This window comes from Chryseobacterium taiwanense (assembly GCF_000813825.1).
In the GTDB taxonomy this organism is placed as follows: Bacteria; Bacteroidota; Bacteroidia; order Flavobacteriales; family Weeksellaceae; genus Chryseobacterium; species Chryseobacterium taiwanense.
Window position 1 is genome coordinate 1 of the sequence record NZ_JWTA01000016.1, and the last position, 57,671, is coordinate 57,671.

At 34.4% G+C, this 57,671-nt stretch carries 59 protein-coding genes (1 of these 59 running past the window's edge); 35 read left to right on the plus strand and 24 right to left on the minus strand.

Features of this window, described 5'->3' with window-relative positions; translation table 11 throughout:
- Positions 1-10: 10 nt before the first annotated feature.
- Both RM51_RS19315 and RM51_RS16325 read left to right on the plus strand, forming a co-directional pair.
- A complete protein-coding gene (locus tag RM51_RS19315; RefSeq protein ID WP_084111183.1) occupies positions 11-172 on the plus strand; it encodes an SH3 domain-containing protein in 162 nt (53 codons plus the stop codon).
- A gap of 22 nt (positions 173-194) precedes the next feature.
- Positions 195-773: a hypothetical protein gene (locus RM51_RS16325; RefSeq protein ID WP_131667088.1), complete on the plus strand. Its 579-nt coding sequence runs from the start codon at positions 195-197 to the stop codon at positions 771-773.
- Between the two features lie 75 nt (positions 774-848).
- Here RM51_RS16325 and RM51_RS16330 read toward each other — a convergent pair whose 3' ends face one another.
- A complete protein-coding gene (locus tag RM51_RS16330; RefSeq protein ID WP_039372121.1) occupies positions 849-2,519 on the minus strand; it encodes an LVIVD repeat-containing protein in 1,671 nt (556 codons plus the stop codon).
- Between the two features lie 591 nt (positions 2,520-3,110).
- Between RM51_RS16330 and RM51_RS16335 the strand changes: the two genes are divergently transcribed.
- Positions 3,111-5,354 carry a GAF domain-containing protein gene (locus RM51_RS16335; protein WP_228375827.1) on the plus strand — a complete coding sequence of 748 codons (2,244 nt, stop codon included), beginning with the start codon at positions 3,111-3,113 and terminating at the stop codon, positions 5,352-5,354.
- Here RM51_RS16335 and RM51_RS16340 read toward each other — a convergent pair.
- Together RM51_RS16340 and RM51_RS16345 are read right to left on the minus strand one after the other, a co-directional pair.
- Positions 5,351-6,265: a bestrophin family protein gene (locus RM51_RS16340; RefSeq protein ID WP_039372125.1), complete on the minus strand. Its 915-nt coding sequence runs from the start codon at positions 6,263-6,265 to the stop codon at positions 5,351-5,353. The two genes, RM51_RS16335 and RM51_RS16340, sit on opposite strands and share 4 nt — an antisense overlap.
- A 21-nt stretch (positions 6,266-6,286) precedes the next feature.
- Positions 6,287-7,453, minus strand: coding sequence for a Pycsar system effector family protein (locus RM51_RS16345; protein WP_039372127.1), 1,167 nt, complete (start codon positions 7,451-7,453; stop codon positions 6,287-6,289).
- 26 nt (positions 7,454-7,479) lie between these two features.
- Between RM51_RS16345 and RM51_RS16350 the strand changes: the two genes are divergently transcribed.
- Entirely contained in the window at positions 7,480-11,193 is a 3,714-nt protein-coding gene (locus tag RM51_RS16350) for a metallophosphoesterase (RefSeq protein ID WP_039372130.1), read from the plus strand.
- 40 nt (positions 11,194-11,233) lie between these two features.
- Here the strand turns inward: RM51_RS16350 and RM51_RS16355 are convergent, their stop codons facing one another.
- From RM51_RS16355 to ruvX, 6 genes are all read right to left on the minus strand, one after another.
- Positions 11,234-12,106 carry a hypothetical protein gene (locus RM51_RS16355; RefSeq protein WP_039372132.1) on the minus strand — a complete coding sequence of 291 codons (873 nt, stop codon included), beginning with the start codon at positions 12,104-12,106 and terminating at the stop codon, positions 11,234-11,236.
- Between the two features lie 2 nt (positions 12,107-12,108).
- The gene (locus RM51_RS16360; protein ID WP_039372134.1) at positions 12,109-13,188 is read right to left on the minus strand and encodes an FUSC family protein; all 1,080 of its coding nucleotides are present in this window, start codon (positions 13,186-13,188) and stop codon (positions 12,109-12,111) included.
- Positions 13,189-13,956, minus strand: coding sequence for a nucleoside triphosphate pyrophosphohydrolase (mazG, locus tag RM51_RS16365; RefSeq protein WP_039372136.1), 768 nt, complete (start codon positions 13,954-13,956; stop codon positions 13,189-13,191).
- Positions 13,957-14,076: 120 nt separating this feature from the next.
- Positions 14,077-14,637 carry a DUF5606 family protein gene (locus RM51_RS16370; RefSeq protein WP_039372138.1) on the minus strand — a complete coding sequence of 187 codons (561 nt, stop codon included), beginning with the start codon at positions 14,635-14,637 and terminating at the stop codon, positions 14,077-14,079.
- A gap of 74 nt (positions 14,638-14,711) precedes the next feature.
- Entirely contained in the window at positions 14,712-15,284 is a 573-nt protein-coding gene (def, locus tag RM51_RS16375) for a peptide deformylase (RefSeq protein WP_039372141.1), read from the minus strand.
- Complete coding sequence (gene ruvX / locus RM51_RS16380; protein WP_039372144.1) at positions 15,281-15,697, minus strand: Holliday junction resolvase RuvX; 417 nt, start codon at positions 15,695-15,697, stop codon at positions 15,281-15,283. The genes def and ruvX overlap by 4 nt, the downstream gene beginning before the upstream one ends.
- Positions 15,698-15,812: 115 nt before the next feature.
- Between ruvX and RM51_RS16385 the strand changes: the two genes are divergently transcribed.
- On the plus strand, positions 15,813-16,289 hold the full coding sequence (locus RM51_RS16385) for a SixA phosphatase family protein (protein WP_039372145.1): 477 nt from the start codon (positions 15,813-15,815) through the stop codon (positions 16,287-16,289).
- 53 nt (positions 16,290-16,342) lie between these two features.
- On the opposite strand, the gene RM51_RS16390 is transcribed toward RM51_RS16385, so the two are convergent.
- The gene (locus tag RM51_RS16390; RefSeq protein WP_039372147.1) at positions 16,343-17,887 is read right to left on the minus strand and encodes a serine hydrolase; all 1,545 of its coding nucleotides are present in this window, start codon (positions 17,885-17,887) and stop codon (positions 16,343-16,345) included.
- A gap of 81 nt (positions 17,888-17,968) precedes the next feature.
- Between RM51_RS16390 and RM51_RS16395 the strand changes: the two genes are divergently transcribed.
- From RM51_RS16395 to RM51_RS16415, 5 genes are all read left to right on the plus strand, one after another.
- On the plus strand, positions 17,969-18,418 hold the full coding sequence (locus RM51_RS16395; protein ID WP_039372148.1) for a hypothetical protein: 450 nt from the start codon (positions 17,969-17,971) through the stop codon (positions 18,416-18,418).
- Positions 18,418-18,912, plus strand: a complete 495-nt coding sequence (locus RM51_RS16400; RefSeq protein WP_039372150.1) for a metallophosphoesterase family protein — start codon at positions 18,418-18,420, stop codon at positions 18,910-18,912. The genes RM51_RS16395 and RM51_RS16400 overlap by 1 nt, the downstream gene beginning before the upstream one ends.
- Positions 18,913-18,924: 12 nt before the next feature.
- On the plus strand, positions 18,925-19,419 hold the full coding sequence (locus tag RM51_RS16405) for a Smr/MutS family protein (RefSeq protein ID WP_039372152.1): 495 nt from the start codon (positions 18,925-18,927) through the stop codon (positions 19,417-19,419).
- An 18-nt stretch (positions 19,420-19,437) separates the two neighbouring features.
- Positions 19,438-20,154, plus strand: a complete 717-nt coding sequence (locus RM51_RS16410) for a DUF3822 family protein (protein ID WP_039372154.1) — start codon at positions 19,438-19,440, stop codon at positions 20,152-20,154.
- Positions 20,155-20,220: 66 nt separating this feature from the next.
- A complete protein-coding gene (locus RM51_RS16415; protein ID WP_039372157.1) occupies positions 20,221-20,799 on the plus strand; it encodes an RsmD family RNA methyltransferase in 579 nt (192 codons plus the stop codon).
- Here the strand turns inward: RM51_RS16415 and RM51_RS16420 are convergent, their stop codons facing one another.
- Positions 20,800-21,156 carry a winged helix-turn-helix transcriptional regulator gene (locus RM51_RS16420; protein WP_052248541.1) on the minus strand — a complete coding sequence of 119 codons (357 nt, stop codon included), beginning with the start codon at positions 21,154-21,156 and terminating at the stop codon, positions 20,800-20,802.
- 94 nt (positions 21,157-21,250) lie between these two features.
- On the opposite strand from RM51_RS16420, the gene RM51_RS16425 reads away from it, so the two are divergent.
- Complete coding sequence (locus RM51_RS16425) at positions 21,251-21,853, plus strand: nitroreductase family protein (protein ID WP_039372160.1); 603 nt, start codon at positions 21,251-21,253, stop codon at positions 21,851-21,853.
- A 46-nt stretch (positions 21,854-21,899) separates the two neighbouring features.
- Here RM51_RS16425 and murI read toward each other — a convergent pair whose 3' ends face one another.
- From murI to RM51_RS16450, 5 genes are all read right to left on the minus strand, one after another.
- A complete protein-coding gene (gene murI / locus RM51_RS16430; protein WP_039372162.1) occupies positions 21,900-22,730 on the minus strand; it encodes a glutamate racemase in 831 nt (276 codons plus the stop codon).
- Between the two features lie 180 nt (positions 22,731-22,910).
- Positions 22,911-24,035, minus strand: coding sequence for a radical SAM family heme chaperone HemW (gene hemW / locus RM51_RS16435; protein WP_084111187.1), 1,125 nt, complete (start codon positions 24,033-24,035; stop codon positions 22,911-22,913).
- Positions 24,036-24,085: 50 nt separating this feature from the next.
- On the minus strand, positions 24,086-25,036 hold the full coding sequence (locus RM51_RS16440; protein ID WP_039372167.1) for a PorP/SprF family type IX secretion system membrane protein: 951 nt from the start codon (positions 25,034-25,036) through the stop codon (positions 24,086-24,088).
- A gap of 51 nt (positions 25,037-25,087) precedes the next feature.
- On the minus strand, positions 25,088-26,161 hold the full coding sequence (locus tag RM51_RS16445; RefSeq protein ID WP_039372168.1) for an RluA family pseudouridine synthase: 1,074 nt from the start codon (positions 26,159-26,161) through the stop codon (positions 25,088-25,090).
- A 74-nt stretch (positions 26,162-26,235) separates the two neighbouring features.
- Positions 26,236-27,273 carry a PASTA domain-containing protein gene (locus RM51_RS16450; RefSeq protein ID WP_039372170.1) on the minus strand — a complete coding sequence of 346 codons (1,038 nt, stop codon included), beginning with the start codon at positions 27,271-27,273 and terminating at the stop codon, positions 26,236-26,238.
- Between the two features lie 153 nt (positions 27,274-27,426).
- Between RM51_RS16450 and RM51_RS16455 the strand changes: the two genes are divergently transcribed.
- The 3 genes from RM51_RS16455 (at position 27,427) to RM51_RS16465 (ending at position 29,625) form a co-directional block, all read left to right on the plus strand.
- Positions 27,427-28,419: a D-alanine--D-alanine ligase gene (locus tag RM51_RS16455; protein ID WP_039372172.1), complete on the plus strand. Its 993-nt coding sequence runs from the start codon at positions 27,427-27,429 to the stop codon at positions 28,417-28,419.
- A gap of 2 nt (positions 28,420-28,421) precedes the next feature.
- A complete protein-coding gene (gene coaD, locus RM51_RS16460) occupies positions 28,422-28,892 on the plus strand; it encodes a pantetheine-phosphate adenylyltransferase (protein WP_039372174.1) in 471 nt (156 codons plus the stop codon).
- Between the two features lie 97 nt (positions 28,893-28,989).
- Complete coding sequence (locus RM51_RS16465; RefSeq protein WP_039372175.1) at positions 28,990-29,625, plus strand: trimeric intracellular cation channel family protein; 636 nt, start codon at positions 28,990-28,992, stop codon at positions 29,623-29,625.
- Positions 29,626-29,871: 246 nt separating this feature from the next.
- Here RM51_RS16465 and RM51_RS16470 read toward each other — a convergent pair whose 3' ends face one another.
- Both RM51_RS16470 and RM51_RS16475 read right to left on the minus strand, forming a co-directional pair.
- Positions 29,872-30,438: a hypothetical protein gene (locus RM51_RS16470; RefSeq protein ID WP_039372177.1), complete on the minus strand. Its 567-nt coding sequence runs from the start codon at positions 30,436-30,438 to the stop codon at positions 29,872-29,874.
- A 75-nt stretch (positions 30,439-30,513) separates the two neighbouring features.
- Entirely contained in the window at positions 30,514-31,008 is a 495-nt protein-coding gene (locus RM51_RS16475; protein WP_039372179.1) for a dihydrofolate reductase, read from the minus strand.
- A gap of 73 nt (positions 31,009-31,081) precedes the next feature.
- On the opposite strand from RM51_RS16475, the gene RM51_RS16480 reads away from it, so the two are divergent.
- The 6 genes from RM51_RS16480 to RM51_RS16505 all read left to right on the plus strand — a co-directional run bounded on the left by RM51_RS16480 (position 31,082) and on the right by RM51_RS16505 (position 36,310).
- Positions 31,082-31,690: a LemA family protein gene (locus RM51_RS16480; RefSeq protein ID WP_039372181.1), complete on the plus strand. Its 609-nt coding sequence runs from the start codon at positions 31,082-31,084 to the stop codon at positions 31,688-31,690.
- A complete protein-coding gene (locus tag RM51_RS16485) occupies positions 31,690-32,118 on the plus strand; it encodes a TPM domain-containing protein (protein WP_185095017.1) in 429 nt (142 codons plus the stop codon). The genes RM51_RS16480 and RM51_RS16485 overlap by 1 nt, the downstream gene beginning before the upstream one ends.
- A complete protein-coding gene (locus RM51_RS16490) occupies positions 32,099-32,617 on the plus strand; it encodes a TPM domain-containing protein (protein ID WP_052248542.1) in 519 nt (172 codons plus the stop codon). Before RM51_RS16485 ends, RM51_RS16490 begins: the two co-directional genes overlap by 20 nt.
- A gap of 5 nt (positions 32,618-32,622) precedes the next feature.
- Positions 32,623-33,432 (plus strand): TPM domain-containing protein, encoded by an 810-nt coding sequence (locus RM51_RS16495; RefSeq protein WP_039372184.1) that lies wholly within the window; start codon positions 32,623-32,625, stop codon positions 33,430-33,432.
- Between the two features lie 466 nt (positions 33,433-33,898).
- Positions 33,899-34,420 (plus strand): NAD(P)H-dependent oxidoreductase, encoded by a 522-nt coding sequence (locus RM51_RS16500; RefSeq protein ID WP_039372186.1) that lies wholly within the window; start codon positions 33,899-33,901, stop codon positions 34,418-34,420.
- 3 nt (positions 34,421-34,423) lie between these two features.
- Positions 34,424-36,310: a monovalent cation:proton antiporter-2 (CPA2) family protein gene (locus RM51_RS16505; protein WP_039372188.1), complete on the plus strand. Its 1,887-nt coding sequence runs from the start codon at positions 34,424-34,426 to the stop codon at positions 36,308-36,310.
- A 2-nt stretch (positions 36,311-36,312) separates the two neighbouring features.
- On the opposite strand, the gene RM51_RS16510 is transcribed toward RM51_RS16505, so the two are convergent.
- Positions 36,313-37,131, minus strand: coding sequence for a head GIN domain-containing protein (locus RM51_RS16510; protein ID WP_039372190.1), 819 nt, complete (start codon positions 37,129-37,131; stop codon positions 36,313-36,315).
- A gap of 60 nt (positions 37,132-37,191) precedes the next feature.
- Between RM51_RS16510 and RM51_RS16515 the strand changes: the two genes are divergently transcribed.
- Entirely contained in the window at positions 37,192-39,330 is a 2,139-nt protein-coding gene (locus tag RM51_RS16515) for a M3 family metallopeptidase (RefSeq protein WP_039372193.1), read from the plus strand.
- Between the two features lie 359 nt (positions 39,331-39,689).
- A complete protein-coding gene (locus tag RM51_RS16520; RefSeq protein WP_039372194.1) occupies positions 39,690-40,067 on the plus strand; it encodes a YchJ family protein in 378 nt (125 codons plus the stop codon).
- A 180-nt stretch (positions 40,068-40,247) separates the two neighbouring features.
- On the opposite strand, the gene RM51_RS16525 is transcribed toward RM51_RS16520, so the two are convergent.
- The 3 genes from RM51_RS16525 to RM51_RS16535 form a co-directional block, all read right to left on the minus strand.
- Positions 40,248-40,748 (minus strand): FKBP-type peptidyl-prolyl cis-trans isomerase, encoded by a 501-nt coding sequence (locus tag RM51_RS16525; RefSeq protein ID WP_039372249.1) that lies wholly within the window; start codon positions 40,746-40,748, stop codon positions 40,248-40,250.
- Positions 40,749-40,851: 103 nt separating this feature from the next.
- Positions 40,852-41,094 carry a VF530 family protein gene (locus tag RM51_RS16530; RefSeq protein WP_039372198.1) on the minus strand — a complete coding sequence of 81 codons (243 nt, stop codon included), beginning with the start codon at positions 41,092-41,094 and terminating at the stop codon, positions 40,852-40,854.
- 3 nt (positions 41,095-41,097) lie between these two features.
- On the minus strand, positions 41,098-41,955 hold the full coding sequence (locus tag RM51_RS16535; protein WP_052248543.1) for a hypothetical protein: 858 nt from the start codon (positions 41,953-41,955) through the stop codon (positions 41,098-41,100).
- Between the two features lie 139 nt (positions 41,956-42,094).
- Here RM51_RS16535 and RM51_RS19545 point away from each other — a divergent pair, with 139 nt between their 5' ends.
- The 10 genes from RM51_RS19545 to RM51_RS16580 all read left to right on the plus strand — a co-directional run bounded on the left by RM51_RS19545 (position 42,095) and on the right by RM51_RS16580 (position 52,218).
- On the plus strand, positions 42,095-42,247 hold the full coding sequence (locus RM51_RS19545) for a hypothetical protein (protein WP_165585017.1): 153 nt from the start codon (positions 42,095-42,097) through the stop codon (positions 42,245-42,247).
- Positions 42,244-43,449: a metallophosphoesterase family protein gene (locus RM51_RS16540; protein ID WP_039372200.1), complete on the plus strand. Its 1,206-nt coding sequence runs from the start codon at positions 42,244-42,246 to the stop codon at positions 43,447-43,449. The genes RM51_RS19545 and RM51_RS16540 overlap by 4 nt, the downstream gene beginning before the upstream one ends.
- Before the next feature lie 3 nt (positions 43,450-43,452).
- Complete coding sequence (locus RM51_RS16545; RefSeq protein ID WP_039372202.1) at positions 43,453-46,491, plus strand: AAA family ATPase; 3,039 nt, start codon at positions 43,453-43,455, stop codon at positions 46,489-46,491.
- Between the two features lie 160 nt (positions 46,492-46,651).
- Entirely contained in the window at positions 46,652-47,098 is a 447-nt protein-coding gene (locus RM51_RS16550; RefSeq protein ID WP_131667089.1) for a PH domain-containing protein, read from the plus strand.
- Between the two features lie 9 nt (positions 47,099-47,107).
- The gene (locus RM51_RS19190) at positions 47,108-48,196 is read left to right on the plus strand and encodes a sensor histidine kinase (RefSeq protein WP_131667090.1); all 1,089 of its coding nucleotides are present in this window, start codon (positions 47,108-47,110) and stop codon (positions 48,194-48,196) included.
- Entirely contained in the window at positions 48,193-48,867 is a 675-nt protein-coding gene (locus RM51_RS16560) for a LytR/AlgR family response regulator transcription factor (RefSeq protein WP_039372207.1), read from the plus strand. The genes RM51_RS19190 and RM51_RS16560 overlap by 4 nt, the downstream gene beginning before the upstream one ends.
- Before the next feature lie 173 nt (positions 48,868-49,040).
- Positions 49,041-49,790: a dioxygenase family protein gene (locus tag RM51_RS16565; RefSeq protein WP_228375828.1), complete on the plus strand. Its 750-nt coding sequence runs from the start codon at positions 49,041-49,043 to the stop codon at positions 49,788-49,790.
- A 137-nt stretch (positions 49,791-49,927) separates the two neighbouring features.
- Positions 49,928-50,572, plus strand: coding sequence for a pirin family protein (locus RM51_RS19195; RefSeq protein ID WP_052248545.1), 645 nt, complete (start codon positions 49,928-49,930; stop codon positions 50,570-50,572).
- Positions 50,573-50,595: 23 nt separating this feature from the next.
- Positions 50,596-51,630: a dioxygenase family protein gene (locus RM51_RS16575; RefSeq protein ID WP_165585018.1), complete on the plus strand. Its 1,035-nt coding sequence runs from the start codon at positions 50,596-50,598 to the stop codon at positions 51,628-51,630.
- Positions 51,631-51,720: 90 nt separating this feature from the next.
- Positions 51,721-52,218: a hypothetical protein gene (locus tag RM51_RS16580; protein ID WP_131667091.1), complete on the plus strand. Its 498-nt coding sequence runs from the start codon at positions 51,721-51,723 to the stop codon at positions 52,216-52,218.
- Between the two features lie 76 nt (positions 52,219-52,294).
- On the opposite strand, the gene RM51_RS16585 is transcribed toward RM51_RS16580, so the two are convergent.
- A complete protein-coding gene (locus RM51_RS16585; protein WP_039372211.1) occupies positions 52,295-53,320 on the minus strand; it encodes an LLM class flavin-dependent oxidoreductase in 1,026 nt (341 codons plus the stop codon).
- A gap of 222 nt (positions 53,321-53,542) precedes the next feature.
- On the minus strand, positions 53,543-55,684 hold the full coding sequence (locus tag RM51_RS16590) for a S9 family peptidase (RefSeq protein WP_039372213.1): 2,142 nt from the start codon (positions 55,682-55,684) through the stop codon (positions 53,543-53,545).
- 374 nt (positions 55,685-56,058) lie between these two features.
- On the opposite strand from RM51_RS16590, the gene RM51_RS16595 reads away from it, so the two are divergent.
- The 3 genes from RM51_RS16595 to RM51_RS16605 form a co-directional block, all read left to right on the plus strand.
- Positions 56,059-56,571 carry a YceI family protein gene (locus tag RM51_RS16595; RefSeq protein WP_039372215.1) on the plus strand — a complete coding sequence of 171 codons (513 nt, stop codon included), beginning with the start codon at positions 56,059-56,061 and terminating at the stop codon, positions 56,569-56,571.
- Between the two features lie 78 nt (positions 56,572-56,649).
- On the plus strand, positions 56,650-57,477 hold the full coding sequence (ygiD, locus tag RM51_RS16600; protein ID WP_039372217.1) for a 4,5-DOPA-extradiol-dioxygenase: 828 nt from the start codon (positions 56,650-56,652) through the stop codon (positions 57,475-57,477).
- 54 nt (positions 57,478-57,531) lie between these two features.
- Positions 57,532-57,671 carry the 5' end (the start) of a carboxypeptidase-like regulatory domain-containing protein gene (locus RM51_RS16605; RefSeq protein ID WP_039372220.1) on the plus strand. It continues 1,033 nt past the right edge of the window, so only the first 140 of its 1,173 coding nucleotides appear in the window; the start codon lies at positions 57,532-57,534; its stop codon lies beyond the right edge, outside the window.

Below are 57,671 nucleotides of genomic sequence, written 5' to 3' on the forward strand. Positions count from 1 at the left end.
TCAAAAATAGTTGCAAGTTCATCTCAGAAAGGATAAGAATACCTCATCTGAAGTTGTAGAAAAAATAAATTCAGGAGAACAAATCGAAGTTTTAGATAATTCGGGAGATTGGTGGCTTGTGAAAACAAAGAATGGTAAACAAGGCTATGTTCATAAAAGTAGAATCAAATAATCAATACAATTAAATAATTTTAGTGCAAAAAATATCAAGTTCTATCCTTTTGATCGCACTATCATTTTTTTCCTGTCAAAAGAATGATAGCCAAAATGTAATCAAAAAAGTATCGGACAAAAATGATACATTAAAAAAACATAAAAGTCAGATAATAGAGAAAGTACTTCAAAAAAGTGATCATGAAATTAATTCAGTAGTCCAGAACAAAAAATATTCTGCCGAAGGAACATGGATGGTAGACTGTAAAAAAGGAGTTGGTAGCTTATCTATTAGTGGTAAAGAGGCATCTTTAATCCTTCTATACAATCAAATCTATATTGATATGTCTGAACTTAAAAGATATGATTATGAAAAAGGTATCGCTTATACGCTAAAAGAAATTCCAGAAGACATAGGTGAAATCGGTAGAGGATTGAACTGGAAAGAATACATGAATAATGAACCAATTGCCTATATCAAAATGATTAACGACAATACCATGTATTTCTATTGGTATGGATTTTATAATAAGAAAACAAAGAAAAGAGAATTCAAAGAAACCAATTTTCAGCAGGAAAGCAATGCAGAAGAAATCATTCTAAGAAAATGCAATCAATAAAAATACTATTTATAAGCCTTTTAAAAATAAAAAAGCCACCTGAAGAGGTGGCTTTTTTATAATGAAAAATGATAATTACAACTTATGGTTCACATCATTATAAGTTCCCGTAATCGTAGAAGTTCCGTTTTTAGTAACCGTTCCATTAATTGTGATTGAAGAACTGCTTCCTACAAATTCAATTTTAGAACCTTGATTGATGGTTAGATTTCCTAGGATCGTTACATTTCCTTGTATCTTCCAGTTAGCATTACTGTTTAAAATCATATGTCCGTAAACTGTAAGATCTCCTTTAAGATTTAAAAGTGCTCCGCTATTGATGTTTAGAGAATTCCATGGATTACTTTGCATTCCCTGGTATAATTTACCATACATATTAAAAGTAGCATTGCTGTTGATATTTACCCCTTGAGACGCTGTAAGCGCACCACACCATGTCAACGTTTGGTTTACATTAATTCCCTGTAAGCTTTTCGTTCCTGAATATTCAAGAATCTGACCTGAATTTACATTCAACCAGTCGCTACCGTTATACACAGGATATGCTGTACAATCTATTGTTCCGTTAGTAGGTGCTACTGTTTTAATAATTTTTAATCCTCCTGCTCCTGTGGCAACAAAAATATATTCTCCTCTACTTACAACAAAATTTGAAGAACCGCTTAAATCAAGAGATCCCATTAATTTAAGATCCGCATTATCCGGTTGATATACATAAAGACCAGCACCACCATTTGCTACAAAAACACGATTTTCATTTACCGAAACCGCATTGCTTACAACATCAGACGGATCTACTCCTGTAAGATTGGTTGGAAGAGCAAGTTTTTGAAGTTTTGCCCCGGAAGTTAAATTATAAACACCGACTCCATTATACCCTTCTGAAACCAGCAATTTACCATCTATAAAGTCGATCGTTCTCTTAGCATCAACAACATCCGTAGAAGTTGCAAAAGAAGTAATCAAGTTAAGACCATTCGCATCATATACTTTCACCCCTTCCGTACCACTAAGAACAACAATTTTATTATTGTTGTATCCTAATGCTCTTAAATCATTAAGAGAAATAGAAAATTCTACCTGCTGATTATTTTTATTCAATTGCGCTAATACTCCGGTTGCTCCGGTAACTGCATAATATTTAGTACCATTAGACGCTACATCAGTCCCTACCTTCCCTGTTAAGAAAGTCTCCTGAAAAGCATTCCCCAACATTCCGCCATTAAGAGTCATACTCCCAACAAAAGCAGGAGAAGAAGCTCCGGAAGCATAAATATCTTTTGCACCCGCAATATATAATTTTCCGTCATCATAACGTACCGAGCTTACATCCGTATTAGGCAAAATAGCCTGCATCACCAATTGCGGTGCGTTAGGATTGCTAATGTTAATCACTTCAACCGCTCCTAGATAAGTTTCTCCTTCCGTATTATATGAAACATAAGCGTAATTTCCTTCCAACGCAACATGAGTCGCACGAAGCTTTTTACCATTATATTCAGGAGGAGCAACCTCAGCAACTAAAACTAAAGGAAAATTACCTGCCAATGATGTTTTACCACCAGTACTCGGTTTCATATCAATTACACCTGAATTGGCAAAACTGATTCTTTTACTTAATGACTGTGCATCAGTATTCAAAATAAGACCTTTTTCAGGATCATTTTGTAGATCTGCCTCATCATTTCTACACGAAACGGCTACTAATAGAGATGCTGCAGCAAAATAAGATAGTATTCTCTTCATAATATAATGTGATTTATTATTGTAATATTATAGATTACTCTTTGTTAAAAAATCTTAAAACAAAGTCTTTTTCTCAAAATCCGCGCAAAGATACAATTAGATATCATGTGAAAAAAAACTTTAACATTTAATTTTATACACATACAATAATTTATTTGATTTTATTTAAAATTCGACAATACACTAAAGATGATTAAAAAAACAAATAAAATCTATAAAACAACCATTAAAAAAGAGTTTAAAAATATAAAACCCAAATAAAACAGCTAAAAAAAACTTTTACACAATTAATAAATTTACATTAAATAATTATTAAAATCATAAAAATAAATATCAAAAATAAATTAAAATTTTTCTTTAATTTCTCCATTACAATTATTACAACCATAATTATTTTCGGTTTTACTTATTTTTATAAAATATAATTCCCAATAGTTTTCAATATCTCCTAAATCTCACATTTCTCTTCGTCTAAGTTCCCCAGAAAACCTATTTTTTTCATAACTTTACTCTAAATTTCAGTTGTTGGCAGACCTTTATAAAAAAGACGCTCCTTTTCAGGTTTATATATCGTTCAAAAAATATTTGGACGTGTTAGAACATATCCGTTATAATGACAGATTAGAGTACCGTGCAAATTATGCAGAGTCGTTGATCGAAAAAACCAACAATTTTCAGGAATTAAAAAACGGCTTTCAGGATGTGTCTTTATTAGATAAATATGAAGATATTATAAGGCTTTTACTTGCCGACCTCTTCCCTACCGGATTAACAAATAATGAAATAAAGGCAGCAAGTATTCCGCTTTCAAATGTTACGTTCAATTATACAGAACGCTTTAAAAACATTTTGAAAGATGCCGGAAAAGACTTTGAAATTGAGCTCAGAAATATTAATGATGATGAGTTCTATGTGTTCTGCTCATGTCTTATCCTGCAAACCTATTTCAAAAGAGATATCAAAAGCAGCCTTCCATTTTATTATGATATTCCCAATAAACAGGGAATCATGAAGCATTATAAAATTACAGTAAATTCAGATTTTTCGGAAGTTTTTCCTACTGAGGATGCTTTAATTCCTTCAGAAGCTGTGATAGACATGCTTTTAGAAAATTTGGATGATATTGCATTATGGAAAAAGTACTTCCCTTCAAAATCATGGATATTGAGCGGATTTACCATTATTTCTTTAGTAGACTGTACTTCTGAAGTAGCCTTATCGGATCTCAAATCTACCATGATTAAAATTGATCCGGAAAACCTGATTCCCGATGAGAATTTAAAAGAAATTTTTAAATCTTATTTCGATGTTTCGGAGCTTAATTTTGGCTTGATGCTTTTCAACAAAAAGGAAAAGAGACTGGAAAAAGTTCCTATTTATGAGAATGTTTTCACCAATCATATTCTTGATTTCTGGATCAACACTTTTGATCAGGAAGTGAGAGAAAGTACTTTTACGAACTTAAGCCACAACTCGAAACCCGTGGTTGTTTCAAATGTTGATCATTTGGATGAAGAAATAAAAAAACTTCCTTCATTTAATATTTTAAAAGATAATAACATCAACAGTTTCATGGTAATTCCTATCATGAAAGATAATGAACTTCTTGCTATTATGGAGTTTACTTCTCCTTTAGCTAATAGTTTTAACGGATTGAAACTGAAAAAGCTTGAGTTTTTTGCCGATATGATTCTTTTTTCTTTGAGCCGATTTAATTTTGAAAGAAATAATCAGATTGAGGCAATCATCCAAAGAGAATACACCACCATTCACGACAGTGTTGTCTGGAAATTCAGAAGTGAAGCCGAAAAATATTACAATGCATTCTTAGGGAGAAAGATGTACACGCTGAAACAGATTTCGTTTAAAAACTTGACTCCTCTGTTTAGTTTTTCTGATATCCGTTCTTCTTCTGAAAAGCGTTATAAACTCATGCTTGAAGACTTGAATGAACAGATAGAAAGCCTTCACGATCTTTTTTCTATGATCAATTCAGATTCGGAGAAATATTTACTGGCATTGGATATTTTTGAAAATGAATTGAATAATGACATCAAAGCAGATACAGAACAACGTTTTCAAAGGCTTTTAAGGGACGAAATTCACCCTTTTTTACAAGGAAAACTCGAAATAAAGAGTACGAAAGAAATAAAATCTAAGATCAAAGAATATTTCTCGAAAGTACTCAGTCAAAACCATCTTTTTTATAGCCACAGAAAAAGTCTGGATGAATCGATTACTTTGGTAAACCGAAAACTGGCAGATATTTTAGATGAAAGCCAAGTCAAGGCACAACAAATCTTTCCCCATTACTATGAAAGATTTAAATCTGACGGAGTTGAGCACAATCTGTTTATAGGCAGTACAATCGCTCCAGAATTGCATTATACCTCAAAAGTAGTTCACCGGTTAAGATATTGGCAATTAAAAACAGTTTGTAAAGTGGAACAAGAATTCCAGGTTTTCAAGCCGAACCTGCCGGTTGCTTTAGATATTGCTTCTTTAATATTTGTATACAATGAAAAAATAGACATCCGTTTCCGAATGGATGAAAAACGTTTTGATATAGATGGGGCTTACAATTCTTATTACGAGATCATCAAAAAACGTCTGGACAAGGCTCATATAAAAGATTCTTCGGAAAGAATTACCTGTCCCGGAAAAGTAACGATCGTCTATTTCGGAATGGAAAATCAAAAAGAATATCTGGAATACATCAATAAATTGCAGTCTAAAAATATTCTGCAACATGATATCGAATTCTTAAAAGTAGAAGATCTACAAGGAATTACCGGACTTTTAGCTTTAAGAGTTTCTCTTGTAATACAGGATTAATCAATAAAATAAGAATCAGATTTTTGAAGTTCCCCTTGTGGAATTTCTGCCTGCTCAAAAATAGAAAACTCAATTGTTCTGCAAATGCTGTTCAGGGCAAGATCATTTTCCTCTTCTCCAAAAGGTTCTGCAATTTCCTGGATAATCGCATCTAATGCAATAAAGGTATAACTGATTAAACCAACGATCAAAGGCATCATCCAGCCCAACGTATCCACCAATCCGAAAGGCAGCCAGAAACAATAAAAATAAACAGTACGATGCAATAAAACGCTATACGCAAAAGGTAACGGTGTATTATAAATCCTTTCGCAGCCTCCCGAAATACTCGAGAATTGATTTAATTGATGATCAAGCTGAGTCAAAACAATGGTATCAATATTTCCTTTTCGGTTCTGCTCTTTGCTCCAATCTGCAATAAATCCTAAAATAATATTGGGAATGAATTTTTTACCGTTTAATTTATCCATTTGCTCCGGAGAAAGCAATCTCTCCAAATGCTCTGTTCCGGATTTATTTCTTAACTGATAATTCAATGACCAACAAAAGGCGGAAATAAGTTTTACGATTTTCTGTTTTTCTTCATTTTGAGGACCATCTATCAACGATAAAATCTGACGGGTTAAAGATCTCGTTTCAATTACCAATAATCCCCAAAGTTTTCTTCCTTCCCAATAACGGTCATAGCTCGCCGTATTGCAAAATCCCATGAAAATTGCCAAAGCAAGACCTATTAACGTAAAAATCGTAGGATTGAGATGAACTTTGTAATCAAATATCTTTCCTTTGAAAAAATAAATAGCCAAAGAAAACAACGTAATGGTAAGAAGTTGAACAATAATTTTCTTTAATACGGATCCTCTCCATATAAAAAGCATTTTCAGCCAATTGGTACGCTGTCTTACAATCATTATTTATCTAAGTTTTACAATTTACAGAGTAAGGAAAGCATATCCGAAAGACAATACGGAAATGATGATTCCGGCCATAAAGATTTTATACGTGACAGACAAAAGCCTGTATTTTCTGTCAAGCACTTTTCCTAAATAATACAAATCTTTCACCATCGAATCATAAATATAATCGCGGTCTTTAATCAGAATATTCATAGCACTTTGATAATCATCGAAAATCATGCTGTTAAAATTTCCGAAGAATAAAAGATTTACTTTTCTATCGGCAACATCTTGCATCGTAAACCTTGCTTTTGTCACATTCGGTTTTGTTGATAAAATTGCAAATATGATCGTTAAAACAGCCGATAACAAAAGGATAAAACTCGGAATAATCAAATGAGAATTTTTCGGAGTATCCAGTTTTGGAACCAGTACGGAAAGACAAACTGAAATGATAATCGCATTTACAGACAGTAAAATATTGGCTTTGCTGTCTGCAATATCACTCAATCTTGTATGATTACTCAAAGTGACTCTGAATAATGTATCTACACTTCTGTCAGATTTAGGCTCTTTTTCTTTTTTATTTTCTGAAGATTCTTTTTTAGTATCTTCTTTATCCAATTTCTTTTCGATTTTTTTTATGTTTTTTTCCTTCAAAGGCTGCCAGTTTTGTTTTGCATATTCCGTATAGAATTTATGCTTATTCTTAAGCATATCTAGGTTTCCAGCATTCCATTCATCATTAGAGAAACATCTTACATTGGTAAGCTCCCACTCTTTTCTTAATGCATCTGAAATATCACTATAGTCATGACTTGCAAAATGGCTACAATCCGAATCTTTTACAATCTGTTCCAGCAGATTCTGAGGTTCATACGTAATTTTAGTTGCTAAAATAAGCTTGGTAATATCCTCAATATAATCATCGGGATAATTTTCTTTTTTCAAAAACTCCTGCATGATCTCTACTCCTTTTTCCTCATGATTGTTGGCACACTCTATGTAGCCTGTATCATGAAACCAAAGAGCAAGCAATACCTTCTCCTGATCTTCCTTGGAAACCGGTGTATGCTTCAAGATTTCTTCAGCCTTGTTTACTGTATAAGTAGTATGAATAAAATTATGATAAAAATATACCGAAGATAACTTATCTTTGAATAAGATTTCGACATAATCTTTGGCTTTTTGTAAAATGCTCATCACTGAAATTTTGTTATTGTAAATTTATGAATTTATCCTTGAAAACTCATCTAAAAAATACGTCTGTTGTCCTAAGAACCGTATTGTCTGCCGGAGTTCTCTATTCCTGCGCAACATATAACGTAAAAAAGGGTAAAAACTTATCTGAAATACAACATTCTGACATCAATACAGAAAATGATTTCAAAATTTTTCTGGTAGGTGATGCTGGAAATGCAGATGAACCACAATCTCAGCAGACATTGGATTTTCTAAAAACCAAGCTCGACTCTGCCGATAAAAACTCTATGCTGATCTTTTTAGGAGATAATATCTACCCGAACGGAATGCCTAAAGAATCGGACGACAGCTATACTTTAGCAAAACAAAAACTGGAGAATCAGCTGAATATTACCAAGAATTTCAAAGGAAAAACATTAGTAATTCCCGGAAATCATGATTGGTACAGTGGCTTAGACGGACTGAAAGCACAGGAAGAGCTTGTGAAGAATTATTTTAATGACAAAAAAGCTTTTCTTCCGAAAAACTCATGCGCCATTGATGATATCAGTTTAACAAAAGATATTAAATTAATCATCATCGACTCAGAATGGGTATTGGCAAACTGGGATAATTATCCCGGAATTAATAAAAATTGTGATATCAAAACCCGCGAAGACCTCTTCGTTGAATTCAAAGACTTAGTCAATAAAAATCAGGACAAAAGAATTATTGTCGCACTCCATCACCCTGTTATCAGCAGTGGAACCCACGCAGGGTATAATTCAGCGGCATCTCATCTTTTCCCTGTACAAAGTAAAATTCCTCTTCCCGGAGTTGCCAGTATTATCAATATTTTGAGAAGCTCTTCCGGAGCCAATCCTGCAGATATTAATAACCAACATTATGCTGATCTTGCCAATCGGTTAAAAAGTATCGTTCAGGATAAAGAAAATATTATTTTTGTTTCCGGACATGATCATAATCTTCAATATCATGAAGAGAGAAATATCCGACAGATCATCAGTGGAGCAGGTTCAAAAACTGATCCTTCAACAATCGGATCAAAAACAGATTTTTCCTACGGCGGAAGCGGTTTTGCCGTTTTAAATATCCGAAAAGACCAGAGCTCTGATGTTGAATATTTTTCAACAAAAGATAATACTATTGCCAAACTTGCGCATGTTCAGGTGATTGAAAAACCTAAAGAGTTCATCAACAATTATCCGAATTCATTTCCTGCTACTGTCACTTCTACCATCTACCCTAAGAAATTAACGGAAAAAGGACCTATTTACAGATGGCTTTGGGGAGAACATTACAGAAAGTATTACGGAATGCCAATTGAAGCTCCTACCGCAAATATTTCTACCCTTGACGGCGGTTATACACCCTTCCGTGAAGGAGGAGGAAATCAGTCGAACAGTTTGCGCCTGAAAGCAGAAGACGGGCAGGAATTTGTTATGAGAGGCGTTAAAAAAAGCGCTGTCCGCTTTCTAAACAATATGGCTTTCAAAAAAAGTACTTTCGGAAATGAGCTTAACAATACTTTCCCAGATAAGTTTTTATTGGATTTTTATACAACCAACCATCCTTTCACGCCCTTTTCAGTAGGAAGTATGGCTGAAAAACTGAATATTCCACACACTAATCCAAGATTATATTATATTCCTAAACAACAGGCATTAGGCGAGTATAATAAATCGTATGGCGATGAAATGTACATGATTGAGGAACGTTTTTCTGCGGATCCTAAAACTTTGGCTTCATTGGACAATGCAAAAGATATCCTTTCTACAGACGATGTTCTTAAAAATTTAAATAAAAGCTATAAATATTCAATCGATAAAGAGTCTTACATCCGCGCAAGGATTTTTGACATTCTTATTGGTGACTGGGACAGACATTCCGATCAATGGAAATGGGCAGAATATGAAGATGGTGACAAAGTCATTTACAAACCTATTCCTCGAGACAGGGATCAGGCTTTCAGTAAATATGATGGCGCCGCTTTCAAGATCATTATGAATATTCCGGCAATCCGTCACATGACAACCTTTAAAGGGGATATTAAAAATGTGAAATGGATGAATATGGAACCTTATCCATTAGATTTAATCTTTTTAAAAGGAGCTACTCAAGAAGACTGGATTGCGCAGGCAAAATATATTCAGGAACATCTTACTGATAAAAATATTGATGAGGCATTTACCAACCTTCCGAAAGAAGTACAGGATGAAACCATTACAGGAATACAGCAACATTTAAAAACCCGAAAGACAAAACTGCAGCATTATGCGGCTCAATATTATGACGTATTGCAGGAAAAAATTTCGTTAGCCGGAACTGTAAACCCTGATAAATTTGTCATTACCAAAACAGGAAATTCGGTACACGTACAACAGTATAAATTAGATAAAAACAAAGAAAATCCAGAGCTTTTTTTTGAAAAAACGTATGATGACTCCAAAACCAAAGAACTTTGGGTATATGGATTGGAAGATGATGATATTTACGAAGTTTCAGGAGATGGCCATCCAAAAATGAACATTAGATTGATTGGAGGCTACAATCACGACACCTACAATATTGCTAACGGAAGCAAAGTAAAAATCTATGATTTTAAATCACAGAAAAACACATACAATGGCGGAGGAACAAAAAATATTTCGGATGATTATGATATCAATACCTACAATTATAAACACCCTAAATATAATTTCTTAGCAGGATATCCTAATGCAGATTACAATCCTGATGACGGAGTAATCATTGGTGCATTGGTAAATTATACGGTCAATAATTTTATTCGTGATCCATACACTCAAAAGCACAGCTTAAGAGCTAATTTCTATACAGCTACGGCTGGATTTAACCTTGCCTATAAAGGGATATTCAAAAAAGCAATCTATGGATGGGATTTTAATATTGATGCATTATACACCACTCCCCGCTTCTCTGAAAACTTTTTCGGATTATCAAATGAAAGTCCATATGACAAAGAAACTACAGAAAGAGAATACAACAGAGCCCGAATTTCTAAATTCAGCTTTGCTCCGTCTATTTCTAAAAAAAGCTGGATGAACCTGCAACATCAGTTTCAGCTTACTTTTGAGAACAATAAAGTACAAAGAAAAGGCAACCGTTTTGTAGATGATTCTCAAGATGTAAACCAAAGCGTTTTCAACAGCCAGCAATTTGCAGGAGTGAATTATACATTTAGTTATAAAAATTTAGATAACGCAGCCTTTCCAACTTTAGGTTTGGAATTCCTTATCAACGCTGATTGGAAAACCAACCTTACTGATACCAAAAGAAACTTCCTGACACTAAACGGAACCCTTGCTATCGATCACCGATTGGACAAAAGAGGAAATTTCGTTTTTGCCAACTCCAGTAATGTAATGTGGATCAACAATAGTAATTTTGAATTTTACCAAGCAGCAAGTATTGGTGGAAACAACGGAATGAGAGCTTTCAGAAATGACCGATTTTCAGGAAAATCTTACTTCACCAATAACTCGGAAGTCCGTTGGGATTTCGGAAGGGTAAGAAACCCTATTATTCCTGCCAATATGGGAATTTTAGTAGGCTATGATATCGGTAGAGTCTGGAATGCCAATGAAGATTCTAATAAATGGCATCAGTCTATCGGAGGTGGATTTTGGATGAGTGTTGTGGAAACATTCTCTGCAAGGCTTAACTATTTCACAGGATCAGATGGAGGAAGAATTTCTGCAGGCGTAGGAATGACCTTTTAAACATAAAAAATCCGCAGATAACTTCTGCGGATTTTATTTTTTATTTCAAATCAAAACGATACACATTTCCTCCTGTATCCTTATCTTTTTCATCAGCTATCAGCAGTGTTTTATCATCAAGGAAAACAACAGCTTCCTTTTGAGAGTTATGATTCAAAGAAATTTTCTGGATTTTAGCCGTATTAAAATCATTTGCTGTAAATCCGGAAAGCACATGAATATTTTTATGGTTTAACAATACAATTTTATCTTTTGTACTGTTGATCGCCGCAGAAGTTATCGCTGCATCACTGTACTTACCTTGCAGCTTTAACCTCCCTATTAATTTCGCTTCAAAGTCACCCTCTTTATTAGGAATCTGGAAAACTAAGAAAGTCCCGTCAAAACCTTTGCTTCTGTTCTTGGTGAATAGATAAAAATTCCCGTCCATTTCTACGAAAGCTTCACAATCATATAGCCAGTCAGATTTTTTCGGTGGAAATTCAGTCTGTCCTTCATAATGGAATTTTGTCGTCTGGATTACCTTTGTAGTTACCTGAGAAGGAGCTTTCAGATCCAATTTCAAAATGGAAAGATTCTGTCTGTTATTATCATTATTTCCAAAATCTCCTAAATAAATATTTCCCTGAGCATCTTTTGTAATATCTTCCCAATCGTTATTGTCAGCATTTTCTACCTGAACATCTTTCACAAGCTTTCCCTGCATATCCAATCCATAGACCACATTTTTGTTCCCTTGATCTTCTATTGCCCAAATTGTTTTTTTATCCTGGGATAAAGCAATTCCCGAAACTTCTTTCAGCTTTTTAGGCAGCGAAAATTCTACTTTCAACTCATCCGTCTTCGGTGAATCCTGAGCTTTTGGATTACAGCTCCACAACAAAAATGCCGATAAAACAACAATACGTAACATATCTATTTTTTTAATTTTTTAAACTGGAAATAAGAAAACCTGATATTTTTCTCTAAGTTATTAATAATCTGTTGATGGTGAAGGAAAAAACCGGCTACCAAACCTATTAAACTTCCTATAATCGTATCAATCAATCTTGCATGCATCAGGTTTTCAAGATCATGATGAACCTCGCTTCCTGTTTCTGCCAGAAGAATCGTTAGTGGGGTAATAAAAATCACCGCAAAACCATAGTTTCTTACAATTAATAATTCAATCAGAAACTGTAAAATCGTGATAATAATGATCATGACAATCTTTTCAGGTTCAAATAAAAGAATCACCCACGCAAAACCAATTCCGATAAAGGTTCCTAAAATCCTGTGCATATTTCTTTGTCGTACATGCTCAAAATTCCTGCCCTGAATAACTGCAACAGCAGCAATTGAAATCCAATACGTATTTTCAAATTTCAACAGATGTCCAACAATTAAAGTCGAAGCCATGAAGAACCCAATAATGGCACTCTCCACAAACTTGGTATATCTTCTTTTATTAAATACTCTCCTCGGAACAGTAACTCCAGTACTTTTTTCAATAAAAACCGAATAGAGAAAGGCAAATGAACACGATAAAATTGCTCCCATCGCAACGAGTCCCACTCTGGTCGGAATGAAATCTAAATCAAATTTGTAAGTACTCGCCATTGCCGCAACCATGATAAAGAAGAAATTTCCCGGCGGCGGAATTTTAAAATACGAGGAAATAAAATGGGCTAAAAATGAGACGACTCCCAATGATAATGCTGCGCAATAGGCATTAAAACTAAAAAACGAACTTATTGTAAATGAAAATACAATTCCAAATGCACAAACCACCAAATGGATCATTCTTTGTGTAATCGGAGCCGAAGTAAAATACAAAATCGTTAATGCCCCCAAACTGGAAAGCGCTCCATAATTTGGTTTTCCTAAAAAATATCCGATAAGGAGACAGCTTCCGATGCACAGCGCGGCAAGAAAAGGAAAATGCCATTTCCTTTCCGTTTGTTTGAATTCCAATAAATATTGAAATCGATGATGGATCGGGTTTTCTACCTTCATTTATTGTAAACGTTTAGCTTTTTCCCATAAAACATCCATTTCTTCCAACGACATATCAGCAAGCTTTAAATTTTCTTCAGAAGCCAGGTTTTCCATTTTCTGGAATCTTGAAATAAATTTAAGGTTGGTTCTTTCCAACGCCGAATCCGGATTGATCCCCGAAATTCTTGCATAGTTGATTAATGAGAAAAATACATCTCCCAACTCCTGTTCTTTTTTATCAAGATCTGTTTCTGCATGAAACTCCTGAATTTCTTCATCTACCTTTTTCCAGGCATCTTCTGCATCATGAAATTCAAAACCAATGCCTTTTACTTTATCCTGAATTCTGTAAGCTTTCACCAAACTTGGTAAACTTTTAGGCACTCCTCCCAAAATAGATTTGTTGCCTTCTTTCAATTTTAATTTTTCCCAGTTCTGCTTTACCTCTTCTTCATCTTTCACTTCTACATCTCCGTAGATATGAGGATGACGGAAAATCAGTTTTTCATTCAGTGAATTAATAACATCTGCAATATCAAAACTCTCTTTTTCTGAGCCAATTTTAGCATAAAAAACTAAATGCAAAAGAACATCTCCGAGCTCTTTTTTTATTTCCAGCAGATCTTCCTGCAAAATAGCATCCGAAAGTTCATACGTTTCTTCCAACGTCAAATGACGGAGTGATTGCAACGTCTGTTTCTGATCCCATGGACATTTTTCGCGTAAATCGTCCATAATGTCTAATAATCTTCCGAAAGCTTCTAGTTTTTCCTGTTTGGTATTCATAAATTGAGAATTCAAAGTAATACAAATTTAAGGTAAATCTTTTTGAATGTTCTTTTGTCTTGAAACAAAAAAACCTCGCCATTTCGGACGAGGTCTATATTTTAATTCAAAGTGAATGAATTATCCTTGCTTTCTGTGTGTACTTTTTGGAGCTGCTTTCGCTGCTGAAGTAGCTTTTATTTTTGGAGCTGCCGGTTTTTCAGCTTTAGGAGCTGCTTTTTTCGGAGCTTCAGTTTCTAAACTTACTTCTTCTGCCGGTGCACCTTCTAATGTTTCAGGCTCTGCTTTTACGAAGCTTTCAGGAGTCATATATCCAGCTTTCTGAAGGATATTGTACCACTGAGCCAATTTCTTGATATCAGAAGCATATACTCTTTCTGTATCGTAGTTTGGAAGAGAAGCTGTCATAAATTCTTTTAATTCTGCATCAGAAGATTTGTGAGCAATAGCTTCTTTATAATCGTAGTTTTTAGCAATATTTTCAAAAACTTCGAACAAAGGAACTTCTTTATCAAATGTAAACATTGCGATATTATCTAGCAAACTTACCTGACTAGAGTTACCAATACTTACTTTTTTCTTAGTGGTAACGTCTTCAATAATAAATCCGTTTCTTAATTGAGAAACTAACTTGAAAAGTCCTGGTTTTCCAGAAATTGAAATTATTTTTTCTAACAGCATAATTTTATTTTTTGTGAATATAGCAGTCGGCTCAAAGCGTTCTGCTGTTTAATATTTTTATTTTTAATTCAAAATTATTTTGGGAATCTCATTTTATAATTGATACTTACATCCCCTTGAGTGATTTTTGTAAGTTTCCCTTTTACCAATTTCTTTTTCAAAGCACTTAGATGATCTGTAAACAGCGTTCCTTCTATATGGTCATATTCATGCTGAATTACGCGGGCTCTAATATCGGAAAAAGTTTCTGTATGCTTAACGAAATTTTCGTCATAATATTCGATAAGAATTGTACTTTTTCTTTTTACATCTTCTCTCACATCAGGAATTGAAAGACATCCTTCATTAAATTTCCATTCTTCACCAGATTCTTCAAGAATTTTGGCATTGATAAAAACTTTTTTGAATTCTGCCAGTTCATCCTTAATATCTTCATAATCTTCATCTTCCGCCAAAGGAGTAACGTCAATGACAAACAAACGAATATCCAGTCCGATCTGCTCAGCTGCCAAACCAATTCCGTTAGCACTGTACATCGTTTCGAACATATTATCTATCAACTCTTGTAACTCGGGATAATCTTTATCTATCTCCTTTCCTACTTTTCTCAAAACAGGATCCCCAAAGGCTCTTATCGGTAAAATCATCTTGTTCTTTGTTCTAAAAAATTCTGCAATATGATGGTTGCACTTACTTTATCTATTAATCCTTTTTCCTGTCTTTGTTTTTTGCTTTTTCCACTTTGGGAAATAAAAAACGAAGCCATTTTGGACGTAAATCTTTCATCGAAGCGGTTCACTTTTATTTCTGGAAATTCTTTTTGAAAAATTTCTATGAATTTTAAAATATCGGTTTCCACTTCTGAAATATTTCCTCTTAAATCTACAGGAAGGCCGATTACCACTTCATCTACTCTGTTCTCGTTAAAATATTTTTTCAAAAATTCAATCAACACAGAGGTCTGAACCGTCTCCAAACCACTGGCAATAATCTGCATATCATCCGTTGCAGCAATGCCACAACGAGCCTTTCCATAGTCTATTGCAAGGATTTGTCCCATAAGTTTGCAAATTTAGTAAATTTTAATGATTTTATTCCACACACAGTTTTTTTTATAAATCATGTTTTATTCCATTATTTTTTTTATAATTTTATTCTTCCAAACTACTTAAATTATGAAGAAAATCATACTCGTAAGACATGCGAAGAGCGACTGGCCGGAGGAAACCGAAGATTTTGACAGACCTTTGGCGGATAAAGGATTGGAAGATGCGATGAATATGTCCAGATTTCTAAAAGACAATCATATCTCTATAGATTATCTGGTATCGAGTCCTGCTGTAAGAGCATTGAATACGTGTAAAATTTTCAATCAGACCTATCAGCTTAATTTTAATACGGATGAAAAACTGTACAATCCTTCGGAAAGCAATTTTGAATCTGTCATTTATGATTTAGATAACAGTCACAATTCCGTAGCTTTTTTCTCTCATAATAACGGAATCTCAAATTTTGCCAATTCTATTTCTGAAGATATTTTCCATTTCCCAACCTGCGGTGTCGCCGGTTTTGAAATCGATTGTGATTTCTGGGCTGACTTTGACGGAGCCAATAAAAAGCTTTTATTTTTTTATGAGCCCGGAAAAATTTAAAAATATTGTATGCATATAAAAAAAGCTCCAACAGATTGTTGGAGCTTTTGTTTTTATTTTCTTTTCAGATCTAAATCATCAAAGTCAAAACTGAAATCCGTAACATCTGAAATCGGTTTCAATCTTGCAGACTGTGCTTTTCCCGTTTCATCATAATCAAAAATAATATAGGCATCCGCATCATAGCTTCTGTCATCCCATTTAATGATGAAAGAATTATTTGAATAAGGTAATAATTCGCCTTTCAATCTTGGAGAATTTTTGCACAAAATTCTATAGGTATTTCCCTGTTGAGAAACTTCCACATCTCCGAACCATCTGTCATTATACGTTCCAACAAATTGTTCTGATTTTGGCTGCAAGTTTTTATCTTTTTTAAAAGCTTCCGATTTGGCAAAAGCGTCTTTCTTTTGCTTGTCGAAACCTTCATCCATTTTTTTTATTCGGTCTCCATAAGTTTTCAGCCAGTTTCTGTCTGCAATGCCCAAATAAGAATCTTTCACTGTATTTGTAATGGTATTGAAAGCCGCTCCAGATTGTTGGTTCGTTAAAACCACGATTCCCAGTTTCATATCCGGAATTAAGGTAAACTGAGTTACCGTTCCAATCAATCCTCCAGTATGCTGAACTTGTTTGTGACCTTTCACATCACTTAAAAACCAACCCATTCCATATCCGTAAAAACTTGTATCATAAGGATTCTTTGCAGCTACTCCACTCGGAATCTGCAGGCTCCAAAGCTGCTGAACATTTTTATCTGAAACTAATTTCTTCCCGTCTTTTGTCGTAAAATTATTCAATAAACAATCTGCCCAAAGCGTCATATCTTTAATATTACTCATAATCCCTCCTGCCGCATTGGCTGTTTCATTCCAATCATGAGGAACAGCAATCGCTTTCCCGTCTACAGGAGCATGTGCATCAATTTTATTAGCCACTGCTTTTGCTCTGTTGTAACTTCCGAAACTTGAATTCATTCCTACAGGTTTCATAATTCTCTGTTCGATAAATTCAGCCCAGCTCAATCCCGACACTCTGTGAATCACTTCTCCAGCAATGATGAACATGATATTATTGTAATCTAAAGTGGTTCTGAAAGGATTTTCAGGTTTTAAATATCTTACATTATGAACGATATCATTCACCGTCAAACTTCCTCCTTCCGGAAAGAACATCAGATCTCCCTGTCCTAAACCTAACCCCGCTCTGTGCGTCACCAAATCTTTGATTGTTACATTTTGAGAAACATATGGATCATACATTTGAAATTCAGGAATATATTTTGAAACCCTATCATCCCAGTTCAGTTTTCCTTCATCGGCTAAAATAGCCAGTGCTGTACACGTAAAGCCTTTTGAATTGGATGCAATCCCCACCAAAGTCGTATCATCCATCGGTTGTTTTGTCGTTAATGAACGTACTCCAAAACCTTTTGAATAAATTAATTTTCCGTCTTTTACAATTCCTACAGACATTCCCGGAACATCAAATGTTTTTAGGGTATTTTGGACCAATTCATCCAGTTTTTTCTCTTCAACCTGTGCATTTGCGATTCCGACACTTAAAAGAAAAAGGAAAAAAGAAAGTTTTTGTTTCATTTTTTTAATTTTTCCAAATTTACTAAATATTAAGATTTTTAATTAACAGCTATATTTGCAAAAAGTTTTAAGCACTAAAAAATGACACTAAAAAAATTACTGGCTTTATTTTTATTAACTTTAAGTTTCAACTTATACTTTTCTCAAGACATTGTCATTAAGGATGACAAGGTTTTACTTGATGGTAAACAGATTCTGAAAGCCGAAAAAATAAATATTGCTCAGTACTCATTCTTCACTATGAAAAATGATGATGAAATCCTGATGTATAAGTATATGGATAACGAAACACCCATGTATCAGGATGATGATTATTTTATTTTAAATTTTTTATCTGAAAAAACAAAAGTAGAATCTAAGGATTTTACAAAAATTGCCAATTTCATGAATTCCAGAAAAGGAATGGAAAAGCTGATCAAATGGTTATTAAAAGAAAGAGTAATTACTACAGAAGGTGAGCTGAATCCTGACAGAGTACAGGTTTTTAAAAATAAATACGACGAAAATATTACTGAAAGAACACTTAGATAATGACAAAAATCCTTCTTCTCTCCGATTCTCATTCCTACATCGATGACCGAATTTTGGAATATGCTCAGCAAGCTGATGAAATTTGGCATGGCGGAGATTTCGGAAGTATTGAAGTCATTGAACAGCTTGAAAAAATCAAGCCCTTAAAAGGAGTTTATGGAAATATCGACAATGCAAAAATTCGTTCTGAATTTCCTGAAGTCAATCGTTTTTCGTGTGAAAATGTAGAAGTTCTCATGATTCATATTGGCGGATATCCCGGAAAATATACTCCTTTGACCAAAAAAGAAATTTCTGAAAAGGCACCGAATTTATTTATTTCCGGACATTCTCATATTTTGAAGGCTATGTTTGATGAAAAAAACAATTTACTCCACCTGAATCCCGGAGCTTGCGGCAAACAGGGGTGGCATACAATGAGAACGATGATGCGTTTTGTAATCGATGATACGGAAATAAAGGATCTGGAAGTCATTGAATTGGGACCTAAATAAAATGTAATAAAAATGAAGATTGGAGACAAAGTTTCTGTGGTAGACGAAGATTTAAACGGGGTAATCACTTCCGTTCATGGAAATATTGTTGTGTTTAAGGATGAATACGGATTCACTCATCAATATCCGAAAGAGAAGCTGGTTCCGAAAATTTCAGATTTTTATGAAACCGTAGAAGTCGTGAAGAAATCGGAACCGAAAAAGAATATTTCAAAAAAACATCAAAGAAACCATTTGGTTTTGGATCTGCATTTTCATAATTTAGTTAAAAATCCGAATGATTATGACAGTTTTGAAAGATTGTTCATTCAAAAGGAAAAACTGGTGGAAACACTTACATTCTGTAGAAAAAACCACCTCAAAAGACTGGAAATTGTACACGGAATTGGTGACGGAACTTTACAAAAAATGGTTTGGGACACTTTGGAAAGTCAGACCAATCTCGATTTTTACAATAAGGAAATACTTCATCATCAATCAGGTGCAGTAATGGTAGAATTTCACTAAATTTGCAGGAATTGAAATATGAACGTACTTAATTTACTTTTTACCAAAGACGGATTAATCTCACAAATCGCTAAAAATAAAAGCATTGTGGAGGAAAAATCTTATTTCGTAGACGAAGAAACTCCGGAAAATTTCATCTCACAAAAGCTGGATGAAGTGTTGGGTAAACAAAAATTTGATGAAATTCAGGTAATTTCAGCACTGAATCATTTTACCTTAATGCCGGAAGGTTTTTCTGAGCATGACGCAGGTTTTGACTTAATCGCCTTTAACGCTCCTGTTGATAAGGAAAATGAAGAGCTGATGCTTTCTGTCAACAAAAAGTTCAAAGTTCAGTTTTATTATACTTTTCCGAAGAATTTTTATCAAAAAATAAAGAACTTAGACATTCCTGTTCATTTTAATTTTTCTGGAGAGCGATTTTTAAACTCTATTCAGAATAAAAGCAATAAAGAAATTCACATTAATTTGTACCACAACCAATGTGAGTTTTTTGCAATTGACGATAAAAAAATTATCCTATATAATAATCTGGATGTCAATTCAGAAGTTGATTTTCTTTATTTTGTTATGTTCACTTTAAGTAAAATAGGTTTCGGAATCAATGAAACCAGCTTTTTTGCCTATGGTGAGACTACAGAAAACGAAACCTTCATTTCAGAATTGCAAAAGTTTGTAAAGAATCTGAAAATTGTATTTGATAATATTCCTAATAAAAATTTTATACTTAATTAGGTTGCAGGTCGCAGATTACCGACTTTAGTTTTTATCTGCTATCTATTACCTAAAACCTAAACATATATGTACAGAATAATCTCAGGCAAATGGAAAGCCAAAAAAATTGCTGCTCCGAAGAATTTTGATGTAAGACCTACTACAGATTTTGCAAAAGAAGCATTATTTAGTATTCTGGAGAATAAATATGATATGCAGTCTATCTCTGTGCTTGATTTATTTGCAGGAATTGGCTCTATCACTTTTGAGTTTGCTTCCAGAGGATGTCAAGATATCACTTCTGTGGAAATGAATCCGAAACATACCAGCTTTCTCAATACGACCGCTTCAGAATTGGGGTTCAATTTACAGGTAAATGTTCAGAGAGGCGATGTTTTTGACTGGTTAAAAAAATTCAGAAACAAAAAGTCTTTTGAATTGGTATTTTCTGACGCTCCTTTCGAAATGGAAGAAAAAAAATACCACGAATTGATTTCTTTAGTTTTGAATAACAAATATTTAAAAGAAAACGGAACTCTGATCGTAGAGCACCAAAGCCGAATGAAATTTGATCATCCGAATCTGATTGATACAAGAAAATACGGGAATGTAAGTTTCAGCTTTTTTGAACCGAATAAAGAAGTGAATACAGAAATAGCAGAATAATCAGGAAATTTTTTTCTTGATTATTTTTTTTGAGTTTTCTGAAGCTTCAGTTCCCCATTTCGTAATTTCATTTAATACAGGAAGCAACGTTTTCCCAAAATCTGTAAGACTATATTCTACCATCAATGGCGGTTTTTCTGTAAAAACCTGTCGATCAATAATACCATCTTCCTCCAATTGTTTCAATTGCAGGCTTAACGTCCTTTCTGTAATCGTAGGAATCAATTTTCTTAATTCGTTATAACGTTTTCTTCCATCAATAAGATGAAATAAGATTACAGCTTTCCATTTTCCTCCAATAAACCGCATGGTAACACTTGTACAGCACGGATAAGTCTTATCATCTATTGTATACATCTCGATATTATTTTATACTATCATTTTTTACCGTTATTGCAAAGGTAGTAAACTTAAATTAATTTTGTAACTATAAAAAATATAGTATAAAATTATGAACTTTTTAGAAAAAATGAAATCGAGATATACTGTGAAAAAGTATAATTCTCAAGCGACAATCAGTGAAGAAAAAATTCAACAATTAAAAGAGATCTTGCATCTGAGTCCGTCTTCCATCAACAGCCAACCTTGGAATTTTGTTTTTGTAAACAGAGATTCAGAAATAAGAGAGAAATTGGCAGAAGCTTCTTATTTTAATAAAGAGAAAGTGTTTAATAGTAATTTATTAATCGTTTTTCAGGTTATTAAAAAAACAGAAGATTTTGAAAAACAAATTGAGGAAGTTCTTCCTGAAGGTTCTGTATCTTATTATAGAACTATGGTAAAACCTAAAGGTGAATCAGCAATTAAAGCCTGGCTTGGACATCAAGTTTATCTGTCTTTAGGAGTTCTTCTTGCCGCTTGTGCAGATATGGGAATTGATTCTACTCCTATGGAAGGTATTGAACCTGAAAAATATGATGCTATTTTAAATAATGGAAACTACGAAACCTTATTTGCTGTTGCCATAGGTGAAAGAGCTGAAGATGATAGCAACCAACCTATCCATACTCCAAAGAGAAGACTGGAAAAGAAAAAGGTTATTTTAGAAATTTAATTCCGTAAAAATAAAAGCTGCTTCATTTCGAAACAGCTTTTTTATTTTATAATACTTTCAATTCTAAGTCGATCGTTTTTCCGAAGAATTTCTTTGAAATTTTCTCGAAATTTTTCGTCAAATCTGAGAGATAGAAATGGTAATTCGGTTTTGGGTTGTTATCATTCAGAAGATTATATTTATCTAAAATGATTTTTAAATGATTGGCCACAATATTAGGTGAATCAATAACACGAACTCTGTTTCCGTAATACTGTTTGATTTCATCAATTAGTAAAGGATAATGGGTACATCCTAAAATCAATGTTTCAATATTTTTTAATTTACTATTACTTAAATAATTATAAATAATAGCATGCGTAATCGGATGGTTTTTAAAACCTTCTTCAATAGCAGGAACCAATAGTGGTGTTGCCAGTTCGTCTACTTTAATCCATTTATTATGTTTACGGATACTTTTTTTGTATAGCCCTGAATTCACCGTCGCTTTTGTGGCAATAACACCTACATTATTATGAATTTCATACGAAACTTTTTCCGCAACGGGATTAATAACATCAATGACTGGTACTCTTCCTGCAACAGATTCCATGACTTCATTCAAAGCATTTGCTGTCGCTGTATTACATGCAATGACAATCGCTTTACAATTCTGTGCCAATAAAAAATTGGTGATTTTTGTAGAATATTCAATGATGGCTTCTTTAGATTTTTCACCGTAAGGAAGATGTTTTGTATCTCCAAAATAGATTAAATCTTCATGTGGAAGAAGTCTTTTTATCTCTTTAGCTACCGTTAATCCTCCTACACCACTATCGAAAATACCAATAGGCTGGCTGGATGAAAGATGCGAATAGTCTGGTTTTTTATTTTTCAATTTGAGCTGAAATTTTATACAAAAATAAGGAATTTTGCTTCACAATATACCATTATTGAAAGAGATGCTTCGACAAGCTCAGCATGACATCGCCAAAAATCTATCGTGAAATAAAATGAGTAGTATTAGTCAAGTTGTCATGCTGAGCGAAGTCGAAGCATCTCAATAGTTGAGTTGAATTTAGACAAAAAACAAATCCGAAGCAATTCCATCCGCCATAAACCAATGCTTTTCAGGAATTTTTAAATGATCATTATCAATGGTCAAGATCTCCTTTTCTAATTTTGATCTAATTTCATGTTGAAAATGTTCAAGAATATTGTCATTGAATTTTTCTTTTAAACTTTTAAGATCAACACCCCAAATTGTCCTTAATCCAATCATGATCATTTCATTAAACTGGTCTTCCTGAGAAAGAATCTCTTCTTCTTTAGCCAAAAGATTTGAGTTCAATTTTTTAATGTATTGCTGATTATTAGCCACATTCCAACTTCTGATATCAAAACCATTATAAGAATGTGCAGAGGGACCAATTCCCAAGTATTCTTTATATTTCCAATATGCAGAATTGTGTCTTGAATAGAATCCCGGTTTCGCAAAGTTGGAAACTTCATAATGTTCGAAACCATTATCTTTTAAAAAGTCAGATAAATAATAGAATTCTTTATTTTGCTCTTCTTCTTTCGGACTGATTATTTTTCCTTTGGAAATCCAGTTTTCTAAAGCCGTTTTAGGCTCCACAGTCAAAGCATAAGAAGAAATATGAGGAACTTCCAGAGCAATTGTCTTATTTAAATTTTCTTTCCAGATTTCAAGATTGGAAGTTGGTGAACCGTAAATCAAATCGATACTTAAGTTTTCAAAACCAAAATCCTGTGCTCTTTTAATTGAGCCTTCTGCTTCTGATGCTGTATGAGCTCGATTCATCAATTTTAAATCTTCTTCAAAAAAACTCTGGGTTCCAATTGATAATCTATTGACCGGAGAATCTGATAAGCCTTTCAAAAAGTTTTTATCTAAATCATCAGGATTGGCCTCCAAAGTAATTTCAATATCTTTTTCAAAGCTGAAATATTTTAGAGTTTCGTCAATTAAAGATTTTATTTCATCGGAAGATAGAATGGACGGAGTTCCGCCACCAAAATAAAGTGACTGCAGTTTTTTGTTTTGTAATTCATCTTTTCTCAAAAAGATTTCCTTCTTTATGGCAGCAAGCATTTCATCCTTAAAGTTTAAGGAGGTAGAAAAATGAAAATTGCAGTAGCTGCATTTCTGCTTACAAAACGGAATGTGAATGTAGATCATAAAAAAAGCTCTGAAAAATTCAGAGCTCAAATTTATTTAAATTAAATTGATTAATATCTATATCCTCTACGGTTAATGAAGTTATCGAAGTTATAACCTACACTTAGCATAAAGCTGTTTCCTCCATAATCCTGAATATCAGACAATCCTAGGTTATAAGTAGCTCCCACCATAAACTTGTTAAATTTAACTTTAACGATTGGAGCAATCTGTAACTGCTGGTTATCAAATCTGTTTTGAGCAGCTCTATAGCTTACCCCAAAAGAGAAAGAGTTGATATCATTGAAGAACGTTGCCATCAAGTTATAATCCATAAGTCTGGTAGAGTTGGTATTCAAGTTTACCAAAACTGATGGAGTGAAATACATATTATCACCTACATGCCAGTCATATCCTAAGTTTAAGAAGAATTTAATTGGAGATGGCTCATAGTTGTTAACGATAGATTCGTCATTACTCAAAGCGATATCATTAACTGATACTCCTCCAAATAAGTTTCTATACGTAGCTGCTAAACCGAAGTTTGCATACACCATGAAAATATTGCTTTCGTTTCCTTGCAATAAAGGATCGTAACCTTCTTCAGTATTAATTTTTGAATAATCAAAATTCATATTATAAAAATTAACACTTGTACCGAAAGAGAACTGATCTTTTCTGTCTCCTTCACTACTTAAAGGGATAAAATAAGAAGCCCCCGCTGTGATACCTCCCGCCGAAATAGGCCCATTGCTATCTCTAAACACAGAAATACCTGCACCTACTCTATCAAAGATATTCGCGTTGATCCCCACAGATTGTACATTTGGAGATTCGCTGAACTTTGAAAATTGTTGTTGGTAGTTAAGATTAAGTTGAACTTCATCTGTTTTTCCATACTGAGCAGGATTGAACAGGAAATCACCATCCAAAAGGTATTGTTGATAATATGGAAGTGATTCTTGTGCTTTGTATGCATTCGACAAAAGAGCTAAACATACGATAGCATATAGTTTTCTCATAACAAATCTTGATTTCAATTCAACAAATATAAAAAAATTCTCAATATATTTTTAGTTTTCTAAATAATTTCTCCATTTTTTTACAGCATCCGCCATATCTTTTGGCATTGGGCTTTCAAAATATAATTCCTTCTTCGTAGTTGGATGTATGAATCCTAAAGTATGGGCATGTAGCGCATGTCTAGGCAAAATTTCAAAAACATTTTTTATAAACTGCTTATACTTAGGAAGATTCACTCCTCTAAGAGGGGTATGACCTTCGTATCTTTCATCATTAAATAAGGTATGACCGATGTGTTTGAAGTGCGCTCTGATCTGGTGCGTCCTTCCCGTTTCCAGTTTACACTCTACCCAAGTCATATATTTAAATCTTTCTAAGACTTTATAGTGTGTTACCGCATGTTTCCCCTGGCTTCCGTCTTCATAGGTATGCATTTGCATTCTGTTTTTAGGATGGCGCCCAATATGGCCTCTTATAGTCCCTTCATCATCCTGTACATTTCCCCATACAAAAGCCCAGTATAATCTTTTGGTTTTTCTGTCAAAAAACTGTTTTGCCAAATAACTTAGTGCATATTCATTTTTTGCTATAACCAATAAACCTGAAGTATCTTTATCGATTCTGTGAACCAATCCTACTCTGTCAAGATCAGATTTAGAGCCATTTTTTTCAAAATGGAAAGCCAGCGCATTCACTAAAGTTCCATCCCAGTTTCCAAATCCCGGATGCACCACCATTCCAGGTTCTTTATCTACAACAACAAGATCGTCATCTTCATAAACGATATTAATCGGAATATCTTGTGGAATAATTACATTTTCTCTTGGCGGATGTGCTAATAATACAGAAATCTGATCCCCTGGTTTTACACGGTAATTCTGCTTTACGGCTACTCCGTTCACAATAACGTTCCCAGCTCTGCAGGTTTGTGAAATTTTATTTCTTGAAGAATTCTGACGAAAAATCAATAAAAACTTATCGATTCTTAATGGCTCCTGACTTTTATCAACAGTAAGATTAAGATGCTCGTACAATCCTTTATTTTCCTCATCAATATCGATATTATCAATACTGTCGGTATTTAATAATTCTTCATCTAAAAAGTCTTCGTTATCTTCTGTCATTGTTTTATATTTTTTACACAAAAGGCTTCAACATAGTAAAGTTGAAGCCTATAGTTTTATAATTAAGAATACTATTATTGAATAATTTCTTTTTTAGCCTTTGGCTTTTCAGCAGGTTGCTGTGTAGTTGTTGTTTTACTACCAGTTCCTGTTGTTTTTGCTTTATCCTCTGGAGTTGCCGGTTTTACGGGTGTACTCTTTTGAGGTTCCGGTTTAGGAGTTTCTTTTTTAGGAGCAGGAGGAGCTTGTTCTTCCAAATGAGCAGGCTCTACCGCAACTTCTTCGTATCTTACTGGTGGCAGTGCTGTATCTTCCTTCATACGATACATAGAATTAAGCTGGTCTATTTTATTTCTTAGTTCAGCCGGAGTCCTTTTACTTGCCCAAAGATCGATCTGCATTCCTTGATCTCGTGCATCTCCTGCACCCGGATCCTGATAATATACAATATCAGATTCATCTTTACCTCCATCTTCATATTCTATCACTCCTACTTCGAATTTGCTTCTTGTAATAAGTGCTTTTGCTTCTTTTACCGTTAACCCAACCACATTAGGAATTGCAATATTTCTCATAGGTCCTGAACCTATTACTACATCTACCGTAGAGAATCTCGGAAGTTTGGTTTTAGGTTTTACTTCTACCCCTCTGAATAGAATTCTAAGAACCGCATCCTTTTGAATACTTGGCTCATATATTGTATCTCCTACTTTCAATCCAACCTGTTCCAATCTTTGGAAAGCCAATCCTGAATATTTATTAATTACATCAGGAAGCGCAATAGAAGCCCACGTTTTAGGATTCACCTTCAGTCTCACTGTTCTGCCGTCTTTCACTCGAGAACCGGGTGAAGGAAATACCTGTAGAACCTGGAAAGGCTTGAATTTCGGATCATATTTAGAACTATCTACTTCATATTCCAATCCTGTATCATCCAATATTTTGATTGCTTCGTGCACTGTTTTATTAACCACGTTTGGTACAGGAATTTCCTGCCCATGATTAGTATGATATTCCAACCAACGGAAGGTAAGCCATACCAACCCCACAAAAACACCGATGGCTACTAATAAATTCAGTAAAACTTTCCAATTGAAAAGTGATTTAAACATACTTAAAATGACTTTAATTATAACGGCAAATATAGCTAATAATTTTAGAATGTACTTTTATTTAACACAATTCATTCAGATTTTAAAATTTATCATTTTCCCGGCTTAGATTCCATAAAATCATTAAATTTGCTTCATTGATACTATATAGATATGAGCAAAAAAAATGTTGCCGTAGTAATGGGAGGCTATTCTGATGAATATGTTGTTTCCTTAAAAAGCGGTCAATTAATCTATGATTCTTTAGATAGAAATATATATAATGTATATAAAGTAGTCATTCTTAAAAATGAATGGTATTTTTTGAATGAAAGTGATAAAAAATACAGCATCAACAGAGGAGATTTTTCAGTGACATTGGACAACAATGAAACTTTAAAATTTGATGTCTGCTTCAATATCATCCATGGAACACCTGGTGAAAATGGAATCCTTCAAGCGTATTGGGATGCTATCGGACAAAAATATACCGGTTGTGACTTTTATCAAAGTGCTTTAACATTCAATAAAAAAGACACATTAGCCGTCCTTTCAAAATATGGAATTCCTTCCGCAAAAAGTGTTTATTTAAGAAAAGGAGAAGAAATCAATGTGGATGAAATCGTAGAAAACCTTGGACTTCCTGTTTTTGTTAAGCCCAATCAATCGGGATCCTCTTTAGGAATTTCTAAGGTTAAAGAAAAATCTGAATTAATTGCAGCAACAGAGATTGCGTTTAAAGAAGATGATGAAATCTTAATTGAAAGCTTCCTAGACGGAATGGAAGTTTCTGTAGGCGTTATTGATTACAAAGGAGAAACTATTGTTTTAGGAATTACAGAAATCGTTCCTCAAAATGAATTCTTCGATTACGAAGCAAAATACGAAGGGGCTTCAGAAGAAATTACTCCAGCAAGAATTGATGATGAAACAAGACTAAGAGTAGAAGAAATTTCAAAAAGAGCTTACAATTCTTTAGGAATGAGCGGTTTCTCAAGAAGCGAGTATATTTTGATGAACGGCATTCCTTATATGTTGGAAATGAATACAAATCCGGGATTCTCTCCTGCAAGTATTCTTCCTCAACAGGCAAAAATCTACGGAATCTCTATCACCGATCTTTGTGGAAACGAAGTTGAAAAAGCTTTAGCTAAAAATCTAAAATAGTTATGAAAATTGCTGTTTTCCCAGGATCTTTTGATCCTATTACTCTAGGACATTATGATATTATAGAAAGAGCGGCTCCGCTTTTTGATAAATTAATCATTGCAATCGGGCAGAATTCTCAGAAAAAATACATGTTTCCTCTGGAGAAAAGAATAGAATTCATTCAAAACTCTGTTGCAGAATTTCCCAATGTGGAAGTTGATTTTTTTGAAGGCTTAACGGTTGATTATTGTTTTGAAAAAAATGCTCAATACATTATCCGAGGCTTAAGAAATCCTGCTGATTTTGAATTCGAAAAAGCTATCGCTCATACCAACAGAACATTGGCTCATAAAAAACTGGAAACCGTATTCCTTTTAACTTCATCAGGAAAATCGTTTATCAGCAGTAGTATTGTAAGAGAAATTATCAACCATGGTGGAGAATACGAACTTCTGGTTCCGGATTCTGTAAGGGTTGAAAAAGAAAAATAAAAACAATTTCAATAAGCTTTAAATGATAGTTGAAGAATGGTAGAAAATTTGCTTAAGAAGAAATCATTCATCAACTATCATTTATTTTTTATAAACCATGCACGAACAGTTCAATTTTGCCATAGAAGTACTTGGAACCATTTCCTTTTCAATGTCGGGAAGTTTTGCAGCAATGCAGAAACGTCTTGATCCGTTTGGTGTGCTTATTATTGCATTTGTAACATCTGTTGGTGGCGGAACTGTAAGAGATTTATTATTAGATATTCCTGTTTTCTGGATGCATGATCTTCTGACGTGTGCATTAATTATCTTGACCAGTATTTTCACAATGATTTTTAAATCTCTTGAAAAAAACTTTCAGGTAACTCTGTTTATTTTCGACAGCTTCGGACTTGGATTGTTTACCATAATTGGGATTCAAAAAGGATTGAATGCAGATATCCATCCATTAATTTGTGTTGGTTTAGGAACCATTACAGGTTGTTTCGGAGGAATTATCCGGGATATTCTACTCAATCGAATTCCATTAATTTTCAGAAAAGAGATTTATGCTACGGCTTGTATTGTCGGTGGCTCTATATTCCTACTCTTAACAAAATTCACTCCTCTTTCTTTTACAGCAATCCAGATTTTCACGATTTTATTAATTGTAGCAATCAGAACATTAGCTGTAAAATACCATTGGCAAATTCCAAAATTCTATGGGGCTGATCATAATAATTCTGAAATGTAATTTTAAAATCGAAACCAACATCTCAATAAAGCTTCATCAAATCAACTTGTTGATTCTTCTTTGTTTCAAAATATTATCCCGTAGATTTTTCAGATTATGCAGATGTTTGGTTTTTATTGCTGGTGTTTATCCGTGAAACAATATTTGCCAAAATTTATTATTAAAAGGTAAAAATAAAAAAGCACCCAAAAACAGGTGCTTATATTTTATAAATTAAATTCCGAAAACCCGGAACATGTATCTCAATTAAAAGAATTTCCCTCTATTTCTCATATTAGGATTATGCATATGTTTCTGCATCGTTGGCATTTTCAATTGGTCTTTCATCATTTTGATCTGATCTGTCATCATTCCTGCGCTGTCCAATCTCTTCGCTTCTTCTAATAATTTTTGTCCTTCCTGTTTTCTTCCTTTAGAAATTGCTGCAGCAGCAAGATTCAATGTTGCCATTGCTCTGTCGTGCTTCATATTTAAACCGTATTCCAACGCTTTTTTCATTAAAGGTTCTACTTTTGTCGGGTGATCCTGAGCTTGTGTTAACCCTAATAAATAATGGAAATATCCATATTGAGATTTATGAAGCTGAGCTTGGTAGTTCGTGATGCTTTGCAACCAAACAGCCGCTTTTTCCATGTTTTGTTTTCTCAGTTGCCAGAAAGCCAACAAAATATATTCGTTTTTAAAGAAAAGTAAAATAGGTGCGGCAGCAATAATAACCAAAACAATTCCCCAACCGATATTCCTGTTCATCATCAGATAAACTGCTACTGCAATAATTATCGCAGAGATTACGAACTTTATGTACTTATTCATTATTAAATTTTAGAAGTGCAAAGATAAAACATTTAAATGGTAGATGCTAGAAGTTAACAACCAGAATTCTTACAACTATTCGCTCTTAATTTTTTCGTACGTCTGAAAGCAAAAATCATATTGATTCTTTTCGTCTTTTTCATGACATACTTCCTCTACTTTTTTCCATACTTTAGAATCAATTTTCGGGAAGTACGTATCGGCTTTCAAATCTGCTTTTACTAAAGTCACTTCTAATTTATCCGCAACATCCATTGTTTGCTCATACACCTTTCCTCCACCAATAATGAAAACATCTTCATCGATCTTTTTTGCAAACTTTACAGCTTCTTTAATACTTCCGACAATTAAAATTCCTTCCTCAAACCAGTCTTTTTGTCTGGATACAACAATATTGGTACGGTTAGGAAGCGGCTTTCCGATACTCTCATACGTTTTTCTTCCCATAATGATCGGGTGTCCCGAAGTCAGATCTTTAAAATGTTTTAAATCTTTCGGAAGATGCCAAAGTAACTGATTTTCAAAACCAATTTCGTTTTTCTCTCCCATTGCCACCACTATTGTTGTCATTCAAATAATTTTCCGCAAAATTAGCACATAATTTGTATATTTGGTTAAGACAAGAATTTAAAAAAATTAAACTATGAAAAACAAGGGCTGTCTGAGCGCCGGAACTATCGGTATTGCTCTTCTCGTTATTGTTGCTATACTCTTTTTCTGGGGTAAAAACGGATATAATAATTTCGTAGCTCAGGAGCAGGAAGTCATTACCAAATGGGCAAATGTGGAAACCGTTTATCAAAAAAGAGCGAACCTTATCCCTAATTTGGAAAGAACTGTAAAATCTTACTCAAAATTTGAACAGGAAACACTTACAAAAGTAGTTGAAGCCCGTTCAAAAGCAACTTCTATCAACATTGATCCAAGCAATATGACAGAACAGGATGTTGCAAGATTCCAAGCTGCACAGGGAGAGTTATCCGGAGCTTTAAGCAGATTGATGGCTGTTGTAGAACAATACCCTAATTTAAAAGCAGATCAGCAATATATTAACTTCCAAAGAGAATATACTGCTATCGAAAACAGTATCAGAAGCGAAACGGTTTATTATAATGAAGCGGTACAGAAGTATAATACTTCTATTAAACAGTTTCCTAACAATATCTTGGCAAACTTTACCAATTTCAAAGAAAAACCAGCATTCAAAGCTGAAGCAGGAGCTGAAAAAGCACCTGAAGTATTTTCAGAATAATGAGCAGTTTTCTTACAGATCAGCAAATAGCTTCCCTCGTGGAAGCTATTCAATCCGCAGAAGAACATTCTACCGGTGAGATCAGAGTGCATATTGATTCGAATACAGAAAATGATAATGCCAAAACAGCATTTAAAATTTTCGAAAAATTATGTCTTAATCAAACGGTAGAAAAAAACGCGGTGCTTTTTCATGTAAACTTTGAACAAAAGTATCTTACCATTATCGGCGATACAGGAATTCATGAGAAAGTGCATCAATCCTATTGGAATCATCTGCATGATTATATTACCGCTGAATTTGCTAAAGGAAATTATTATAAAGCTTTAAAAAGTGCAATTCTGGAAACAGGACTTGAACTTAAAAAACATTTTCCCGTAACCGGAGAAAATCCCAATCAATTACCTAATGAGATTACGTTCTCTTAAAATACTATTTTCATTTGTATTGCTATGCTTTTACAGTTTTGTATCAGCACAATACACCATTCCTGAAAAACCAGCGATTCTCTATCCTGTTTATGACGAAGCTAATTTACTAAGTCAACAGGAAAAAGAATCGTTAAATAGTAAGCTTATTGAATTTGAACAATCTACATCAATTGAGATTGCTGTTATTATCATTTCATCGGTACAAGGAGAAGATATCAACTTTGTAGCAACTATGTTTGGTGAAAAATGGAAAATTGGGACAAAAGAATTTGGCAATGGGGTTGTTCTTCTTATCGCCAAAAACGACAGAGAAATGTCTTTACAACAGAGTATTGGATTAGAAAAAAATCTAACAACAACTATTTGTCAGCATATATTAGATAATATAATTACACCTCATTTTAAAGAAAATCAATTTTATTCTGGAATTGACCTTGCAACATCTTACATTATAAATGTTGTCAGTAAAAAACCTGAAGAAAATAATAATGGATAAATCTCATGAGATTACACTCACTTAAAATAACAGTATTTTCATTTTTATTCATTTGCTTTTACAGTTTTGTATCAGCACAATACACCATTCCTGCAAAACCAGCGATTCTCTATCCTGTTTATGACGAAGCCAATCTATTAAGTCAACAGGAAAAAAATGACCTGAATAATAAACTCATCAAATTCGCAGATTCTACCTCAACGGAAATTGAAGTGATCATTATTCCTTCTACAAAAGGAGAAGACGTCAACTTTGTAGCAACCATGTTTGGGGAAAAATGGGGAATCGGAACCAAAGAACAGGACAATGGAATTGTCTTTTTAATTGCCACAGAAGACCATACCATGTCTATTCAGCAGGGAAGAGCTGTTGAGCAATATTTAACCGCATCAGTAGCAGGACAAATCTTGGACTACATTGTCACTCCTCATTTCAAAAAAGGTGAATGGTACGAAGGCATAAATAGAGGGACTTCCGCATTAATGGAAGCCGTTCAGGGGAAATTCAAACCTATTGCCAATCAGGAAAGCGGTGATGGAAGTATTTTAAAAATAGCACTTATCGCTTTTGTCATCTTTATCATCATTGCTATTCTTTTCGGCAACAGAGGCGGCGGAAAAGGTGGTGGAAACTACGATGACGACGACGTAATTATTACAAGAAGAGGCAGAAGAAATTATCCCGGAGGATTCTTCCCTTTCCCTGGTAGCTTCGGCGGCGGTGGATTTGGTGGAGGTTCCAGCGGCGGTGGCGGATTTGGAGGCTTCGGCGGTGGTGGCAGCTTCGGCGGAGGTGGAGCTTCTGGTGGATGGTAGAATTTCATTTAACATTTACTCCATTCTACTTTAATTCTTGATTAAAATTTTAAGATTCTAAATAAATTTCCAACTTGTTTGTCATTCCGTAGGAATCTCGGCTTCGCTTTTAAATATGTAAGCTTAGATTCCTACGGAATGACAAATGTTTTGGGATTAATTGAGGTAGGTAGTAATTGTAATGATAGATCCTTACTTCATCATAATGACAATTATATTATTTTCCATTGCTAAGTGAAACGCCTTTGCGAACCAAAAATATCTACAATCAATTAAAGAAAAATCTTTGTGAACTCCGCGTTTAATAAAGAAACAGCATTAAAAATTAAAGAAAACAAAATTTAAACTCTCATTTTTTCTTTTTTTTAACTCAAAATTCAATTTTCAATATTAAAAAATCAACAAACCTATCTAAAACCTACCGTTAATTCAAAAATTTTTCATTAAATTTACTGAAAACAGGTTTATGAAGAAGACGTTAGTAGTTTTTGCGCATCCTTATCTAGAGCACTCAAACTCGAATGCAGAGCTCATCAATTTCTATGTTCGTCATCAGCATTTTACCCTCAGAGATCTTTACGAAGAATATCCTGATTTTCATATTGCCGCTTTTAGGGAAAGAAAAAGGATAAAAAACTACGATCGTTTTATTTTTCAGTTCCCTTTGATTTGGTTTGGAATCCCTCCTCTTTTAAGACTTTGGATTGATGAAGTTTTTGATCGTGATTGGCTAAAAGAAGGAGAATATAATCCATTGGCCAACAAAGAAGTTTATATTTTAGTGACTACCGGAGGAAAAGAAAGATCTTTCAGCAAGAACGGTACGTATAAATATACTGTAGAAGAACTTATCAGCGGACTTATTGTTTCGTTAAATGTCTTTAAAGCTAATCTTAAAAGTATTAAAATCGTTTACGAAGCCAATAAATTATCAAAAAAAGAAATCATTTTACATAAGCACGAATTCACAGAACTTTTGAATCAGTAACCTATGGAATCCAGTTTAGCAATGAACACCCTTATTTTTTTAGGCGTTGCCATTATTATGGTTCCGCTGGTAAGAAAATTTGGATTAAGCTCTGTAATTGGATACCTCGCAGGAGGAATTATTATTGGCCCCTATGTTCTTAAACTCACAGGGAAAGACGTCAATGACATTATGCACGCCAGTGAATTTGGGGTGATTATGCTTTTATTTCTGGTAGGATTGGAACTGGAACCCCGAAAATTTTGGGAAATGCGAAAGAAAATTATTGGATTAGGGCTTACACAAATGCTTTTAACCATTTCTCTCCTCTTCTTAGTGTTCGTTTGGGCTGGCTGGAAAGTTGACAAAGCTGTCGCCATTGCCATGTGTTTTGCGCTATCCTCTACCGCTATTGTTTTGCAGACTTTACAGGAAAAAAACAATTTAAAAACATTGGCTGGAGAAGCCTCATTTTCTACCCTTTTATTTCAGGATATTGCAGTGATTCCCATATTGGCGATCCTTCCGATTATTGCCAATTATAAAGCTAGGCATCATGATAACGAAATTCAGGTCCTTATACAAACACTTCCGGAATGGATGCAGTTTGCGACCGTAATTTTAGGTGTTGTGATCTTAATTTTATTAGGGCGGTACGTCTTTGTTCCTTTTTTAAGATATGTTTCAAAATCAGGAATGACGGAACTTTTAACGGCCTCTTCCCTATTTTTGGTAATCGGAGTTTCTGAACTGATGGTTGCCATTGGCTTATCTCCCGCTTTAGGAGCTTTCCTTGCAGGCGTCATGCTTGCGAACAGTGAATTCCGTCATGAATTGGAAGCCCAGATTGATCCTTTCAAAGGGTTATTATTGGCTGTATTTTTTGTCAGTGTGGGTTCTACGATGAATTTTAATGTGATCCAGAAAGATCCTGTTTTTATTTTCAGTACTGTTTTTGCCGTTTTAAGTATAAAGTTTGTCGTTTTATTTACGATCGGAAAGTTTTTCAGAATAGATAATCCTCAAAGTTTGTTTTATGCATTTGCTCTTTCTCAGGTGGGAGAATTCGCATTTGTATTAATCAATTATGCTTCGAGTCTTTATTTAGTAAGTCCTGAACTCAATGCCCAAATGATGGCAGTAACCGCAATCACAATGTGTGTTACCCCATTTCTTTTAATTATTAACGATAAAATCATCACTCCTAAATTCATTAAAGAAATCCCTGAACAAAGCAATGATTTTAATATTTTGGAAAATAATGTTTCTCAGAAAAAAATCATCATTGTAGGTTTTGGACATTTTGGAAGTACGGTAGGTCGGCTTCTTAAAGCCAATAAAGTAACCGCAACCGTTTTGGATAGAGATTCGGATCGTGTGAAATTATTAAGAAGTTACGGCTTTAAAGTATACTATGGAGATGCTACAAGAATTCCTATTCTAAGAGCTGCAGGAATTGAGGACGCCGAAATCCTGGTTCTTTGTCTTGATGATCCTGATGATAATACATTTATTGCAGAGCTTGTAAGAGAACATTATCCTAAGGTGAAAATTTTCGTCAGAGCGAAAAACAGAATTGATGCTTATAATTATCTCAACAACGGAATTGACAATATTTACCGTGAAACACTGGGAACTGCTGTTGATATGGCGGTAGATGTTCTGCACGAAACAGGAATGAGAAAATATGCTGCAAGAAGACTGGGGAAAAGATTTATGGCTATTGATAAAGCTTCAGTAAGAAAATTAGCAAAAATAAAAGAAGAAGGAGATGATCTCAATCTTTTTACCACAAAAGAAATCCTCCAACGAGAGGAGGAATTATTAGCATACGATAATCTTAATTTTGATACTCGAAATTGGGAAGGTTCTTCATCTGCCGATGAGGAAGATGAAGAAACCCATGTTTAGATTTATTCAATTGTAACACTTCCGCCACTACTCTCTTCTTTCGTTACAGAAGTTACATTACCTCTTTTATACACATTCACGCTTCCTCCTGAAGAAGCTTCTGCTTTAATGGATGAAGTAGCACTTATTTGTACACTTGCACCGCTTGATGCTTCTGCACTTACATTATCAGCTACAAGCTCTTTTGCAGAAACACTACTTCCTGAAGAAGAAGTGACATCAGCTTTTTTGGCTTTTCCTGAAACATCAATACTTGCTCCTGAAGAAGCTTCTATATCCAGATCAACAGCCCATATTTTTCCGTTAAAATTACTGCTGCTGTCTACAGAAATATCAAAGTCATTTGCTTCAAGATTTCCGGAAACGGATGCTGCACTGGAAACTTCAACATGTGTTTTTTCCTGAGTAAATTTATCTTTAACCGTAATACTTGCCGCTGAATTTGCATTCAGTTTTGAAAAATCTTTGGTATAAATTTTTGCAGAAACATTGTGGCTGTTCATTACTCGTATTCCTTTTTTGTAATGAATATGAAGGTTACCTCCATTAATATCTACCAATACCTCATCAATAATATTTTGAGGAGCAGAAATCAACACTTTCTCAACATCTGATTTTATAATCTCAGCATCTATAGCCTGCGAAACTTCAATTTCATCAAAATCGCCTGTTACTTCTTTCTGTTTGATGGGTCCATTATCTTTTGTAATAACTTTTTCTACCCAACCGCTTTTTTCCTGTTCTCCGTTTCTTCGATCATGCTTCTCACATGATGCTAATAACAGAAAGGCCGAAAAAATAAAAATAGTTTGTGATCTCATGTTTGGTTCTTTTATAAATTTTAGTTTTAATATCTTTATACTTTTAATAACAACTAATTTATGAAAAATATTACATCAGTATTATTAATTTCTGCATTAGCATTTAACTACTCTTGTACTACAATGAAAAAAGCCGATAATCAACAGGAAATCTTAATTCCTGCCGAACTGGCATCAAACCCTTTCATGAAGAAAAGCAAACTTCAATATGAGGCTCCTCAGTTTGATAAAATTAAGAATGAACATTTTAAACCAGCTTTTGATTTCGGACTCAAGCAACATGATTCTCAGATTTTAGGCATTGCCGATAATCCTGATGCTCCTACTTTTGAAAATACGATCGTTGCTTTAGAAAAAAGCGGTGAGATTTTAAAAAGAGCGGTCATTGTATTTTCAAACCTTACAAGCGCGAATACCAATCCTACTTTACAGGCTTTAGATGAAGAATATGCTCCGATTTTTGCCGCACATTCGGATAAAATGTATCTCAATGAAAACCTTTATAAAAGAATTAAAGCGATTTCTGAAGATGGATTAGATGCTGAAAGTAAAAAACTATTACAATATTATAAGCAAAACTTCGAAATTGCAGGAGCTAATCTTTCTGCGGCTGATAAAGAAAAATTAAAGCAGATCAATCAGGAATTGGCTTCTCTTTCTACACAATATTCGAATAAATTATTAGAAGCAAGAAAGCAAGGCGGTGTTTTCTTTACCGATGCCAAAGAACTGGACGGACTTTCAGCTGATGAAATCGCAGCAGCGGCAAGTGATGCTAAAAATGCCGGAAAACCGGGACAATATTTATTAGCTTTACAAAATACGACGCAGCAACCTCTTTTGCAAAATCTTAAAAACAGAGCAAGCAGAGAAAAATTATTCAAAGCATCTTGGTTGAGAGCTGAAAAAGGAGATGCAAGTGATACAAGAGAAACTATTGAAAAATTAGCAAATCTAAGACTTAGAAAAGCTCAGATTTTAGGTAAAAAAAGTTTCGCAGAATGGAAGCTACAAGACCAGATGGCAAAAACACCTGAAGCAGCTACTAAATTAATGAACCAAATTGCGACACCTGCGGTAGAAACGGCACGACGTGAAGCAAAAGACATCCAGGATCTGATCGATCAGCAAAAAGGAGGTTTCAAAGTTGAACCTTGGGACTGGAATTTCTATGCTGAACAAGTGAGAAAGGCAAAATTTGATCTTGATGAAAGTGAAATAAAACCTTATTTTGAAATCACAACTGTGTTGGAAAAAGGAGTTTTCTTCGCTGCTGAAAAATTCTACGGATTGACTTTCAAAAAAAGAACAGATCTTCCGGTGTACCATCCTGATGTTGTAACGTACGAAGTCTTCGATCACGACGGAAAATCAATTGCCATCTATTATTTAGATTTCTACACGAGAGATTCTAAAAATGGAGGAGCATGGATGAGCAATTTCGTTGAGCAATCTTACCTTTTAGGAACAAAACCTGTCATTGTAAACTGTTACAACTATCAGAAACCAGCTCCTGGAAAACCTTCATTAATCAGCTATGATGATGTAACCACAATTTTCCACGAATTCGGACACTCTATTCACGGAATGTTTGCAAGCCAGAAATACCCTTCACTTTCAGGAACAAACGTACCAAGGGACTTTGTAGAGTTCCCTTCACAAATTAACGAACACTGGGCTTTAGATCCGGTAGTTTTGAAAAACTATGCGCTTCATTACGAAACCAAACAACCAATTCCACAGGCGTTAGTTGATAAAATTAAAAAAGCGGCAACTTTCAATCAGGGATATATGACAACCGAGTTAGTTTCTGCTGCGGCCTTAGATATGGATTGGCATACAGTAACTAATGAGAGCGAGTTGATCCCTGTTTTAGATTTTGAAAAACAATCGTTAGCAAAACACGGGTTCACTTTGGCAACAGTTCCACCGAGATATCACACCCCTTATTTTGCCCATATCTGGGGTGGTGGTTATTCTGCAGGATATTATGCTTATTTATGGTCAGAAACATTGGATAATGATGCATGGGAATGGATTTCAAAGAACGGTGGACTGACAAGAGAAAACGGAGATCGTTTCAGAAAATATATTCTTTCTGTAGGAAACTCTGTTGATTTGAATCAGGCATTCAGAGATTTTACAGGACATGATCCGGATATCAAACCTTTATTGAGAAACAGAGGGTTTATTAAATAAATTTTTAAAAGCATTCATTTTTTTGGATGCTTTTTTTATTTAAACATTAATGACATGATATATCTTTTCTCCCGCGGATCCCGCTAATTATACAGATTTAACAACATTATATAAAATTAAACCCAAACATCTGCGTCATCTGCAAAATCTGCGGGAGAATATAAAAATCAGAACTTGTTTCTCACAAATGATATTATCTATCTTTTGTCTCGCAGATCTCGCTAATTACGCAGATTTAACAGCATTATATAAAATTAAAACACAAACATCTGCGTTATCTGCAAAATCTGCGGGAGAATATAAAAACCGGAACTTCTGAAAAAATATTCGCGTAAATTTGTGCTTTAAAATCAAAAAAAATGAATTGTCCGTGCTGCTCAGGAAAAACTTACGAAGATTGCTGTCAACCTTATCATACCGGAGAAAAAAATGCTCCAACTGCAGAAGCATTGATGCGTTCCAGGTTTTGCGCATTTGCCATTCCGAATGGAAAATATTTAATGGAAACTACTTCTCCCAGCAAAAGGCAATTTCACAATACCAAAGATTTGCAGGAATGGGGTGAAATCAATGAGTGGACAAAGCTGGAAATCGTAAGCAAACCTTCGATGAATAAAGTAGAGTTTAAAGCTTTTTATACGGATGAAGATGGAAAACAACAGGTTCATCATGAGTTGTCACAGTTCAAAATGATCCAAAACCGTTGGTTTTATGTGAGTGGAGAATTTTTGGATTAAAATAAAAATGGTGATCCATTATAAATCATAACAAAGTTTTTACCCCCTGTCATTTCGACAAAAGGAGAAATCTTATACATTATTAAAAGATTCTTCATTACATTCAGAATGACAGCTACATATCTATCAAAAAAATGTCCGACTGAAAAAGCCGGACATTATATTATAAAAAAGAATCTCTTAGTGAGCTTCGTTTCCGTCAATTCCGTGAGCATGACCGTGAGACAATTCTTCTTCAGTTGCAGGACGTGTATTTAAAATTTCTACCTGGAAGTCCAAAGTCTTCCCTGCCATTGGGTGATTAAGATCAGCCACTACAGCTTCAGGAGTTACTTCTACTACAATTGCTTGGAAATTATTTCCTTGATTGTCAGATAAAGGTAAAATAGCTCCAACTGGTGGAACACCTGCTTCGTTGAACATATCAAGAGGCAATTGCGCAATTGAGTCAGCGTGTCTTTCTCCGTACGCTTCTTCCGGCTGAATTGCAAAAGCTGCTTTATCTCCTGCTTTCAAACCAAGAATATTCTCTTCAAATTTAGGAATCATCATTCCTACACCATACAAAAATGTAAGTGGATTTTCTTCTGTTGTTTCTTCTACAAGAATTTTGCTTCCGTCCTCTTCGATTGTGTGAAGTATGTACTTTACAGCTACAACATGATTGTTTTCGATTGTCATATTTTTTCTTTTTTTCGTGATATCCTCACGATTAATTTTGACAAATATAGTCTTTTTGAAATGATTGATTCTGATAAAATATTCTGAAAAATCCAATCACATTTTAATTCCCTTTATCTCTTTTTTTCTGTCTTAATACAAAGAGATATAAACTCTCCACTTTAGTTCTCGCCCAAGGTGTCTTTCTCAAAAATTTCAACGATGAACTGATACTCGGATTATCTGTAAAACATTTGATATTGATTTGTTCACCCAGTTTTTCAAAGCCATTATAATATTCTACCAGTTCTTCAAGAATAGCATCGAGTCTTTTTCCGTGCAGTGGATCTTTTGATTGTTGTTCCATCTATTATTCTTTTACATTTTCATTTTTCTCTTTTTCCTCTTCTTTACCTTTTTTAATATTCTCATTCATCTTTTTAAAATCTTCCGTTTTCATAATCGCAAGATTATTATTTGAATTCCAAATGCTTGTATATTTTTTAGAAGTAGTAAAATAACTTCCCCATTCTGTAAATTTCTGATACAACATCAATGTACAGATATCTGTAGGAGTAATTGCTAGCCAATTTTCTAAAATATGGGTATGTGCTCCACTAATTGTTTTCCCTACTTTTTCATCATTAATATTTTGAGCGATCAAACTATTATGAAGTTTCTCAACATTCTTCACCTCATTTTTGTTATCAAAAGTAATCAGATAGTCATTTCCAAATACAACAACATTACTTACAGAAGGCCCCGTAAGAACGTACACTTTTTTTACCTTATTCTTAATAAGCGGAACAAGATTAAGGCTTGTATTTTTATACACTTTAAAGATCGTATCGTTCTGAATTCTTTTTAAAGCATTCTGTCGGATCGTAAAATATTCTGTTTCTATTGGAGTAAAATCCCTTTCTTTCAAATCAAGATTGGCATCCTTTGGATTATAATTTGTAGGAAATGAAATGGTCCCGATTACTTTTTGATCTTTTGAGAAAAAAATGCACTTCGGAACATTATTATCGATGTATGAAAAATATCCTCCTATGTTTTCTCTTTTTTCGTAATTAGCAGTAAAAACATCTGTTCCATACCAACTCGCCATTTCACTTCGGTACAAAGCAATTCCTTCATCATTAATTTCTTTCGAAAGTTTTTCCAGATTTTGAGCATTAAATAAAACTCCAAACAAAATAAAAAGTACAGCTAAATTTTTTTTCATAAAATTAGTTTTTTCCAAAAATAGCGAATAACATTTTCAATCGGAAATTTCACTTTGCCTTTTTAGTTTCTTACATTTACCCTATGAAATTGCGGAGGGTATATATTCCATTTTTACCATTCATCCAAAACCAGTTAAAATGAGTAGAAACACAGATGCCAATAGAAAATTGCACAAAAAGAAAATCGACAATAAAAAACGTAAGATACAAAATGCAGAGGCAGAAAGAAAAGCACGTTTAAAACAGATTCGGGAAGACTTTAAAGCAAGAGAAGACGATAATAAAATATGAAAATCCTACACACCGCTGACTGGCATTTGGGGAAACGTCTCGACCGTTTTTCGAGATTGGAAGAACAGGTTCTGATCATGAATGAAATGGTAGAAATTGCTGATGAACACAACGTTGATCTGGTTCTGATCGCCGGAGATTTATTTGATAATTTCAATCCTTCAACCGAAGCTGTTGAGCTTTTTTATAAAACATTAAAAAGACTTTCAAATAATGGGAAACGTCCTGTCATTGCTATTTCCGGAAATCATGATTCACCGAGCTTTATCGACGCACCGGATCCTTTGGCACGGGAATGCGGAATTATCCTGATTGGCTATCCCAAAGCAAAAATTAGTCCTTTTGCCTTGGAAGATTTTAAAATTTCAAAATCAGCAGCAGGATTTCTAGAGTTGGAACTCAAAGGACACTCTTTTCCGGTACGCTTACTTCACACTCCTTATGCGAACGAGATCCTTCTAAAAGAATATTTTGGAGAGAATAAAGAAGCTGAACTGAACAATATATTGGCCAATCACTGGAAGGAAACGGCGGATGAATTTTGTGATGAAAACGGGATCAATCTATTGATGACCCATTTGTACATGAATAAAAAAGGAGCACCTCTTCTTGATGAACCGGAAGGAGAAAAGCCTATAAAAATTGGAAATGCTGATCTTGTTTTTTCGGATATTATTCCTGATCAAATTCAATATACCGCTTTGGGGCATCTTCATGGTTTTAAAAATATCGGAACTGAGGAAAAACCTGTTGTTTATTCATCTTCTCCATTGTGTTACAGTTTCAGTGAAGCAGGACAACAAAAATATGTATCGATCATTCATGCTGAACCTAATCAGCCGGTTTCTTATGAAAAAATTGCTTTAAAAAACGGAAAACCATTGGTAAGAAAAACGTTTCAAAGTGTGGAAACTGCCGTAGAATGGCTGAATGAAAATCAAAATTCACTGGTAGAGCTTACTTTAGAAAGCGAAACGTATTTAAAAGCTGAAGAAAGAAAACTCCTGTATCAGTCTCATAGCGGAATTATCTATCTTATCCCTAAAGTGAAAAATCAGGAAACGGATGAAAACAGTCTTGCAGATATCAATCTCAATCAGGATATCCATACTTTATTCAGGGATTATTTTAAATCTAAAAATGGCGGACAGGATGCTAATGAAGACCTCATCAATTTGTTTAACGAAATTCTTAATCCGTAGAAAATGATTCCTATTCAACTTACTTTAGAAGGCCTTTATTCTTATCAGGAACCTCAGAAAATCGATTTCCGAAACCTTACGGAAGCAGGTCTTTTCGGGATCTTCGGCTCAGTCGGTTCCGGAAAATCTTCAATCCTGGAAGCGATTTCGTTTGCCCTTTATGGTGAAACCGAACGACTAAATGCAAGAGACAAGCGTACCTATAATATGATGAATCTGAAATCAAACAGGTCTTATATCGAGTTTGATTTTATTAATTATGAAAATAAAAAATACCGCGCCACAAGAGAATTCAGACGTAATTCTAAAAATTTTGAAGATGTAAAAACCTCCAATGTGGTATTTTACGAATGGAAAAACGAAAACTGGATTCCATTAGAACATTCCAATTCTGAGGAGCTGATCGGATTAAGTTATGCCAATTTTAAACGTACGATTATTATTCCGCAAGGTCAGTTCAAAGAATTTCTGGAACTCGGAGCTACGGAACGTACGAATATGATGAAGGAAATCTTCAGTCTTCAGCGTTTTGATCTTCAGAATAATGTTTCAACCTTAAATATTAAAAACAGATCGGAGCTCGATCAGCTGGAAGGTCAGCTTAAAGGTTTTGAGGAAGTGAATGAAGAACAGATTTCTGCTCAAAAAGAACTTTTAAAAGTTGAGCAGCAAAGGTTTGAGGACACGCAAAAAATATTCAAAGAAACTGAAGAAAAATATTCAAAACTGAAAAGCCTCAAAGATGAGGTAGAACTTTTACGTCAGAAAAAAACAAATTTTGAACAACTGACTCTACAAAAGGCAAAAATTGACCTTTTAGCTACCCAAACCGAAACTTACGACCGGACTTTCAGAGTGTTTACGCCCTTAATTTCTGAAAAGAATAAGCTTGAAAAAGAAATCTCGGATCAACAGAAAAATAAAGAAGATCATTCCAAAACTTTACAGCAAACTGAAATTCAAGCTGAAAATATCAAACATAAACTGATTGTCATTCAGCCTAAATATGATGCTTTACCCGAATCTAAAGTTCAGGAGAATGATTTGAACTTAATCCTTCAAATGCTGAAATTCTCAGAAGAAATTGAAATATTGAAGGAACGGACTGAAAAAGGTTCGAAGAAAGTAAAAGAAGTTGAGGCCCAGCAAAAATCAATTCAGCAAAAGATTGAGGAACTTTCAAAAAGTACTGAGCTTTTAAAACCAAAAAAACTGGACTCCAATTTACTCTTACAGGTAGGAAACTGGTTCCTAGAAAGAAAAAAGTTGTCTGAAACCCTTCAACTGCAAATTGAAAAAATCAATGTAAAGAAAGCTGAAACTGTAAAAATATCTGAAGAGCTACGACCTTTTAAAATCAATATTGAAACGTTCAAAAATGATTTTAAGATTCAGACAGAAGCTTTAGAGCAGCAGAGAAAAGAACTTTCAGACAAAAGAAATCATCTTGAAGTTCAGCAAAAACTGGCGCATTTTGCCAATGAACTGCATGACGGAGAATCATGCCCGCTTTGTGGGGCTTTAGAGCATCCGAATATTGTAGAATTTGATGATGTGAATTCGGAATTAAACGAAATCCAGAAGCAGATTGGGAACATTGAAATTAAGAAAGAAAACCTCCAAAAGCAGTCTTTAGAAATTGAAAAAATTCTTGACCGAAAGAAGATCTTTGAGGAACAACTGAAATCGGAAGAAGAAAATTTACAACTGATTAAGAATACGCTTGAGGAACACATCAAAAGCTTTAGCTGGAAGGAGTTCGATGCTGAAAATCCGGGTGATTTTGAAGAGAAACGCCAACAGTCTTTTTCGATTGAAAAGCAGATGGATGAACTGAATCAGCAAATTGGTCTGGAACAAAAAAATCTTGATAAGGAAAGGGAAAATCTCGACAATTATAATAAAGCATTAGAGAAATTCAGGCTTGATGAGGCCAAAAAAGGAGAACAGATCAAAACAAATGAAGCAAATCTAAAAGCTTTACTGTGGATTGATTACGAGAAAAAAACAATTTTAGAAGTTGACGAAATTTTCACTCAGCTTTCCCAATCCAACCTTGCAACTGAGCAGAATTATCAGCAGCTTATAAAAGAGGAAAAAGAAATTTCTCCAAAACTCGCTGAACAGAAAACGATAGTTTCCCAACTGGAAAAAAGAATTTCGGAACTGGAGAAAGAAGTTGCTGATAATAAAGATCTAATTGAAAAAGCTTTGTCAGAACAGCAATTCAATACTTTGGATGAGGTTAGTCAAATTCTTATCCAGAAAATTAACGTTCAGGAAACAAGAAATACCATTCAGCAGTTCAGAATTCAATTTGAAACGTTAAAGAACAGTATTCTTGAACTTGAAGCAAAACTGAAAGATTTTTCTTTCAATGAAGAGGAATTTACAGCAGTTGAACAGCAATTCAAATCTTATGAGAATGATTTAAAAACTGCCAATAATTCGGTGGTAAGAATCTCTACGGAAATTGAACGACTGGAAAAAGAATTTAAGAAGAAAGAGAATCTTTTAAAGAATTTAGCACAGCTTCAAAAGCGCGCGGAAAATCTGAAGATCATGACGAATCTCTTTAAAGGAGCCGGTTTTGTGCAGTATGTTTCATCGATTTATCTACGACAATTATGTGACCACGCCAATGTGCGTTTCCATCGAATGACGAGAAATCAACTGAGTCTGCAACTGAATGAAAACAACGATTTTGAAATTATCGATTACCTGAATGAAGGCAGAAGCCGAAGTGTAAAAACGCTTTCGGGAGGACAAGCTTTCCAGGTTTCTCTGAGTCTTGCACTGGCTTTGGCGGAAAGTGTACAGAGTAATGCACAGTCCGAATCCAATTTCTTTTTCATCGACGAAGGATTCGGAACTCAGGACCTGGAATCGGTGAATATTGTCTTTGAAACCTTAATGAATCTTCAGAAGGAAAACAGAGTCGTGGGAATTATCTCTCACGTAGAAGAGCTGAAAGAAAAAATTCCTGTTGCACTGAATATCCGAAAAGATGAGGAACGCGGAAGTTTAATTGAGCTGATGTAAGAGGTTTTCAGAAAGCAGGAAAAATATAATTTAACCACAAAAGGCACAAAAGATTTGTATAATACATTCAAAATTTATCATTAATGTGCCTTTTGTGGTTAATTTTAATATTCCGCTATTTAAACTTCTTTTTTATACATTTGAATTATTAAAATCTACCATGCAAAATTTACCTGTCACTTTAAGACCCGGAAAAGTAAAAAATATCATCCTAGTACTTATAAGCATCGCATTTATGTGTATGGGAATTGCACTGATTGAAAAAAATCTGTGGGTTGCCATTCTGACTATTTTCCTATTCGGCATCAGTTTACTTGTTTTCTCAATTAATCTGATTCCTAATACGTCTTATTTGAAGATTGACGAAAGAGGTCTTGAGATGAAAAACCTTTTCAGAACAACATTCATTCCGTGGCAGGTGATAAGTGACTTTACCACAAAACAGATTTTTCTAAACAAGGTGGTGATGTTCAACATTGATGAAAATTTTTTAAGAATTTCTAAAATGAAGTCCAGACAAGGTGCATTTCCCGATACTTACGGAATGTCTGCAAAAAAATTGGCTACGCTTTTAAACGATTACAAAAACCAATTGGATAACCGTTAATTATTGCCTGTGAAAAAGATTTGGCCACATATCATTCTGATCCCTTTACTGCTAACAATTCCGATAGTTTCTTCACCGGATTTTGACGGGACGTTATCGGTTTTTAAAGTATCTCCGTTTCAGAGAGAGTTTATCCGTTTTGTGCTGGTTATTATCTTTTTTTACCTGAATCTTAATATTTTCCTGCCCAAATTTTACAGCAAAAAAAAGTATCTCCCTTTTACGATCTGTATTTTGCTCTGCTTCGGAATTATGGTTTTTATTCCTAATTATCTAAGCTCCGAAAACATTCTTTCGGGTCAACCTTCCCATATGGAGATGCGACCGCCACAAATGCATCCTCATGATCATTTTCCGCCTCCACCGAGGGAAAGAAAGCCTCCGTTTGAAAATTTTGGACCCAGAAACTATGCATCTTACCGACAGATGATCTTTTCTTCTGTCCTACCCTTTCTTTTCTCTTTTTTATCTTCACTTTTTATTTTTAGAAATATTGAGAAAAAGGAACTTGAGCGTTCTAAAGCCAAAGCAGAACTCCTTAATCTGAAATATCAGCTTCAGCCTCATTTTTTATTTAATATTTTAAACTCTATTTATTCTTTAGCATTATTAAAATCTGATGATGCCCCCAACGGAATTTTAAAGCTTTCGAATGTCATGCGGTATGTTGTTCAGGAAAGCAGTAAAGATTTTGTAGAGCTTGATAAGGAAATTGATTATCTGAAAGATTATATCGCTTTACAGTTGGTGAGAACAGACAGCAGCTTAGACTTTTCTTATACTGAAATTGGGGAGAAAAAAGGATTGCAAATTGCTCCATTTATTTTGGTTAATTTCATTGAAAATGCTTTTAAATATGGCTTTAATGCAGCAGAGAATTCAAAGATATCCTTAAAGATCATCATTCAGGAAGAGATGTTACATTTCCAGGTTTTTAATAATATTGTGAATCAAAATATTACGGATGAAGAGAGCTTAAAAATTGGTTTAAAAAACACAATGGAGCATTTACAGCAAATTTATGCCGAGAAACACTCTCTGCACATGAATAATACGGGAAAAACTTTTGAAGTAGATTTAAAAATTAATTTAGTATGATAAGAGCCATTGCTTTGGACGACGAAATTCTTGCTTTAAAAATCATTGAGAATTATGCCGGAAAAATTGAAAACCTTTCCCTTGAAAAAACGTTCAATATCCAGAGTGATGCCCAAAAATACCTTAACAAATTTCCTGTAGATCTTATCTTTTTAGATATAGAAATGCCTTCTAAAAACGGCATGGATTTTTATAAAAATATTTCTCAAAACACAAAGGTAATCTTCACAACAGCTTATTCTGAATATGCTGTAGATGCGTTCAGTATTAATGCGATAGATTATCTGTTGAAACCTTTTTCTTTTGAAAGATTTAAGGCAGCTGTAGAAAAAGTAAAGATCAATACGGAAACTGATGAGGTAACCTATCTTTCTATTCGTGCTGATTATAAACTCCATAAAATTAATTTCAACGACATTCTTCTGATCGAAGGTTTGGATGATTACATTCAGATTCATTTAACTGATCATTCAAAAATCATCGCTCGCTCTTCTATGAAAAGTATTCTGGAAAAACTTTCTGAAAAGGACTTTGTTCGTGTCCATCGTTCATACATTGTTCCTGTAAACAATATTAAAACCATTGTCAACCGTAATATCCATATCGGAGAATTTATTATTCCTATCGGAGAAACTTATAAAGATACGGTGATGAAAATTCTGAACAAATAAAAAGATTTCATTCTAATTTTTCATTTAAAAATCAAATTTACCGACACATTTACATCGTTTACCTCATAAATTTTCAGAGATCGTTTTTTGAAAATACATTTGATACAAGAAATTCAAGCAGATGAATATTCATCCTGATTGATGTAAAGTATTAACCTTAAAAAACCCGTATTATGAAAACGATGTCAAGAAAAGGATTTTTGAAAAATCTGGGTTTAGCAGGTGTGACAGCAGTTGCAGCCCCTATTTTAATCCACTGTGGAAGTGACGATGATATTTTGGATTCATCTACTACAACTTCGGGATCAAGCTCTAGTTCCGGTTCATCTTCAACAGGATGCTCTGTAACCAATTCTGAAACTGAAGGACCGTTTCCTACAAAATCACCATCAAGCTTAGTTCAAAGCAATATTGTGAGTGACAGGACTGGTGTGGCTTTTACGATTGTAATCACTGTTCAAAATGTAAATGCCAGTTGTGCTAATTTACAAGGTGCGATTGTAGATATTTGGCATTGCGACAAAGACGGAAATTATTCTGAATATGGAGGAACTTCAATGCAGTCTACCAATTATACATCAGTTCATTTTCTGAGAGGAAGACAGACTACGGATGCCAACGGACAAGTGAACTTTACTTCAATTTTTCCGGGTTGGTACAGCGGCAGAGCCACTCATATTCATGTACATGTTTACAATGCTTCAGGACAATCGCTTTTGGTTACTCAAATAGCGTTTCCGGAAGGAACTGACAGTGCCGTTGCCTTGGTTGCAGCAAGTACAGGGTATAAAGGAATGAGCGGTTATACTTATAATTCGAATGATAACGTGTTCAGTGACGGAACCTCCAATGAAATGTCCAGTATTTCAGGAAGCGTAAGCGGAGGTTTTGCTCTGACGCATACCATAAAAGTTTCGGCTTAAAATAAAAAAGAGAGGTTATTAATATTAGTCGTTTCCACAAAAGCACAGGTTCATATGAGTAGAAGCTAAGAGTGAGTGTTAAAATCAAAAGCAATGTATTTATCTGTGCTATGTGGAAATTTTAAAACCTGAAAATTATGTTAGTTCAAAGCCCATCAAGAATATTTAAATCTGATTTTTCAGTTTGGAAAAAAGAGAACTCTTGTGCCGTAAATGAATTCTTTTCCGGTGAAGAATCATTAAAACTGAAAAAAGCTGTAGAAATTGTTTTACCAGAGAATGGAAGTTATGAATTAGCCCATCAAGAAAAAACAAATCTTCTGATCATTGTTCTGTATGGAGAGATTTTAATTAATGATTTTGAAAAACCGATTTCTTCAGAACAAATTTTCACCTTGCAATCGACTGACAATGGTATAGTGACCATTAAAAATAATCTTGCCGAGGAGAAAGCAGATGTTCTGGTTTTGGAATTGAAAAACAGAAATTCTGAAAACTCTTTTGCAATTGAAGATTTAAACTTACACAAAAAAAATATACTGCATCCCATTTCCCAAAATCTAAAGATTCCAAATTTTATAGGTATTTATGACGGAAGAAAAGAACAGAAATATTCTTTACACGGAAAGAACAACTCTATTTTCGGAATGTTGATTAATGGTGCATTTGAATTTCAGAACAGACTTTTGGAAGTACGGGATGCCATTCTTCTTTCGGAAATTGAAACGTTAGAATTTGAAGCGTTGAGTGAAAATGCGCTTTTAATTTTCTTAGAAATTTAGTCTCAAGAAAAAACAAAAATATAATGGACAGAAAAAACTTTTTAAGAAATTCCCTAGGATTGGCAGGTGTTGCCATTGCCGTTCCCAGCCTTCTTCGATCGGAAATCTTTTCAGAAGAACAAGCTGTAACTGACACATTAAAAAATACATTAAGCTGCTCGGTTACGAATTCAGAAACAGAAGGCCCTTTTCCCACTCATACTCCATCGAGTCTTGTACAAAGTAATATTGTAAGCGACAGAACAGGAGTAGCTTTTACCATGAATATTTATATCAAAAATACCAACGGTAACTGTGCGGCGTATCAAGGTGTTTTAGTAGATGTTTGGCATTGCGATAAAGATGGAAATTATTCTGAATACGGAGGAACTTCCATGCAATCGGCAAATTACACGAATTATCATTTCCTTCGTGGCAGACAAACAACTGATGCCAATGGTTTGGTCACTTTTACCAGTATTTTCCCGGGATGGTACCAAAGCAGAGCAACGCATATTCACGTTCATATCTACAAAGCTGACGGAACTTCTCTTTTGGTTACTCAGATTGCATTTCCGGAAGGAACAAGCAGCGCTGTATATGATGTAAATGTGAATGGTACTTCTTACGGATATACCAAAGGAATGACCGGATATACGTATAACAGTACCGACAATGTATTTTCTGACGGAACAAGTAACGAAATGAGCACCGTAACGGGTTCTTTATCGGGAGGCTATACGTTGACTCATACGATATATGTTGCAGGAGCCGTTCTTGGAACACAAGAAACTTCAAATTCCAAAAATTTTCAAGTGAAACAAAATTATCCCAACCCTTTCCGTGAGGAAACTGTCTTTCCAATTATCCTAGATGAGAGATCGACAGTAAGCATAGATTTATTTGATGCAAGTGGAAGAAAGGTTTTCGGAGTGATAGATCATCAACATCTTACTGCCGGAAAACAGGAAATAAAAATGAGCAGAAATCAGCTAAAATCAGGAATGTATGTAGCAAAAATTACTATTGACAATTCAAAAGGAACATTTATAGAGAACCTTAAAGTTCTTGTTCATTAATACTTTTTTAGTATTAGATAATTCATATCATTTTGTTTAAGAGTCAGGGTGGTCATAAAAAACTGCCCTGTTTATTTAAAATTCTAACTCATGAAGGCGAAAATAAAACTGGCATTTCGGATTGTAATCGACCAAAATTCCACCATGATTTGGGACAAGTATATTTTTGAAGATACTTTCTTTGAATATAAAGTTCAGCATCAGGTTTTTGATGATAAAGAAAATCCTGTCAAAAACTATTGGGAGCTTTTGGCAAAAAATCCTCATGCAGAAAGAATTCCGTTTTTACTGAGTGCATCGGCAGCCAATTATATCGCTCAGCTAAATGGTGAAATCAAAAGTCTTCCGGATGTTTTGGGAAATACTTTTTTTCCTATCGAAAGTTTTAAACTCGACCTCATCAGTTCCAACGTTGAAGATTCTTCAAAACATAAAATAGGCATCACCTTTTATACTCCTGAATTACTATTGATCGATATTCTAGACAACAAATATCTTTTAAGTAAGAATACTTCGGGTGAAAATTTTGAAACGTTCATGTTTGCTTTCCATCCACAGGTTGCTATTGCCAACTATTCTACTCTTTAATATTTTTTCATTTTAAATATTATTACTGTTTTTTTTAAAGAAAACCGCCGTTGAAATTTTCAGCGGCGGTCTATTTTTATAAATTCTGAATGACAGGTTTTACTTCATTTCCAAACAATTCGATGGATTTCATCATAATGTCGTGTGAAGGATCTCCCACATCCATATGACCGATAAATCTTGTAATTCCGAAGATCTCTTTCATGTAAGCTATTTTATCCGCTACTTCAGCAGCACTTCCGATAAATAATGCTCCGTCTTTACTTCTTCCTCCATCATACTGCATTTTTGTATAAGGAGCCCAACCTCTGGAAGCACCAATTCTGTCCATTTGAGATTTATAATTATGGAAATATCCATCCACCACTTTTTGATCATCACTCACAAAAGTATGTGAATGAATGGCAATCTGCATTTTATCTACATCATGACCCGCTTTTTTATATTCCTGTTTATAAAATTCAATTAAATTTCTAAACTGAACAGGCATTCCGCCAATAATGGCAACCACTAAAGGCATTCCTAATTGCGCCGCACTCAAAACAGATTGAGGAGTTCCTCCAACTGCTCTCCAGATCGATACTTTTCCATCATTTTTTGCTCTAGGATAAACCGTCTGGTTTTGCATTGGTGCACGTAGCTTTCCTGACCACGAAACGTTTTCTTCAGAATTTATTTTTAAGAGTAATTCTAATTTTTCATCAAAAAGTTCTTCATAGTCATTCAAAGAATACCCATACAATGGAAAAGATTCTATAAAGCTTCCTCTTCCCACAAAAATTTCTGCACGACCGTCAGAAATCAAATCTAAGGTTGAAAAGTCTTCGTATACTTTTACAGGCTCAGATGAACTTAAAACCGTAACACCACTCGCTAATCTTATATTTTTTGTAATACTTGCTGCTGCTGCCAACACAATTTCCGGTGATGAAACCGCGTAATCGGGACGGTGATGTTCTCCCATTGCAAAAACATCTATTCCAACCTCATCCATGAATTTTACCTGATCTAGGATTTCACGAATTTTTACTCCTGCGTCTCTATATTTTCCGGTTGTCTGATCTAGTGAAAGATCTCCAAACATTCCTATTCCTAATTCCATATTGTTGATTTTAGATATACAAAAATAGACTTCTTATCACTCAGATGCATTGATCTTTGATAAGAACGGATATTGATTTTTAAATCTACAAAATACTGTCATTCCGTAGGAATCTAGATTTAGTTTTAAAATGCTTTGCTTAGATTCCTACGAAATGACAAACTTCGGGATTAAGATTCTTCTCAACAAAAAATCCAACCTCATCGGTTGGATTTTAAGTATTTATTTCTTTAAATTCTGATCAAAATAATCTGTAATTTTCTGCATTAGATGTACTCTATCTTTTCCGATTACATTGTGCGGATGTCCCGGATAAGCAAAATAATCTAGCTGAACTCCGTTGTCCACTGCAGCCTTGATGAATTTAATGGAATGTTGCCAAACCACAACATCATCCTGCGCACCGTGAATCATTAATAATTTACCTCTTAAATTCTGAACTTTATCCAAAAGATTTGCTTTTGCATATCCTTGAGGATTCTCTTGTGGAGTATCCATATATCTTTCTCCGTACATGATTTCATACATACTCCAGTCGATTACAGGTCCTCCTGCAACTCCTACTTTGAAAACATCCGGCATACGAAGCATGAAACTTGTGGTCATAAATCCTCCAAAGCTCCATCCGTGGATTCCCATTCTTTGAGAATCTACATAAGGTAGTGATGTTAAATATTCCACTCCCTTCATTTGGTCTTTCATTTCCGTTGTTCCTAAGTTTCTGAATACTGCTTGCTCAAACTTCAATCCTCTGTTGGAAGAACCTCTTCCATCCATCGTGAAAATGATATATCCGTTTTGCGCCATATATTCGTACCAAAGATTTCCAGAAGCTGGGAATGTATTGGTGATCAACTGTAAGTGTGGTCCATTGTACAAATAAACAATTACCGGATATTTTTTAGTCTCATCAAAGTCTGTCGGAAGAATCATCTTTCCATACAAAAGCGTACCATCATCAGCTTTGAAGTTGACACTTTTGATCTCTGGTCTCTGATAATTTTTCAGTGTATTCTCAGCAGTAAGAAGGTTATTTGATTTTAAGGTCGTTGTATTAATAACATTTACAACTCTTGGTGTAGTTGCATTACTGTAAGAGTCATATAAATAATTTCCATCGCTACTCAAAATTCCTGAGTGAACTCCTTCCGCATTATCCATTCTCTGCATTTTGAAATTCGCCCAGTTAATTCTGTATAAATGTTTTTCCAAAGGAGTTTCTTTCGTAGATGTAAAATAAATTTCTTTTTTATCTTCATTAAAACCTAAAATATCAGTTACCAACCAATCTCCTTTTGTAATCTGAGCAACTAATCCTTTTTCTAAACTATAATGGAATAAGTGATTGTATCCTGTTCTCTGACTCTGCCAGATAAAATCTGTATTAGAATTCGGGAAGAATGTCAACGGATGTTGTGGTTCAACATATTTATCGTTTGTTTCTTCAAATAACGTTTTTACTAAATTTCCGGTAGCCGCATCATACTGATTCATTTTCATATGATTCTGACCTCTATTCAATACCCCAACAAAAATATATTTTGAATCAGGACTCCATGTAACAGCTGTTAAATATTGATCTTTTTCACCTTCAATATTTAAGAAAGTTGTTGACTGGGTTTTGATATTATACACACCCAATGTTACCTGATGTGAAGTCTGTCCCGCCATAGGATATTTAATATTGTGATTGACAGCCGGAGTTACAGACCAGTCGATGATTGGATAATCTGCAACCATAGTCTGATCCATTCTGTAGAATGCTACACTTTCTGAATTCGGTGCCGGGAAAATTCCGGTATCAATTCCAAATTCGTTTCTGTGAACATTGGAAGCACCATTCAGAATGTTTTCATTAGCATCATTCGTTACAGCGATTGTTTTCCCATCCTTATTAATAAATAAGTTGTTCTTTACTGTAAATGCAAAAGTTTTATTATCTCCAAAGATTTTGATATTTGAAGCCTCTTTTTCTATGGCAACAGCATTTTTTACTTTCCAGTCACTGCCTGATTTTTCAACCCAAACCATCTGATCATTGGAATTGAAATATCCATTAGAATTGTTAATGAATTTAATCTGAGGAACCGCTTTTAATTTATTGTTCTCCAGATTTTTATTTAACTGAGACAAAGACACCAACGTATCTTGCTTGTTTGTTTTTAAATCTGTGATTAAATATCCGCCTTTCACTGCCTGAATGTATGATTTCCCGTCATTCGACCACGAAAACTGAGAAATATTTTTCACTGCAAGATTGCTTCTTAAGCCATTCACTGCTTCCGCCATCGTAAATTTTTGGGTCTGTGCAAATGCCGAGCTTCCCAAAACCAGCATCAATAAAGAAAACTTATGTAATTTCATTGTAAAAAATTGAATCCACCAAAAATAAGAAATAAAACTCACTCGTTAAAAGACGTTAAAATAAAAGATTATAATACTATAATAACGTAATGAATAGAATTTATTTCTTACCTTAATAGTGAGTTTTACATAAACATGATTGTCCGTCTTTTTGTAATCATTACGTGCTTGTCATTCTTAATGAAATGAAGAATCTGTTGATCATACATTAGATTTCTCCTATCGTTGAAATGACAACGTCGTCAAATGATAAATAATGGATGATGCAGTTAAAAAATAAAAACTTATCTCATTTCTTATCCTAAATCAATGACTTGTGTCTGTCTCTTGATATAAATTTGCATTATAAATAACAAAATAAAAACAGTATTACAATGGCAACAAAATGGAACCTAGACCCAGCGCATAGTGAAATTACTTTCAAAGTAAAACACATGATGATTTCTAATATTAAAGGAAACTTCACAAGCTTCAATGCAGAAATCGAAGCTGACGATGATACTTTCGCTAATGCAAAAACAACTGCAACGATTCAGACAGCGTCTATTTCTACACACAATACAGACAGAGATAATCACTTAAAATCTGCAGAGTTCTTTAATGCTGAAGCAAATCCTACAATCACTTTCGACTCTCAGGCTTTGAACGGAAGCGTTACAGGAAACCTTACCATCAACGGAATTACAAAACCTGTAAGTCTTGACGTAGATTTCAACGGAATCAATGTTGACCCGTGGGGAAATACAAAAGCAGGATTTTCTTTTGAAGGAAAAATCAACAGAAAAGATTTCGGACTGAACTGGAATGCAGCTCTTGAAGCAGGAGGTGTAATGGTAAGTGATGAGGTAAAATTAGCAGGTGAATTACAGTTCGTAAAACAAGCATAATTTTTAACAAATATCTTAAAAGGTTCGGGGATTTTTCTAAAGCCTTGAACCTTTTGTCTTTTTATACAATCAATAAAAATGAACCTAAACGATTTACAAAACATAAGCAAAAACTTTGGTAATACCCAAAGAATGCCTGTTCTTTTTTTAGGACACGGCTCACCGATGAACGCCATTGAAGAAAATCAGTTTGTACAAGGTTTCAGAAAAGCAGCCACTGAAATTCCGAAACCGAATGCAATTTTATGTATTTCTGCACACTGGTTTACACAAGGAACGAAAGTAACTGCGATGGATATGCCAAGAACCATCCATGATTTTGGTGGTTTTCCACAAGCATTATTTGATGTTCAGTATCCTGCTCCCGGAGATCCTGAATTGGCAAAAGAGACCGCAGAATTATTGGCTCCTGTCATGGTAGAAGAAGATCATAATTGGGGATTAGATCATGGAGCATGGTCGGTCATTAAACATATGTATCCTAATGCAGACATTCCCGTGATTCAGATGAGTATTGATTATACCAAACCGTCTCAATATCATTTTGATTTAGCAAAAAGGCTTAACAAACTTCGTGAAAAGGGAATTTTAATTATTGGAAGCGGAAATATTGTTCACAACCTTAGACTGATTGACTGGAGAAATATCAATACAGTCGGAGCTGGTTGGGATTGGGCGATTGAAGCCCGTGAAAAAACCAACAACTGGCTTTTGGACGGAAATTTCCAGAATATCATTGATTATCAAAAGCAGGGAACTTCGTTGCAATATGCCGTTCCAACTCCAGATCATTATTTTCCTTTGATTTATACATTAGGATTGAAAGATAAATCTGAAAATTTAACCTTATTTAATGATGAATTGATTGGAGGTTCTCTCAGCATGACGAGTGTGAGAATTGGATAACAACTTGTCCTCCCCTATTTTTTTATCACTAAAAATTTAGTAATATTGTTTACCATGAAAAAAACAGCATTACTTTTTTTATTTCTGTTTCCGTTCTCCTTGTCAATTGCTCAAATGATCCAAGGAACGGTAGTGAACGATGCGGAACAAAAAATCGCCAATGTTTCCATTTATATTGATGGTACAAAAATCGG

Bases quoted from the DNA above. Each gene is read 5' to 3' on its own strand.
- RM51_RS16465 (WP_039372175.1), top strand. From the start codon at position 28,990: ATGCACGAACAGTTCAATTTTGCCATAGAAGTACTTGGAACCATTTCC.
- RM51_RS16520 (WP_039372194.1), top strand. From the start codon at position 39,690: ATGAATTGTCCGTGCTGCTCAGGAAAAACTTACGAAGATTGCTGTCAA.
- RM51_RS16425 (WP_039372160.1), top strand. From the start codon at position 21,251: ATGAACTTTTTAGAAAAAATGAAATCGAGATATACTGTGAAAAAGTAT.
- RM51_RS16525 (WP_039372249.1), bottom strand. From the start codon at position 40,748: ATGACAATCGAAAACAATCATGTTGTAGCTGTAAAGTACATACTTCAC.
- RM51_RS19195 (WP_052248545.1), top strand. From the start codon at position 49,928: ATGTTAGTTCAAAGCCCATCAAGAATATTTAAATCTGATTTTTCAGTT.
- RM51_RS16455 (WP_039372172.1), top strand. From the start codon at position 27,427: ATGAGCAAAAAAAATGTTGCCGTAGTAATGGGAGGCTATTCTGATGAA.
- RM51_RS16500 (WP_039372186.1), top strand. From the start codon at position 33,899: ATGAAGAAGACGTTAGTAGTTTTTGCGCATCCTTATCTAGAGCACTCA.
- RM51_RS16480 (WP_039372181.1), top strand. From the start codon at position 31,082: ATGAAAAACAAGGGCTGTCTGAGCGCCGGAACTATCGGTATTGCTCTT.
- RM51_RS16360 (WP_039372134.1), bottom strand. From the start codon at position 13,188: ATGAAGGTAGAAAACCCGATCCATCATCGATTTCAATATTTATTGGAA.
- mazG (WP_039372136.1), bottom strand. From the start codon at position 13,956: ATGAATACCAAACAGGAAAAACTAGAAGCTTTCGGAAGATTATTAGAC.
- ruvX (WP_039372144.1), bottom strand. From the start codon at position 15,697: ATGGGACAAATCCTTGCAATAGACTATGGAAAGGCTCGTTGTGGCATT.
- RM51_RS16420 (WP_052248541.1), bottom strand. From the start codon at position 21,156: ATGTATACAATAGATGATAAGACTTATCCGTGCTGTACAAGTGTTACC.
- ygiD (WP_039372217.1), top strand. From the start codon at position 56,650: ATGAACCTAAACGATTTACAAAACATAAGCAAAAACTTTGGTAATACC.
- RM51_RS16510 (WP_039372190.1), bottom strand. From the start codon at position 37,131: ATGAGATCACAAACTATTTTTATTTTTTCGGCCTTTCTGTTATTAGCA.
- RM51_RS16565 (WP_228375828.1), top strand. From the start codon at position 49,041: ATGAAAACGATGTCAAGAAAAGGATTTTTGAAAAATCTGGGTTTAGCA.
- RM51_RS16450 (WP_039372170.1), bottom strand. From the start codon at position 27,273: ATGTTTAAATCACTTTTCAATTGGAAAGTTTTACTGAATTTATTAGTA.
- RM51_RS16370 (WP_039372138.1), bottom strand. From the start codon at position 14,637: ATGCTGTTAGAAAAAATAATTTCAATTTCTGGAAAACCAGGACTTTTC.
- RM51_RS19545 (WP_165585017.1), top strand. From the start codon at position 42,095: ATGAGTAGAAACACAGATGCCAATAGAAAATTGCACAAAAAGAAAATC.
- RM51_RS16515 (WP_039372193.1), top strand. From the start codon at position 37,192: ATGAAAAATATTACATCAGTATTATTAATTTCTGCATTAGCATTTAAC.
- RM51_RS16560 (WP_039372207.1), top strand. From the start codon at position 48,193: ATGATAAGAGCCATTGCTTTGGACGACGAAATTCTTGCTTTAAAAATC.
- RM51_RS16535 (WP_052248543.1), bottom strand. From the start codon at position 41,955: ATGAAAAAAAATTTAGCTGTACTTTTTATTTTGTTTGGAGTTTTATTT.
- RM51_RS16350 (WP_039372130.1), top strand. From the start codon at position 7,480: ATGAATTTATCCTTGAAAACTCATCTAAAAAATACGTCTGTTGTCCTA.
- RM51_RS16485 (WP_185095017.1), top strand. From the start codon at position 31,690: ATGAGCAGTTTTCTTACAGATCAGCAAATAGCTTCCCTCGTGGAAGCT.
- RM51_RS16345 (WP_039372127.1), bottom strand. From the start codon at position 7,453: ATGAGCATTTTACAAAAAGCCAAAGATTATGTCGAAATCTTATTCAAA.
- RM51_RS16550 (WP_131667089.1), top strand. From the start codon at position 46,652: ATGCAAAATTTACCTGTCACTTTAAGACCCGGAAAAGTAAAAAATATC.
- RM51_RS16505 (WP_039372188.1), top strand. From the start codon at position 34,424: ATGGAATCCAGTTTAGCAATGAACACCCTTATTTTTTTAGGCGTTGCC.
- RM51_RS16545 (WP_039372202.1), top strand. From the start codon at position 43,453: ATGATTCCTATTCAACTTACTTTAGAAGGCCTTTATTCTTATCAGGAA.
- RM51_RS16530 (WP_039372198.1), bottom strand. From the start codon at position 41,094: ATGGAACAACAATCAAAAGATCCACTGCACGGAAAAAGACTCGATGCT.
- coaD (WP_039372174.1), top strand. From the start codon at position 28,422: ATGAAAATTGCTGTTTTCCCAGGATCTTTTGATCCTATTACTCTAGGA.
- RM51_RS16585 (WP_039372211.1), bottom strand. From the start codon at position 53,320: ATGGAATTAGGAATAGGAATGTTTGGAGATCTTTCACTAGATCAGACA.
- RM51_RS16385 (WP_039372145.1), top strand. From the start codon at position 15,813: ATGAAGAAAATCATACTCGTAAGACATGCGAAGAGCGACTGGCCGGAG.
- RM51_RS16590 (WP_039372213.1), bottom strand. From the start codon at position 55,684: ATGAAATTACATAAGTTTTCTTTATTGATGCTGGTTTTGGGAAGCTCG.
- RM51_RS16495 (WP_039372184.1), top strand. From the start codon at position 32,623: ATGAGATTACACTCACTTAAAATAACAGTATTTTCATTTTTATTCATT.
- RM51_RS16390 (WP_039372147.1), bottom strand. From the start codon at position 17,887: ATGAAACAAAAACTTTCTTTTTTCCTTTTTCTTTTAAGTGTCGGAATC.
- RM51_RS16395 (WP_039372148.1), top strand. From the start codon at position 17,969: ATGACACTAAAAAAATTACTGGCTTTATTTTTATTAACTTTAAGTTTC.
- RM51_RS16415 (WP_039372157.1), top strand. From the start codon at position 20,221: ATGTACAGAATAATCTCAGGCAAATGGAAAGCCAAAAAAATTGCTGCT.
- RM51_RS16470 (WP_039372177.1), bottom strand. From the start codon at position 30,438: ATGAATAAGTACATAAAGTTCGTAATCTCTGCGATAATTATTGCAGTA.
- RM51_RS16490 (WP_052248542.1), top strand. From the start codon at position 32,099: ATGAGATTACGTTCTCTTAAAATACTATTTTCATTTGTATTGCTATGC.
- RM51_RS16405 (WP_039372152.1), top strand. From the start codon at position 18,925: ATGAAGATTGGAGACAAAGTTTCTGTGGTAGACGAAGATTTAAACGGG.
- RM51_RS16580 (WP_131667091.1), top strand. From the start codon at position 51,721: ATGAAGGCGAAAATAAAACTGGCATTTCGGATTGTAATCGACCAAAAT.
- RM51_RS16400 (WP_039372150.1), top strand. From the start codon at position 18,418: ATGACAAAAATCCTTCTTCTCTCCGATTCTCATTCCTACATCGATGAC.
- RM51_RS16340 (WP_039372125.1), bottom strand. From the start codon at position 6,265: ATGATTGTAAGACAGCGTACCAATTGGCTGAAAATGCTTTTTATATGG.
- def (WP_039372141.1), bottom strand. From the start codon at position 15,284: ATGATTTTACCGATAAGAGCCTTTGGGGATCCTGTTTTGAGAAAAGTA.
- RM51_RS16540 (WP_039372200.1), top strand. From the start codon at position 42,244: ATGAAAATCCTACACACCGCTGACTGGCATTTGGGGAAACGTCTCGAC.
- RM51_RS16595 (WP_039372215.1), top strand. From the start codon at position 56,059: ATGGCAACAAAATGGAACCTAGACCCAGCGCATAGTGAAATTACTTTC.
- RM51_RS16445 (WP_039372168.1), bottom strand. From the start codon at position 26,161: ATGACAGAAGATAACGAAGACTTTTTAGATGAAGAATTATTAAATACC.
- RM51_RS16355 (WP_039372132.1), bottom strand. From the start codon at position 12,106: ATGTTACGTATTGTTGTTTTATCGGCATTTTTGTTGTGGAGCTGTAAT.
- RM51_RS16440 (WP_039372167.1), bottom strand. From the start codon at position 25,036: ATGAGAAAACTATATGCTATCGTATGTTTAGCTCTTTTGTCGAATGCA.
- RM51_RS16330 (WP_039372121.1), bottom strand. From the start codon at position 2,519: ATGAAGAGAATACTATCTTATTTTGCTGCAGCATCTCTATTAGTAGCC.
- hemW (WP_084111187.1), bottom strand. From the start codon at position 24,035: ATGATCTACATTCACATTCCGTTTTGTAAGCAGAAATGCAGCTACTGC.
- RM51_RS16475 (WP_039372179.1), bottom strand. From the start codon at position 31,008: ATGACAACAATAGTGGTGGCAATGGGAGAGAAAAACGAAATTGGTTTT.
- RM51_RS16410 (WP_039372154.1), top strand. From the start codon at position 19,438: ATGAACGTACTTAATTTACTTTTTACCAAAGACGGATTAATCTCACAA.
- RM51_RS16575 (WP_165585018.1), top strand. From the start codon at position 50,596: ATGGACAGAAAAAACTTTTTAAGAAATTCCCTAGGATTGGCAGGTGTT.